The sequence below is a fragment of the Erythrobacter sp. SN021 genome (assembly GCF_021864455.1).
Genome location: NZ_JAKKUW010000003.1, coordinates 1 through 57,671, shown reverse-complemented (window position 1 = coordinate 57,671; position 57,671 = coordinate 1). Strand labels below are relative to the sequence as shown.

General features: G+C 59.6%; 45 protein-coding genes (1 of these 45 running past the window's edge). 15 read left to right on the top strand and 30 right to left on the bottom strand.

Features of this window, described 5'->3' with window-relative positions; genetic code table 11:
- Positions 1-393, bottom strand: the 5' end (the start) of a protein-coding gene (locus L5849_RS07870; RefSeq protein WP_236925131.1) for a TonB-dependent receptor. Its footprint begins 1,935 nt before the window's first position; 393 of the gene's 2,328 nt are visible here — the first part of the coding sequence; the start codon lies at positions 391-393; its stop codon lies off the left edge, out of view.
- 217 nt (positions 394-610) lie between these two features.
- Here L5849_RS07870 and L5849_RS07865 point away from each other — a divergent pair, with 217 nt between their 5' ends.
- Positions 611-1,108: a TetR/AcrR family transcriptional regulator gene (locus tag L5849_RS07865; protein WP_236925130.1), complete on the top strand. Its 498-nt coding sequence runs from the start codon at positions 611-613 to the stop codon at positions 1,106-1,108.
- Between the two features lie 109 nt (positions 1,109-1,217).
- Here the strand turns inward: L5849_RS07865 and L5849_RS07860 are convergent, their stop codons facing one another.
- The 9 genes from L5849_RS07860 to L5849_RS07825 all read right to left on the bottom strand — a co-directional run bounded on the left by L5849_RS07860 (position 1,218) and on the right by L5849_RS07825 (position 9,877).
- Positions 1,218-3,419 (bottom strand): N,N-dimethylformamidase beta subunit family domain-containing protein, encoded by a 2,202-nt coding sequence (locus L5849_RS07860; protein ID WP_236925129.1) that lies wholly within the window; start codon positions 3,417-3,419, stop codon positions 1,218-1,220.
- 265 nt (positions 3,420-3,684) lie between these two features.
- The gene (locus L5849_RS07855) at positions 3,685-3,861 is read right to left on the bottom strand and encodes a hypothetical protein (RefSeq protein ID WP_236925128.1); all 177 of its coding nucleotides are present in this window, start codon (positions 3,859-3,861) and stop codon (positions 3,685-3,687) included.
- Between the two features lie 446 nt (positions 3,862-4,307).
- On the bottom strand, positions 4,308-5,060 hold the full coding sequence (locus L5849_RS07850; RefSeq protein ID WP_236925127.1) for a hypothetical protein: 753 nt from the start codon (positions 5,058-5,060) through the stop codon (positions 4,308-4,310).
- An 89-nt stretch (positions 5,061-5,149) separates the two neighbouring features.
- Positions 5,150-5,554, bottom strand: coding sequence for a RidA family protein (locus L5849_RS07845; protein WP_236925126.1), 405 nt, complete (start codon positions 5,552-5,554; stop codon positions 5,150-5,152).
- Positions 5,555-5,563: 9 nt separating this feature from the next.
- Complete coding sequence (locus L5849_RS07840) at positions 5,564-6,052, bottom strand: VOC family protein (protein ID WP_236925125.1); 489 nt, start codon at positions 6,050-6,052, stop codon at positions 5,564-5,566.
- 105 nt (positions 6,053-6,157) lie between these two features.
- Positions 6,158-7,510: an NAD(P)/FAD-dependent oxidoreductase gene (locus tag L5849_RS16140; RefSeq protein WP_236925124.1), complete on the bottom strand. Its 1,353-nt coding sequence runs from the start codon at positions 7,508-7,510 to the stop codon at positions 6,158-6,160.
- Positions 7,503-7,772 carry a (2Fe-2S)-binding protein gene (locus tag L5849_RS16135; protein ID WP_368735728.1) on the bottom strand — a complete coding sequence of 90 codons (270 nt, stop codon included), beginning with the start codon at positions 7,770-7,772 and terminating at the stop codon, positions 7,503-7,505. The genes L5849_RS16140 and L5849_RS16135 overlap by 8 nt, the downstream gene beginning before the upstream one ends.
- On the bottom strand, positions 7,772-8,950 hold the full coding sequence (locus L5849_RS07830) for an FAD-binding oxidoreductase (RefSeq protein WP_236925123.1): 1,179 nt from the start codon (positions 8,948-8,950) through the stop codon (positions 7,772-7,774). Before L5849_RS07830 ends, L5849_RS16135 begins: the two co-directional genes overlap by 1 nt.
- Before the next feature lie 6 nt (positions 8,951-8,956).
- Positions 8,957-9,877: a dihydrodipicolinate synthase family protein gene (locus L5849_RS07825; protein ID WP_236925122.1), complete on the bottom strand. Its 921-nt coding sequence runs from the start codon at positions 9,875-9,877 to the stop codon at positions 8,957-8,959.
- A gap of 175 nt (positions 9,878-10,052) precedes the next feature.
- On the opposite strand from L5849_RS07825, the gene L5849_RS07820 reads away from it, so the two are divergent.
- Positions 10,053-10,970 carry a LysR family transcriptional regulator gene (locus L5849_RS07820; RefSeq protein WP_236925121.1) on the top strand — a complete coding sequence of 306 codons (918 nt, stop codon included), beginning with the start codon at positions 10,053-10,055 and terminating at the stop codon, positions 10,968-10,970.
- Here the strand turns inward: L5849_RS07820 and L5849_RS07815 are convergent.
- The 3 genes from L5849_RS07815 to L5849_RS07805 are packed head-to-tail and all read right to left on the bottom strand — an operon-like array spanning position 10,933 to position 14,383.
- Positions 10,933-12,396 (bottom strand): sodium:solute symporter, encoded by a 1,464-nt coding sequence (locus tag L5849_RS07815; protein ID WP_236925120.1) that lies wholly within the window; start codon positions 12,394-12,396, stop codon positions 10,933-10,935. The two genes, L5849_RS07820 and L5849_RS07815, sit on opposite strands and share 38 nt — an antisense overlap.
- A gap of 2 nt (positions 12,397-12,398) precedes the next feature.
- Positions 12,399-12,620 (bottom strand): DUF3311 domain-containing protein, encoded by a 222-nt coding sequence (locus tag L5849_RS07810; protein ID WP_236925119.1) that lies wholly within the window; start codon positions 12,618-12,620, stop codon positions 12,399-12,401.
- The gene (locus L5849_RS07805) at positions 12,617-14,383 is read right to left on the bottom strand and encodes a DUF885 family protein (protein WP_236925118.1); all 1,767 of its coding nucleotides are present in this window, start codon (positions 14,381-14,383) and stop codon (positions 12,617-12,619) included. The genes L5849_RS07810 and L5849_RS07805 overlap by 4 nt, the downstream gene beginning before the upstream one ends.
- Before the next feature lie 480 nt (positions 14,384-14,863).
- Here L5849_RS07805 and L5849_RS07800 point away from each other — a divergent pair, with 480 nt between their 5' ends.
- The 4 genes from L5849_RS07800 (at position 14,864) to L5849_RS07785 (ending at position 21,073) form a co-directional block, all read left to right on the top strand.
- On the top strand, positions 14,864-15,436 hold the full coding sequence (locus tag L5849_RS07800; RefSeq protein WP_236925117.1) for a hypothetical protein: 573 nt from the start codon (positions 14,864-14,866) through the stop codon (positions 15,434-15,436).
- 89 nt (positions 15,437-15,525) lie between these two features.
- Positions 15,526-17,808 (top strand): TonB-dependent receptor, encoded by a 2,283-nt coding sequence (locus L5849_RS07795; protein WP_236925116.1) that lies wholly within the window; start codon positions 15,526-15,528, stop codon positions 17,806-17,808.
- 102 nt (positions 17,809-17,910) lie between these two features.
- Entirely contained in the window at positions 17,911-19,725 is a 1,815-nt protein-coding gene (locus tag L5849_RS07790; protein WP_306664131.1) for a DUF885 family protein, read from the top strand.
- A 25-nt stretch (positions 19,726-19,750) separates the two neighbouring features.
- Complete coding sequence (locus L5849_RS07785) at positions 19,751-21,073, top strand: amidohydrolase family protein (protein WP_236925114.1); 1,323 nt, start codon at positions 19,751-19,753, stop codon at positions 21,071-21,073.
- A gap of 191 nt (positions 21,074-21,264) precedes the next feature.
- Here the strand turns inward: L5849_RS07785 and L5849_RS07780 are convergent, their stop codons facing one another.
- Entirely contained in the window at positions 21,265-22,971 is a 1,707-nt protein-coding gene (locus tag L5849_RS07780) for a DUF885 family protein (protein ID WP_236925113.1), read from the bottom strand.
- A 441-nt stretch (positions 22,972-23,412) separates the two neighbouring features.
- Here L5849_RS07780 and L5849_RS07775 point away from each other — a divergent pair, with 441 nt between their 5' ends.
- From L5849_RS07775 to L5849_RS07750, 6 genes are all read left to right on the top strand, one after another.
- The gene (locus L5849_RS07775) at positions 23,413-26,238 is read left to right on the top strand and encodes a TonB-dependent receptor domain-containing protein (protein ID WP_236925112.1); all 2,826 of its coding nucleotides are present in this window, start codon (positions 23,413-23,415) and stop codon (positions 26,236-26,238) included.
- An 84-nt stretch (positions 26,239-26,322) separates the two neighbouring features.
- Entirely contained in the window at positions 26,323-28,560 is a 2,238-nt protein-coding gene (locus tag L5849_RS07770) for a prolyl oligopeptidase family serine peptidase (protein ID WP_236925111.1), read from the top strand.
- A 1-nt stretch (position 28,561) separates the two neighbouring features.
- Positions 28,562-30,235, top strand: coding sequence for a DUF885 family protein (locus L5849_RS07765; RefSeq protein WP_236925110.1), 1,674 nt, complete (start codon positions 28,562-28,564; stop codon positions 30,233-30,235).
- A 14-nt stretch (positions 30,236-30,249) separates the two neighbouring features.
- On the top strand, positions 30,250-30,723 hold the full coding sequence (locus tag L5849_RS07760; RefSeq protein ID WP_236925109.1) for a DUF3830 family protein: 474 nt from the start codon (positions 30,250-30,252) through the stop codon (positions 30,721-30,723).
- A gap of 9 nt (positions 30,724-30,732) precedes the next feature.
- A complete protein-coding gene (locus L5849_RS07755; protein WP_236925108.1) occupies positions 30,733-31,635 on the top strand; it encodes a bile acid:sodium symporter family protein in 903 nt (300 codons plus the stop codon).
- Positions 31,636-31,859: 224 nt separating this feature from the next.
- Positions 31,860-33,074, top strand: a complete 1,215-nt coding sequence (locus L5849_RS07750; RefSeq protein WP_236925107.1) for an FAD-binding oxidoreductase — start codon at positions 31,860-31,862, stop codon at positions 33,072-33,074.
- A 13-nt stretch (positions 33,075-33,087) separates the two neighbouring features.
- Here L5849_RS07750 and L5849_RS07745 read toward each other — a convergent pair whose 3' ends face one another.
- Entirely contained in the window at positions 33,088-33,558 is a 471-nt protein-coding gene (locus L5849_RS07745) for a MarR family winged helix-turn-helix transcriptional regulator (RefSeq protein WP_236925106.1), read from the bottom strand.
- A gap of 98 nt (positions 33,559-33,656) precedes the next feature.
- Between L5849_RS07745 and L5849_RS07740 the strand changes: the two genes are divergently transcribed.
- The gene (locus L5849_RS07740; RefSeq protein ID WP_236925105.1) at positions 33,657-35,399 is read left to right on the top strand and encodes a DUF885 family protein; all 1,743 of its coding nucleotides are present in this window, start codon (positions 33,657-33,659) and stop codon (positions 35,397-35,399) included.
- 14 nt (positions 35,400-35,413) lie between these two features.
- Here L5849_RS07740 and L5849_RS07735 read toward each other — a convergent pair whose 3' ends face one another.
- From L5849_RS07735 to L5849_RS07675, 13 genes are all read right to left on the bottom strand, one after another.
- A complete protein-coding gene (locus tag L5849_RS07735; protein ID WP_236925104.1) occupies positions 35,414-36,850 on the bottom strand; it encodes an indolepyruvate oxidoreductase subunit beta family protein in 1,437 nt (478 codons plus the stop codon).
- Positions 36,850-38,973, bottom strand: a complete 2,124-nt coding sequence (locus L5849_RS07730; protein WP_236925103.1) for an indolepyruvate ferredoxin oxidoreductase subunit alpha — start codon at positions 38,971-38,973, stop codon at positions 36,850-36,852. Before L5849_RS07730 ends, L5849_RS07735 begins: the two co-directional genes overlap by 1 nt.
- A 4-nt stretch (positions 38,974-38,977) precedes the next feature.
- Complete coding sequence (locus L5849_RS07725; protein WP_236925102.1) at positions 38,978-39,751, bottom strand: cyclase family protein; 774 nt, start codon at positions 39,749-39,751, stop codon at positions 38,978-38,980.
- A 56-nt stretch (positions 39,752-39,807) separates the two neighbouring features.
- Entirely contained in the window at positions 39,808-41,589 is a 1,782-nt protein-coding gene (locus L5849_RS07720) for a tetratricopeptide repeat protein (protein WP_236925101.1), read from the bottom strand.
- 358 nt (positions 41,590-41,947) lie between these two features.
- Entirely contained in the window at positions 41,948-42,466 is a 519-nt protein-coding gene (locus L5849_RS07715) for a MarR family winged helix-turn-helix transcriptional regulator (protein ID WP_236925100.1), read from the bottom strand.
- A gap of 291 nt (positions 42,467-42,757) precedes the next feature.
- Positions 42,758-43,942: an acyl-CoA dehydrogenase gene (locus L5849_RS07710; protein WP_236925099.1), complete on the bottom strand. Its 1,185-nt coding sequence runs from the start codon at positions 43,940-43,942 to the stop codon at positions 42,758-42,760.
- The gene (locus L5849_RS07705) at positions 43,942-44,352 is read right to left on the bottom strand and encodes a RidA family protein (RefSeq protein ID WP_236925098.1); all 411 of its coding nucleotides are present in this window, start codon (positions 44,350-44,352) and stop codon (positions 43,942-43,944) included. Before L5849_RS07705 ends, L5849_RS07710 begins: the two co-directional genes overlap by 1 nt.
- A complete protein-coding gene (locus L5849_RS07700) occupies positions 44,349-44,771 on the bottom strand; it encodes a thioesterase family protein (protein ID WP_236925097.1) in 423 nt (140 codons plus the stop codon). Before L5849_RS07700 ends, L5849_RS07705 begins: the two co-directional genes overlap by 4 nt.
- Positions 44,771-45,937 carry an acyl-CoA dehydrogenase family protein gene (locus L5849_RS07695; RefSeq protein WP_236925096.1) on the bottom strand — a complete coding sequence of 389 codons (1,167 nt, stop codon included), beginning with the start codon at positions 45,935-45,937 and terminating at the stop codon, positions 44,771-44,773. The genes L5849_RS07700 and L5849_RS07695 overlap by 1 nt, the downstream gene beginning before the upstream one ends.
- On the bottom strand, positions 45,937-46,746 hold the full coding sequence (locus L5849_RS07690) for an enoyl-CoA hydratase family protein (protein ID WP_236925095.1): 810 nt from the start codon (positions 46,744-46,746) through the stop codon (positions 45,937-45,939). The genes L5849_RS07695 and L5849_RS07690 overlap by 1 nt, the downstream gene beginning before the upstream one ends.
- 3 nt (positions 46,747-46,749) lie before the next feature.
- Positions 46,750-47,241: a MarR family transcriptional regulator gene (locus tag L5849_RS07685; protein ID WP_236925094.1), complete on the bottom strand. Its 492-nt coding sequence runs from the start codon at positions 47,239-47,241 to the stop codon at positions 46,750-46,752.
- Positions 47,238-48,023, bottom strand: coding sequence for an SDR family NAD(P)-dependent oxidoreductase (locus L5849_RS07680; protein ID WP_236925093.1), 786 nt, complete (start codon positions 48,021-48,023; stop codon positions 47,238-47,240). Before L5849_RS07680 ends, L5849_RS07685 begins: the two co-directional genes overlap by 4 nt.
- Positions 48,016-50,316, bottom strand: coding sequence for a bifunctional salicylyl-CoA 5-hydroxylase/oxidoreductase (locus L5849_RS07675; protein WP_236925092.1), 2,301 nt, complete (start codon positions 50,314-50,316; stop codon positions 48,016-48,018). The genes L5849_RS07680 and L5849_RS07675 overlap by 8 nt, the downstream gene beginning before the upstream one ends.
- Before the next feature lie 190 nt (positions 50,317-50,506).
- Between L5849_RS07675 and L5849_RS07670 the strand changes: the two genes are divergently transcribed.
- Both L5849_RS07670 and L5849_RS07665 read left to right on the top strand, forming a co-directional pair.
- Positions 50,507-51,625 carry a pyridoxal phosphate-dependent aminotransferase gene (locus L5849_RS07670; RefSeq protein ID WP_236925091.1) on the top strand — a complete coding sequence of 373 codons (1,119 nt, stop codon included), beginning with the start codon at positions 50,507-50,509 and terminating at the stop codon, positions 51,623-51,625.
- Between the two features lie 34 nt (positions 51,626-51,659).
- Positions 51,660-53,315, top strand: a complete 1,656-nt coding sequence (locus L5849_RS07665; protein ID WP_236925090.1) for a DUF885 family protein — start codon at positions 51,660-51,662, stop codon at positions 53,313-53,315.
- A 173-nt stretch (positions 53,316-53,488) separates the two neighbouring features.
- On the opposite strand, the gene L5849_RS07660 is transcribed toward L5849_RS07665, so the two are convergent.
- Positions 53,489-54,778, bottom strand: coding sequence for a dihydrolipoamide acetyltransferase family protein (locus L5849_RS07660; protein ID WP_236925089.1), 1,290 nt, complete (start codon positions 54,776-54,778; stop codon positions 53,489-53,491).
- A gap of 5 nt (positions 54,779-54,783) precedes the next feature.
- Positions 54,784-57,135: a transketolase gene (locus L5849_RS07655; protein WP_236925088.1), complete on the bottom strand. Its 2,352-nt coding sequence runs from the start codon at positions 57,133-57,135 to the stop codon at positions 54,784-54,786.
- Positions 57,136-57,671 lie beyond the last annotated feature (536 nt).

Sequence of the window (57,671 nt, the reverse complement as noted above, 5' to 3'; positions counted from 1 at the left end):
GTTATTCAACGAGAAATCGTTAAGTCCGACCCCCCTCAGGAACACGACCGGCTGCGTGCCGGAACCGGCAATAGGATCGATAACGAGATTGGGCACCTGGGAATCGATATCCGTGCTGTCGGTTACGCCCAGGCTTGCAAGAGCCTCGCCACCCAGCGTGGTGATAGCGACACCGATATCCTGAGGGTCCTGCTCGCGCCTTTGCGCTGTCACGACGATGGTATTAGGGTTGTGCGGAGAACCAACGCTATCGGCGTTATCGGCCGATTGCGTGTCGGGTGACTCGACCTGGGCAAGAGCCGGTGAAACCACCAGCACGGATACCATTACCGGTGCAAGAAGGAGGTGCGAGCGAAGTCTCCTTGCTACCCGTACGGCTGACGATTGGTTCATTGATCCTCTCCCTTAGTTATGTTGCGCCATTGTCCTGGTTGGGTTTGCGCGGCACATTCCTACGTCTGCGTGATGCGTGACACGCAAGCCGCCGCTAGGTGGAGCTGCGGCTAGCGAAAAATAAATGACGATTCCTCATGTTTCAAAACATAAGTAAACATCATGTTTTTTGATGTCAAACTTGTTTCTCAGCAGTGCGCCCGCCTATGGGGCGGGGATGACGGAAACCAGGCCACTCCATGTCAGAGCCACGCCCCGACAGAAACGCAGCCGCGAAACATTCGAGCGTATCCTTGAAGCAGCGTCTGAACTGATCCACGAGCGGGGAAGCGATGCGCTCAAGCTGACCGAAGTGGCAGTCAAAGCGGATGTTCCGATCGGTTCGGTATACCGCTACTTTCCCAACAAGCGGGCCATTCTAGCCAAACTGGCCAAGGAATACTTCAAGCAGTTCAACGAGGATCTTTCGACGTCGGCCATGGACGCGACCGACCTCGTCAGCCTCGAGCAATCCATGCGCCGCATGACATGGCGTCTTTTCAGGCGTTTCCAAAACGAGCCGGTTCTGCGCGACGTCTTGTCAGGTTGCGAAGCGGATCGCGATATTGAGGAGATCAACCTGGCGGACAGCCGGGAAAGCGGTGATCGTCTGTATGAGCGTTCGTCGAACTGGGCGGGGAGCCCAGTCCGACAAAGCGCATCGAGTGTTTCATGATGTGCCATCTTTCGGGCAGCGCCTTTCGGATGGCCTTGGCCATCCCGCCAGAGGAATCAGATCTTCTGGTCGAGCGCTTCAACGAGATGGTTCTGGGTCAATTGTTCGACTAGGGAAGCCGGAAGGGCTCCTCATCGGCAAAGCGCCGCAGTACGTTGGTGGAGATTCGCGCAACATTGTTGCCATAGTCGTTATGCGCCAAACTCCCCGCCCAGGCGATCGAGCCGGTTGACCAGACCGCGCCGCCGCTGGCGGTTTCGAAAAACACCATATCGGCCCGGACTTCGGGGTCCTCAATGCCTGGCGGCATGGTTTGCAGCAGTTCCTCCTTAGCCCGAAGCATGAGCGCATTGTGCTTCTCCGAAGAGGCAATCACGATGGCATGAGCAGGCGTGCCGAGCGCGAAATCGGCGCGGTCTATCTCCTCTCCGGCCGCACCGTCGCCATGCGCACCGAAATCGCCAATCACCTCGCTTTCTACACCTTCTAGGATGAAGGCGGCGCGCGGATCCGCAGCAGCTTCGGTCAGGCGGTAGTGGGTGCTTCCCCCGAAACCCTGCGCGGAAAAGCCGACTCCGACCAGGGATTGCGGGGTTCTGCCAAGCCGCCGCCACAGGCCGCCCAGTTCACCGGAGAAGGAATGATAGTATTCGCCGGGCTCTGACAGCCAGGCCCGCGTACCGTCCTCTGCCCTGCGGACTTCGATGCAATCCGTGCCGTTGGGATCGAAGGCGATCCGCCAGTAAAACCCGTTACCCCCCATATACATGAGCCGCCCACCGCGCGCGAGCCAGGCTTCGAGCGCTTCCATCATCGTGGTCGACCAGTATTCCGGGTGGGTGCCCGTCACGATGACCTGATATCCGTCGAGCAGGTCGATGCCCTCGCGATGGAGCGCATCGTCGGTGATTGTGTCGTAAGTCTCCCCGGTCTGTTCCAGCCAGGCGATGATGTCGCCATCGGCTGTGAACGCCCAGTTCGACGCTTTGGGCCGGAAGTTCACGATCGGGCGATGCAGCGATGAATAATGAACGCCGCTCCCATCCGGATGCATGTCGTAAAGACCACCCCCGAATTCGGGATGCGCGCGAAGTAGCGCATCGCCTTCCGTATCTTCTCGCATCTGCGGATAGAGCGCAGCGAACTGCGGTTGGATACAGAAGTTTGCATAGGCGAGATAGGAAGCGGTCGGCGCGAGGAATGCGATCGCAGGCTTCGCCGCATCCAGTTGAGGCAGGATGTAAAATGGCACGTAATCGTCGCTCTCGCTCTGCACGAGCTTCGCAGCATAGAGTCCGCTGGGGAGATCAGCGGGCACTGTCCATCTGGCGAATGGTTTCCACTCGGCGTCCGCGATCGCATTGCTGTGAAAGTGCATGGCGCCATAGTGCGAACTGTCGACCGTCCAGTCATGGACCGTGCCGTCCCATTTGCGGCCGCAGACGGCACGTGTCGGCAAATTGACGATGCGGCAGTGACGCGATGCACCACCTCTATCCTCAGCGACTTGACCCGAGATGTGACTGGCGAAGTCCCAAAGGTGGTTGCAAGGCAACCCGGCGTGCTCACCCGGTGCGGTATTCCAGTAAAGGCCCGCCTCGCTGTCGCGTAGCACGCGATCGAAGAACGCCGGCTGCTCGAGCTTGCCATCAAAGGCATGAGCCGGGCGCCCATCGCGATTGGCGGCGCCAAACCAGCATTCGAGAGGAGACGCGCTCTCATCGCCGCCAGGCGCACTATGAAAATCGTTCCACACATCGCCCAACGGGGCATGGGTATGCAGCATTTCCAGACCGTGTTCCGGTGCAGGGGCCTGCCGAATACTCACCTGACCGCTTGCATCGACATCGATTAGCAGCAGCGTCCAGCGGCGGGGAGAAATGGGCCGGCTTGTCACTGCGGTGTCCCCGCAAACAACCTGCGGTACATTGTTCTCGAGGTATAGTTCGAGCCGGGCGCCGCCTTTGTTCCTGCCAAGTGACATCAGGCACTGGCGGCTATTGACCCATTCATTTTGCCAAACGAACACCGCGAAGTGGATGCCACCGTCTCCAGCAATAGCGCGAACACCATCGGCGGCGGCATAAGAACCGGCGAAGATCGGCTGGTGCGGTATCTCGACTCGTCCAGCCCATTCCGCGGCGATTTCGGTCTCCTCGAAGATACCCCCATCGTCCGGGTCATCGCAGCCAGTCAACCTGACTAGGCTGACGTCGGTCGCTCCGGATCCGTAAGTGGAGGCATGAAAAGCGATTTCGTCACCGCTCCTAACAGAAAGACGGTTCGCATAACCTACGATGGTTTTCGTCATTGCTCGGCACCAACCCCATTGCAAAACATAATATTTAATTACTATAATGGAGTTGGTGGTTTGGCAAGCCGTGTTCACGTCAAGAGCGGGAGCTGCCTGCCGGATGGGCCTTGTGGGCGCGTTTCGGCCCGACGGCCCTCCCGGGTACCGCGATGCATGGCACCACGCCGTCGCAGTGAAGGTTCGGCCTCCTATCATCGATGCAACGGTCCGCCTCGGATTAGTCGCTGGATCTGGTGTTGTCCTTGGGGACGGCTTCAACTGTCTAAGGGATGACAGAGAGTGGCAATTGATCGACGACCACAGCAGGTAGTGTCTGGCGATCCATACCCAGCGCAAGCCAAGGAGCGATGATATCTTGGCCGCGCTTACCCAACTGTTCGGCCGTCATGATCTGCCCGATCACATCTGCAGCGATAATGGCGCTGACTTCACCTCCCATGCCGTGCGCGGGGGGCTCAGTATGATCGCCGTGAGACGCTTCACATCGAGCCAGATTCGCCATGGGAGAATGTTGGAGATGAGAGTTTCAACGGCAATTCCCGGGACGCGCTGCTCGACGGGGAGATCTCGATACGCTCACGGACGCTACCTTCCTGATCGAACGCTGGCATATCCACCACGGCATTGTCCGCCCGCACTCATCGCTCGGATACCAGCCGCCGACCCCACAAACGAAATTTCCTCGTGCTACTATGCTGACTTTCGCTGTACTTCTGTCAGCAGGGCTTCCGGCAGCATCAGATCAAGAGGAAGGATCTAGCGAACGACGCTCGAATATCGGCGCTTGGGACACCGCAAGCACGCCGCCTGGAATATTGTTGTATATCAGATAGTCGTTCTTCTCGATCAAGATCGAGCAGGCTTCTCGACATCCTGGAAATCTAGTCAGCGATCGTCTTTGATGATCCTGAAGGAACGGTTGGGTGCGATGGTCAGGGTGTTACCGTCAAAATGTGCGACGATCTGCTTGTTTGCCGCAATATCCGCATCGGTACCTGTGGCGCTCGCCCAGCGTTCGGCGTTCAGCGCTAATTTGTCGCCAGACCTCGTGAACGTCCCATAACCGCTGACGGCTTCGGTGCTATCGCCGAGCACGAGTATGAAGCGATTGTCGATGAAGGCGAGCCTGCCGTTGTCGAATGTGTAAATCTCGGCTGGGCCTGATGCGATGCGGGTGAAGGTTTGTACGGTACCGCTGCCGAAAACCAGCTTGAGATTATCGTCCGATCTGGTGACCGTGAGTTGATGATCCGTATTTGCGCGGAACGACAATGGCCGTTCCATGCTGCCGGAAATCGAGATGATTTGCTGCGCCTTGAGATCGACGCCCTTTTCCGTCGCCGTATAGGGGCCGGCATGGGCCATCGCTTCCGCTGCGGAATCGGCAGGATCGCCCATCACTGCCTGTTGGAGAAACACTCCACCTTCGAAGAGAAAGACACCGTCGATCGGCAGCGACTGGCCTTGCGATGTGACCAGCCCATCGTAGGCCCAGTAACCTCGGACGGCCTTGAGCTGGTCGATCGACATTTCTGCATTCGTCGCGTCTTCTTCGGTCGGGTAAGTCGCACATGCGCTCAGTGTTGCAGAGAGTACGAGGGTCAATGCGGCCCTGAATTTTATGCGTGCCGTGACCATCTTATCACTCCTTGCATTCGGGCCAATGGCCCCCGTTTTAGACAATGCGCAAGCCGCAGCGAGCGCTGGGAACTGCTGCTGTCACACCGTCAAGAAATCGCGGCAGTCGCTTCGATTTCGATCAGGAAATCGGGAAGCGCCAGCGCCGCAACACCGACAAGGGTATTGGGAGCCGGATCGACCTCCCCGTAGAATTTGGCAATCTCGGGTACGATGATGCCCAGCTTTTCGGGTCTGTGATCAACTACATATGTGCGCAGCCTGACGACATCCGAAGGTGTCGCACCCGCCGCCACAAGCACGGCGCGCAAATTGTCCAGTACCTGTCTGGTTTGTGCCGCTAGATCGTCGGGACCAACGACGTTGTGGTCTGCGTCCCAGGCGACCTGCCCTGCAAGATGGATCGTCTTTCCTCCATCTTGGAGGCTGGCATGGGAGAAACCGTAGGACACGGCATCGTAAAGGCTGTCCGGGTTGATACGCTCCATGGTCATGTTTCGCCCTCAATCCACAATTTCAAGGCTGTGACCGAACGGATCGGTCATATAGACGTTTTTCTTTCCCGCCAGCGGACCGTCCTCGATGAAGATCGTCTCCATCGCGATGCAACCATTCGCCGTCAGGTAGGCGACTGCCCGATCTACGTCGTCAACTTTCAGCCCAAGATGATGACCACCCAGATCGCAGTTGCGGGGAAGGTCAGTGCGTCGGTCGTCGGGTTTGTCGTACTGAACAAGCTGGAACTTCATGTTGTCGGTCAGCTTGAGCATCACGAGCGTCAGTTTTGCGTTGGGCACGTTGACATGCGTTTCCATCCAGTCGCGTCCCTGCTCGTCTTTTGGCATGTCCGCCGCATCGAGAGGACCGAGCCGAAACAGTTCTTGCGCCCCGATCACCTCGCAATAGAAAGCCACGGCCTTTTCAAGATCGCGAACCGTCCACGATATGTGGTCGACCGATAGAAATTTTGGCTTGGAGGGTAATTCGCTCATGGACCGGCCCGCCTCTGTATCGCTTCCGGTTCGAGACTGACGGCGGTGAAGCTTGTTTGCAATCGCGCGAAAGAGACGATTACGTTGCGCTCAGCGCAAAATGGGTCAAGTAGCAAGATCGCCGATCGCAACTGGCCGAGCGGGGAACCGTGCGGTGAAGCCAGGATCGTTTGGATTGTCGAGCAAGCGTAACAATGTCGGTTCGCAATTACGCCCTTGGCACAAGCCCATCCCGCACCGGGTGACGAGCTTCACCGCATTTGCCGATCTGCCATCCAGAACCGGGTCGATCTGCGCTAAGGCGACCTCTTCGCACCTGCACACCAGCGTATCGTCTCGCAAGGCGGGAAAAAACGGTCGCGGATCGGCGATTTCGTCAAGCAGGCGGGCGAAGCGAAGCAAACTCCGATGGTTCGCCCGATGCCTGGACACACGACGTGCCGCTTCGTCCTGGCTGATTGCGCCGAGCTCTGCGGCAATCCCGAACCCCGCGATCTTTCCGCTTGCCATAGCAGCATTCGCCCCGGCGATTCCGGTGGTTTCACCGGCGACGTAAAGGCCCGGTATGCTGGATTGCATCCATTCATCGCAGAGCGTAGCCCAGCCGCCAGCCGGTCCTGCTTTGCGCATCTTGGCAGACATCATACGCGGCAGAGACGATTGGCTTACGAATCCGTAGCACAGGCCAACTGCATCGCAGACGATTTCGCCGCCTGGGTGCTGCGCCGCCGCCACTCTGTCGGTTCCGCAGATCGCTTGGATCGGTGCGTTGTAAAGCACTTTCACGCCATGTCTTCGCAAAGTGGCGAGCGCGCGAATCGCAGGAAAAGCCGCGCTCAACTGGTCAAGCGCGCGCAAGCCATTGCGTATACCGGCCTTAAGCATGGTGCCGCGTGGTTGGGAGAACAGCACGGCTGCCACGCTCCCTCCCGCCTCCACGATTTGCGCGGCGATAAGCAGTTGCAGAGGATGGGTGCCGGCAAGCACAATATGCCCGCCGGGGACAATACGCTGCGCCTTCAAAAGCGCCTGCATTCCCCCCGCCGAATAAACGCCGGGCAGAGTCCAGCCCGGCAAGGGCACCGCCAGATCCTGGCATCCTGCAGCGATCAGAACTCTGGCGGCAGTCACCAATCGCAAGCCATCGGGTGAGCAAAGGGTAAGCGTAAACAGACCGTCGGGCCTGCGGCGAAGACCAATCACCGAATGGCTGCCGATCCAGTTGATACTGGTTTGCGCCTCGAACCGACGCAGCAGTTTTACAAGCGGAGCGTAAGTCCTGTCCTCCATCCAGGCTGGTATTTGGAAGGATCGCGGTGGCTGGCGCAATATCTGGCCGCCGGCGCGTGGCTGTTCGTCGATGACAACGGTCTTGAGCTTCAGATCGTCCAGCGTGAGCGCCGCCGCTTGCCCGGCCGGCCCGCCGCCGATGATCGCGACATCGTAATGGTTAGTCACGGGTCACGTCCATCCCGACCTGGGCGGGTACCAGGCAAGCGCGTACGCGCCGCCCACCTGGAAGCAGGGTGACGGTGCATTCGCCGCATGTCCCCATGTTACAGAACATACCGCGCGCCATACCCTTGGTGTCTCTTCGGAACGCGGGTGACTGCTCTATCATGGCTGCTGCAAGTGTCTCCCCCTCGAAGGCATCGACCCGTTCGCCATCAATGATGATCTGGATACGCCTTCCTCGGTCTATGCCATGATGTAGGCGCATCACTGCCCCATGAAACTGTTAAGATGCGAAAAACGCGAAGGCGCGACGATCTCGAGCTCCCCGCATTTCCTCCCGCTCATCGATTGCGCGATCAGGCGGGCGAAAGTGGGACCAAGCGTGAAGGCGGAACCGCCACCGGCCACCCAGCACCCGGGCATGGCCGGTATTTCGCCGACGATCGGCAATTGATCGGCACTGATCGCGGTGATGCCGGTCCAACTGCGAATAAGACTGATTGTTGCTATCATCGGAGCGACGTCAATGGCCACCCGTAAGTTGTCGCGTAGGGAACTCTCGATAACGGCAGGCGGTCGATACAGTGCAAACCGCCCCTCCGCATCAAGAGCCATGCGCGATGGCCAACCGCCGCCGATAAGCAAGTTGCCCGAGTGAGTCTGCTTCATCGAGAGGCGCCGCCCAACGTGCTGAACCAGGTGCGGAACGGCTTGGGCGACGCGCTCGGTTGCGTTCATCAGCAAACCCACTGGAAACAGCGGAATATGCAGGTTCAGCATGGCGGCCACGTGAGCGCTCCAGGCGCCGCAGGCGATCAAGATCTGACTGGCCGCGAATTGCTCCTCGGCAGTGCTGATGACGTACTTCCGACCTGCCTTTTCGATCGACTGCACCCGGCAGCGCGGGCGCAGGACCGTGCCATCCTTGGCTGCCGCGATGGCAATCGCATGTGTAACCAGACGTGCGTCGGCATGGCCTTCGTCCGGCGAGTAACCGGCAGCGCAAATTGCTTCTGACAGATAAGGCGCGATTTGCCGGGCCTCGTCGCCATCGATCATTCTGGTTTGCAGCCCTTCGGCGTTTTCTCGCGTGATCTTGCGCTCCAGTAAAGCGCATTCTTCCGCCGTTTCGGCAACCATCAGGCCGCCATTCATAGTGATATGCAAATCCGTCGCGAGATCGGCTTCGAGTGAAGACCAGTCGGATATGGCGAGACGGCTCAGTGCTGCGATACGCGCCGCCTGCTCGGCAAGGGCGTCACCGTTCTCAAGGAACCTGCGCTCAAGCTGGAAATGCAGCGACCCGGCGTTCTGGCCGGAAGCGCCCATTCCGAAGTCCCCGGAATCGAGGAGTGTGACCTTGGCTCCTTCGCGGGCAAGATACCATGCCGTGGCGCAGCCGATGAGGCCGCCTCCCACGATAAGAACATCCGATTTTCTCATTGCTCCTTACATACGTCCGATGGCGTTCAGCGTCTCCCTGATTGCGCCGAGATCTTCCTGCGCAAGATCATGCAGTGGTCGGCGGACGTACCCGCCAGGTAGACCCTGAACGTTCAGTGCCGCCTTCAGAATTGCCGGTCCCGATCCGAAAAGGCCGACCAGTTCCGGCGTATACCACTCATCGAGTATCACGCGATCCTTGCGTCCGCAGGCACGCGCGCCATCGACGTCGCCTTGCCACAAGCGGTTGTAGAAATCGGGATGTGCCTTTCCTAACACAGCTCCGGCCCCCATCGTGCCGTCGCCGCCCCGCGCTTCGAGTAGGGCGAGACCGTGCTCATCCATCGAGTGGCCAAACACCCTTACGGTTTCATTGAGGGCAAAGAAGGTTTGCACAAACTTGCGCAAATCGGATGTCGATTGCTTGATCGCGACGACGTTCTCAAGCTGCGCGATCCGCTCTAGCAGGCCGATGTCCATATCGATGCCGGTTCCCGGAGGCCAATTGTAAACGCAAACGGGCAGTGCAGAGCGTGTCGATACGTCGCGATAAAAATCCATAATCTCGTCGTTCGACGGTCGGATATAAGGCGGTGGTGTGACGAGAATTCCCTCGAACCCGCTGCTATCCGCCGCTTGTGAAAAGTCGACGACTTCGTTTGCGGTGAATGCCGTGCAGCCAGCAATCAGCGGAATCCGGCTTTGGAGTGTATCACCTGCAGTCGCGAACAAGGAAACACGTTCCTCGGGAGAAAGGCTGGTCCATTCACCCGTGGTCCCTGCGATCACCAGTCCGTGCATACCCTCTGCCTCGAGCCAGGTCAGCAATTCGCTAAACGCCCGCAAGTTGACCTGCTGGTCTTCATCGAATGGTGTCGTGATCGCGGGGATATACCCCCGCCAAGCAACACGTTCACGCTTGTTCAACCCTCTATCTCCGATTCGACCTTTCCCGGCCCTGATCCCAGGCAGGTACGCTGTTGCGAGAAAGCTCTCCGCACGGCAATAGCAATGAACCGTTACATTTATTGCGTTTTATGCAAAATCCGCAGTGGTCCAACTTGCTCGGAAAGAAGCGCAGGTGCATGAAAAGGGTAATTACATGTGGGATAACGCACTGAATTATTTCTACGAAGCGGCGAAAAGAGGCTCGATGCGGCTCGCCAGCGAGAAAATCGGGGTCGCCGTGTCCTCGATCAGCAGACAGATCAGCCAGCTCGAGCGAACATTCGGGATGAGCCTGATTGAACCCGGACGCCGCTCGATCAAGCTGACCGAGGCTGGAAAGCTCGTTTTCGAATTTCATCGCAAGCAACTGACCGATCGCGAAAGCCTGGTGAACCAGCTGCAGGAGCTTCGCGATGTCAAGACAGGGCGTGTGGTTCTGGGCATCGGAGAAGGTTTCATGGGTGATGCGTTTGCAGGGACGATCGCGCAGTTCCATCGCCAGAATCCCGGCATCGAAATCATCATCGATAGCGGACCCAGCGCACAGATCGTACGAATGGTCCTCGAAGACGACGTCCACATCGGGATGATTCTGCATGTCACGGACGAGCCGAAGGTGCGCACCCGGTTGGCGGTGAAAGAACCGCTCATGGTGCTGTGCGCCCCTGATCATCCGGCTGCCGAACTGCAGTCGGTTTCCCTCAATACGCTCGCCGAATATCAGCTATGCCTGCCTCCGCAGGGCTTTCGTATCCGTGCGATCCTTGCCCAAGCCGAACATCGAGCCCGGATCGCGCTCGAGCCGATGCTGGTGACGACTTCCATCCAGATGATGAGAGATGTCGCAAAGGCGGGCAATGTCGTTACCGTGCTGCCGCGCATTTCGGCTCTGGCCGAGCTCGCTGACGGCAGCCTTGTCGCTCGCCCACTGCTCGATGCCGAACTTGAGGATTCCACGGTTAGTCTCATCCATCGGCTTGGTCGGCAGCTCAATGGTGCCCCGGCGCGGCTCCTTTCCCTGCTGGAAAACAACCTCAAGTCGTGGACATTGCCTGACGCGGAGCGGGAGTGACCGGCGAGACCAGTACGGATACGAGCGCGGCAATCATGGCATTTATCGCCATTGCCACCAGCCCCGTCTCAAACCCAGGCAGAAGCTCGGCCCACATCGGCGCGAACTGCGGTAGCAAGGCGACATAGCCCGCGACGATGCCGGCGAAGATCCCGATTGCATTTGCTCGCTTCCACAAGAACGCGAAATACACCCCGGGCGCAAGCATACCGACCGCAGCATAGGCCGACAGTCCGATGTCCACGAGCGATCGGTTCGCGCCCAGCGTCAGCCATACGGCAATTGCCGCAAAGACCAGCAGCGAGAGGCGTGACGCCAGCAACTCGCCCCGCTCGCCGAGCGTCGGGACGAGCGGCTTGAAGATGTTCCTACTGAACAGCGAACCCGCCGTCAGCAGAAGAACCGATCCCGGAACAAGGGCCAAAAGGCACGCCGTGCCGGCGAACAGTCCGATTGCCCATGCCGGGTAATTCATGGTCACGAATGTAAGCAGCGCCGCATTGGTATCACCACCTGGCGGATCGACTCCAGCCAGCAATGCTGCAAAGCCCAACATGATGATGAAGAAATAAGACAGCGAATAGAGCGGTTGAAGGACCGCATTGCGTCGGATCGTGCGGCGATCCTGTGCGGAATAACAAAGCTGGAAGAGATGTGGCAGAATCCAATTGCCCAACGCAACATTGAGCGCGGCGGTCATTAGCCATGTGCTCGTCAGCCCTGCTTCTGGCTGCAAGCCCGGAAAGCTGCCGATGGTGGGGTGCATGTCCTGAACGCGGGCGTAAATATCAAGCATCGAAGATGCGCCGACCTTGGACGCCGCTGTGGCGCATAGCAGAACAACCACTACCAGCATCAAAATGTCTTTCACGCCAGCGGCAAAGGCGGCGGAGCGCAATCCCGCAACAAAAACGAACGCGATCATCGCAACTGCAGCGACGACTGCTGAAGCAATCGGGGACACTTGCGTACCCAGCGTCAGCCTGAGAATCAGGCTCAATGCCGTGATCTGGATCTGAACATAGACTATCAGGGCAAGAATGCCGGCGGCAGCCACGACGACGCTCAGCCATTTCGCGCGATACCGCTCCTGGAAGAAATCGGCCTGCGTCACGAGATTGTGTTTGCGGCCTTCATCCCAGATGCGCGGCATCAGCCAATATCCGATCACTGCCGAAAGCGAGACCGATGTCAGGGCAAGATAAGCAGGAGCACCGTAAGCCCAGGCATAGCCGGAAATCCCGAGCACTGCGAAAGTAGTGTAAATCTCGCCCGCGTTGAGAAACCAGAATATCAGGATGCCGAAACGCCTGCCGCCGACTGCCCATTCGGTCATCGAAGCGACGCGGGCCTGCCGCTGACTGTAGAGGAGCGCTCCCACGACTGTGCCCAGCACGATCGCAAGCGTAAGGATCTGTACGGTCATGTTCAGTCTAGCTTCTCGTCGTAGGCCTTTTCCGCTCTTTCATCGAGCCGGAAAACCACTGCGATGACGGTCGTTGTGAAAATGATTCCGACAAGCTGCCAGACCATCGGGAACGGTAATGAGAGGGGGCGCCAAGCGATGTCATTGACCAGCGGCGCACCGCCTACCTGCCAAAGGAACGGCAGAAGCAGCAACCAGCGATGCCGATAGTCGCGCGCGGTCACGAGCGGGTCGTCCCGCCGCCGGTCGCGATCCAGTTCGCGACCTTGGTTTCCAGCACATCCATCGGCAAGCACCCGGTTCCGATGACCTGATGATGGTAGTCGCGCACGTCGAACCGTTCGCCCAGGCGCCGAGAAGCACGATCTCGAAGCTCCCGTATCTTCAATTCGCCAACCTTGTAAGCGCAGGCTTGCCCTGGATAGGAGATATACCGGTCGATCTCGACTGAGACGTCGCGCGGCGCCATCGAGGTGTTGGCGAGCATGAACTCTATCGCCTTCTGTCTGCTCCATCGTTTCGCATGAATGCCGGTGTCCACCACCAACCGCACGGCGCGCAGCATAGCCATGTCGTGGTGGCCGAAAAGCTGCATCGGATCTTTGAATAGGCCCAGTTCCGGCCCCAGAGATTCGGCATAAAGACCCCACCCCTCGGTGAACGCCGTGGCCTTGCCCTTCTGTAAAAGTTCGGGAAGTGCATCGTCCTCTTGTGCGAGCGTCGTCTGAAAGTGGTGGCCAGGAATGCCCTCATGCAAGGTAAGCGTCTCAAGCGTCGGGATCGGGCGCGTATCGAGCATCGACATGTTGAAGAACAGGATGCCCGGCGACTTTCCGTCTGGCGGTCCCGTTCGGTAATACCCAGTACCCCGCTGATCGCCCAGCGCGGGTAGCGCCCGCACTTCGAAAGGCGCCTTCGGGCTGTGATGAAACAGCTTGGGAATGTTCGGCCAAATGCGCGCCTCGATCGCTTCGAAGCGATCGATCAACTCCTCCGGAGTCTTGCAGTAGAATTCCGGATTGGTGCGAATGTACTCAAAGAACGCCTTCAGGTCGCCTTCGAAACCGACTGTTTGCCTTACCTGCTCCATTTGCTTGCGGATGCGGGACACTTCCGACAGGCCAAGGTCATGAATTTCGTCGGGAGTTTTGGTGGTCGTGGTGTGCCGGGCAAGTTCCCACGCATAAAGCGCGCTGCCGTCCTTCATGGCCCAGCGCCCCGGTTCCGATGAAGCCCGAGGCAAATATTCGTCTCGCAGAAATGTCCGCCATGATCCGTATGCAGGATAGATCGCATTTTCGATCCTCGCACGATAGAGCTTCTCGAGCTCCTTGCGATCGGCACCGGTGATCGATGCGGGCATCCGTTTTATCGCGAACCAGAACGGACTGTCTTCAATCGGCATCGCCAGCATCGCGTCGACCTGGCCCAGGACATTCTCGATCAGAACGCGCGGCTGGAGATAACCAGCGGTCAGACCCTCGCGCGCCTTGGTCACGACATTCGCCATATAGGCGGCGAACCCATCCATGCGTGCGAGATTCAGCCTATAGTCCGCAAGAGTATCGAAGCGCGCCGATCCTCCGGATATGTAATCCGGAAATTCCACATGCATCCCGAAAGACGCATCGAAGGGGGCAAGGGTCTGGACATCGAACAGCCCCCGATCGAACAGTGTAATCGTCTGATTCAGGTAATAGGCGAACACGTCGTACGCGATGGCTTCGACGGCGCTCAGCGCCGCGCGATCGATCGCTTTGAGAGCTTCGCTTTCTTCGCGCCGAAAGGCAATCAGTCTATTGCGATAGAAGTCAGAGTAGGGATCGACGAAAGCGGGAGCCTTTCCCATCACATGAGCCTGGTCGCTGGATAGCGGGTGGAGCCTTGCGTCACGCGCCGCGCTCAAATCCAGCAGACTGCGCAGGCGGGCGGAGGCATCGCTTGTTTGGGCGAAGGTCATGGTCGGAACGAGCGCACTCGACGCCATCAACCCCATCGCATGCCTTCGGGAAAGGGCAAACTTGCTGTACTGAGGCATTACGCGTCTCTCCCAAATCGCAATGATGCCGCGAATGGTAGCGTGGCTTCCGCGAAGCTCCAGCATGGATTTGGATCGGGGAATTTCGGAAAAATGAGAAAAAACAATCGTTTAAGGATCAAATGGCCACTTACATTGCGTTTAGCGCAACGATTCGTCCGTGTTGCGCACTTTGGACGCATCGATGGAAACCATACCCCCTGTTCGACGGTCTGCTTCCCTCGCCTTCTTGGAAAGGGAGCAAGAGCATCATTGAACTCCACCTGGCTATGAAAACGCTCTGGGCTTCGATAATTGCGGCTGCGCGTTTCCACGCGAATGAACCCATGCGCTAATTTGCGTTGGGCGCAACAAAATCCACTGTTCGATGTCATTGAAACAAATTCGTAACTGACTGAAACTCCGTGGCAGTCGCGTCACTGTGCCATCTTGGCGAAGGCGCTCTGGAGAATTCGGTCGATGAAGCGAGTTCGTACTGCAATGGCCGGTTTGGTGGCCGCTACGCTGTGTCTCGGCGCTCAGGTTAGTGCTGAATCGAAGAAGGTGCCGGGGCCTTCTTCGGGACCTGAGCACCAGGCTGGAAAAGATGCCCCGACCATCGATATCCTTTCGCGCATGTTTATTTGGTGGAACGGTGCGTTCACCCGGCCGGGTTCCTATACCGAAGAGGCTTTTTCAGCGTTTTTCACGCCCGATGCGACACTGACTCTCAATGGGCGCAGGTCGATCACCGGAGTGGTGCAATGGGCCGAGCGGTTCCAAGACATTCAGGCACTGGGTGGCGAGGTGGAGATCGTGGTGCCTTTCAAGGTCGTCTTCACAGCCGAGGACAAGATATACACGTATCATGTCATCCGCTCGCGCCGGGCCGAAGGCGTCGGCTGCATGTTGGCCGCCGGTCACGCTACGGTCCGGGACGGACGTATCGCGTCGATAGATCTGGTCCGATCCGAGCTAACTCCCGAACAAAGACGGCTTGAACCGCTGTGCTGGCAGAGCTGATCGATCCTCTGCCGCTTTCTCATGCCAAGGTCAGGGCACCTTCAATAACTGCAATCACATTTCATTCGATAATTCCAAAGGGGAGACTGATGATGAGGTCGAGTATCAACGTACGGAGGCTGCGCAAAATCCTGCTCACATCGGCTTTGCCCGCAGTCGCAGCCGCCAGTGTTGCGACTCCGGTTTTGGCGCAGGACGTGGACGAAGAAGGCCTTACGGATCAAGTCATCATCGTAACGGCACAGCGCCGTAGCGAATCGATTCAGGATGTCCCAATTTCCATCACTGCAATCGGGGCCGAGCAGCTCAAGGATCAAAACGTCAATGGCGTCGATGATGTTTTTGCAATGACGCCGAACGTCTCGTTTCAGTCCAACGGCTCGCGTGATCGCAAAGACCTCTCGATCCGCGGCATTTCCAATCAGCTCAACCCCTATGCCGATGTGCGTCAGTCAAGTTACGCCTTCTATATCGACGAATTCAGCGTCGTTGCGGGTACAAGCAATCCGCAAATCGTCGATCTCGAGCGGATCGAGGTGCTGCGCGGCCCCCAGGGCACCTACTTCGGCCGCAACGCGGTCGGGGGCGCGATCAACGTCGTTACCAAGAAGCCGGTCGACTATTTCGAAGCCAATGCCGAGCTTGGTTACGCCAGCTTCGACACGAAGCGCGCGCAGGGCATGATCAATATCCCCGTGGTCGAAGGCCTGCTCGCAATCCGAGCTTCTGGCCAGTACGAAAAGTCCGATGGGTATATCCGCAATATCAATCCGATCGGCGGCGGCAACGACAGCGAATACTATACCGGTCGCATTCAGGCGCGCCTGACGCCGCTCGACAGTCTGACCTGGGATTTTACCTATAGCTATTCGGACGAGACTCTCGGCATGCGCAACGGTGTGCCGACCGGCTTTGTCACGCGTACGTGGGCGGCGGTCTATTATGGGGCAACCGCCGGTCTGATCGCCGATCCCGACGGCGTCGGTTTCTTCCCGGACAACACCAACGAGGTGAACTTCAACCGTCCGCAGGAGGTCGGGAGCACGTTCGAATATTACAGCTCACGCGCCGTCTGGGATTTTGGTCCTGTCGAGGCCACTCTGGTTGCCGGCCATCTGGAATCGGATCTGTTCAACTATGGCGACGTTGATGGTGGCAGCATAGATTTCTTTTACGAAAACCTTCTGTTGCACCGCGAATCGACGAGCGGCGAACTTCGCTTTCAATCCACCGGAAGCCAGGTCCTGGACTGGAGCTTCGGCGCCTTCTACGGCAAGGACACCGGCGATAGCGATCAACAGACTTTCCACGGCGCGGACAGCCCGCTTTGCCCTGCCTTCACCAACGGCGACTGTGAAGGCTTTGAGGTGACTGGCGGGGAAGGCTTCAGTACATCGCGATACTTCGCATTGTTCGCCCAAGGCACTCTGAACTTCACAGATCAGCTGTCGGCCACTGCGGGTCTACGCTATTCCTGGGAAAAGGTGACCAACACTTCGCAGACATCTTCGAACACGATCATCACCGGCACCAACGACCGGTCCGCCACGTTCGAGGATATCTCGCCCAAGTTCACACTGACATATAAGCCTAACCCCGCGCTCATGGTTTATGCGACCGCATCGCGCGGCTTCAAATCGGGCGGCACCCAAACCAGCAATTCGGCCCAACTGCGCAACGAGTTCGATCCGGAAACGCTCTGGAACTACGAAGTGGGCGCCAAGTTCGATCTGTTTGACAATCGCGTACGCGTGGACATCACCGGCTTCTACATGGACTGGAAGGATGTCCAGCAAACGATCCGTTTCCAGTTCATCGATCCGGGCACTGGCTTGCTGCGTGGGGTCAGCGGTATCGCCAACGCCGCGTCAGCGGAGAGTTACGGGGTGGAGGGCAGCTTCAGCGCCAGCCTTACCCCGCGATGGACGCTCGCCGGCCAGCTTGGCTACAACAAGTCGAAATACAGGGATTATCCCAACGCGCTGATCGATGGACAGATTCTCGATCTCACGGGGCAGCAGCTAACCACGGCCCCGAAATGGACCGCTGGCGCCCAGACGCAATACACTCTCCCGCTCGGCTCTTTCGAGGGGTTCGTTCGCGGGGAATGGAGCTATCGCTCCAAGATGATCTCTAACCCCTACTATTACCTCTACAAGACTGTGCCCGGTGAACCGTTCCTCAGCCCCAGCTATCACAATGTGAATTTGCGTCTGGGCTTCGAGAACGACAATATTCGCGTGGTTGGTTACGTCGAGAACCTGTTCAAGGCAAAATACTACGCCAACGCCTACGAAAAAGCGTTCTACAGTGGTTCGCAAGTCGAACCGTCCTTCCGCGAGTTCGGCATCAGCGTAGGCTATTCGTTCTAGGAACAGCTGGCTGGCGCGGCGACGCGCGCGTCGCGATAGCGGCAGGAATGAAACCGCCGGTGGTAGATTTCTCTTCCACCGGCACCACGAGGAGATCGGGCCTTGCCGAGCGATAGACGGGAATTTTTGAAGGTTTCGGCTTCAGCCGGTGTGGCTTTGGGTTTTGCGTCGCGCCCCGGAAGGGCTCTGGCGCACAGCAATGATGCTGTGCTCGAAGCTCTGCTTCAAAGCCATTGCGAAACGTTTCTTGCCCGTTCGCCCGAAGAAGCAACGGCGGCCAACTTCGACATAGGTCAAAATGCCCATCTGCGGGCCAGGCTCGATGATCGTTCGCTGGCCGCGCGTGAACGCGATCGGCGCGCGGTCAAGGACGCTTTGGCACAGCTCAGAGCCGTACCCGTTCAGGGTCTGTCGGAGCGAGCCGCGCTTGATCGGGACGTTGCGCTCTACGTCTACGAAACGTTGGATCGCCTGCTTGGCTTCTATGGCTATGCAGATCTGAACCTACGGCCCAGCCCGTATGTCGTCAGCCAGATGAACGGTGCCTATTACTGGCTGCCCGATTTCGTCGGCGGTCGCCACCCGATCACTGATGGGGCCGATGCGGAAGCCTATTTCGACCGTCTTTCCGGACTCGCGATCGCGCTCGATCAGGAAAGTGCTCGCATTCGGCACGACGCTGCCATCGGGGTGGTTCCGCCCGAATTCGTGATCGAGAAAACGGTCGCGCAAATCAAGAACTTGCGCGACGGTCCGCCGCTTGCCTCGGCGCTTCTCGCACCCGCGATCGCAAGGATGCAAGCCCTCGACAGGCGGGGTGATGCCGAGCGGGCGACACATATTTTTCGACAGACCATCCAGCCAGCGCTCTCCCGGCAGATCGAGGCCCTTGAAGCTGTCCGCGCGCAAGCAGTCGATACGGCCGGGGTCTGGCACCTGCCCGACGGCGATGCCTATTATGCAAGCGCGGTGCAGGCGAATACGACGACAGACATCGCGCCGCACGATCTACATGAGCTCGGCCTGGAGCAGTGTGCATCGCTGCTTTCCCGGATCGACGCGCTGCTCAAGGCCCAGGGCATGAGCCAGGGCACTGTAGGCGAACGCATTGCCGCTCTTAATGCGGATCAGCGCTTTAAGGTTAGCAATGACGATGCGGGACGCGAGAAATTGCTGGAGCTTGCCCGCCGTCATGTCGAAAACATAACCGCCAAACTGCCTGAAGCCTTCGGCATTACAGCAGTCAACCCGATTGTGGTCAGGCGTATTCCCATTGCTGTCGAGGCGGGCGCACCCGGGGCATTCTATAGCGAAGGAGCCCCTGGCGAGCCGAGCGTCTATTCGTTGAACCTGCGAAACCCTGCCGAACATCTACTCTGGCGACTACCGACACTGACGCATCACGAGGCCGTGCCCGGACACCATTTCCAATATAGCGTGCTTGCCCATGCACCGTCTTTGCCGCTCTTCCGCAGGATAGTCAGGTTTTCAGCCTATACCGAAGGTTATGCCCTTTACGCCGAGCAGGTCGCGGCAGAGCTCGGCATTTTCGACGACGATCCCTTCGGGCGCATTGGCGAACTGCAATCGCAATTGTTCCGCGCGGCGCGCATTGTGGTGGACACCGGCCTACACCACAAACGCTGGACGAAAGATGAAGCGATCCGGTGGATGGTCGAAAACGCAGGCGAACAACCGCTTTCAACCGAACGCGAAGTGACCCGATATTCAGTCTATCCAGGCCAGGCATGCAGCTTCAAGGTCGGTGCCACGCGCATTGTCGACAGCCGCGAAGCAGCTCGCGAGAGGATGGGACCACGCTTCGACATCCGCAAGTTCCATGATTTAATCCTCACTTCGGGGCCGATGCCCATGGCGGTGATGGAAAAGGCCGTGCAGCAATGGGCCGAAGCCTGAAAGACTTCGAACAGGAGTGACGATAATGACAATGGCAACAATCCGGCGGGCCTTTGTTGGTCTGCTTGCGGCGATCGCGGCAACGAGTGCGCAGGCGGTACCGGATGCGGCACCCGTGCAGCGGGCTGCAAGTGAAGAGACTATCGTCCTGACCGAAGCCAATGTCGTGGACGTCGATGGCGGCGCTCCGGTGCGCGATGCGGTAGTCGTCATTCGCGGAAATACGATTGCCGAAATCGGTCCGGCGTCTTCGGTCGTGATTCCCGATGACGCGCAGGTGGTCGCCATGAAGGGCAAGTGGTTGATTCCGGGCCTGATGAACATGCATACCCACTTTGGTCTTGTGTTGCCCGGCAGCGAAGGCGCGGAACTTGCGGACGAAACAGATCCTGAACTCGCCCTCCGCATGGCCAACAACGCCCGCAAATCACTGCTGGCTGGCGTCACGACGGTGAGGCTCGTGGGGGAGACGCACGGGGTCGATTTTGCTGTCCGTCGTGCGATCCAGAAGGGCGAGGCCATTGGTCCGCGCGTCAAGACTGCCGGGGAGATCATCGTGCCAACGGGCGGGCACGGCTTTCTGGAAGCGGATGGTCCTTACGCACTTGCACGGGCAGTACGTGAGCAGATCAAGAAAGGCGCGGACTGGATCAAGATAGCGATTTCTGGCGGCATCTCCGACACGCACGGCAGCATTGGTGCGGCACCGATGACTGACGAGGAGCTTGCAACCCTGATCGAGGTCGCACATCGCAACGGTATACCGGTAACTGCGCATAACGGTTCTCCAGCAGCGGCCGAACAGTCGATAAAATTCGGCATCAACTGCTTCGAGCACGGCTATTTTCTCACTCCTGAAAATCTGGCCGCGATGGAAGAGAAGGGCATCTGGCTGGTGCCGACGATCGTGGTTTCACAAGCCGGAGCGATGGAATTCTTCCGCAAGATCGGCTCGCCCGAATGGTATCTGGAACGGGTAAGGTCGACCGGCAAGCAGCATTGGGCGATGCTTCAGAATGCCATCAAGGCAGACGTCAACATCGCACTCGGGACTGACCAGTTCCCGTTTGAGCCCAACAGCGGCACCACGGCAACCGTCGCGGAAGCCGAGCTTTACGTTAAGGCTGGCATGACCCCGCTGGAAGCGTTGCAGGCGGGCACTACGCAGACCGCGAAGATGCTCAAGATCGAAGATCAAGTCGGTCGGTTGCAACCAGGCCTGCTTGCGGACATCATCGCGGTCGATAGCGATCCGACAGTCGATATCTCGGCCTTGCGTTCGATCAGTTTCGTGATGAAGGACGGGGTCATTTATCGCGACGACGCCAATGGTGTGTTGGCGAATTGATTGCGCAGCGGGACGCCAAGGATATCCAATGCCTCAACACGGTTGGCTGTGACAAGCATGCCCTGGAGGAAATCGGGCCCATCCCACGCCCCGAAAGCATTCCGCTAGAGCCCGAAATGCGCGCATGCCGCTGCGGGGAGCTCGTCGGGTTCGCGCGTCGTCGTGCTGGGGAGATCGTTTCCCGGTGCGGCTCAGTCTTTTTGCAGGATTTCGGCAAGCGGGGTGTGAGGCCAAAGCTTCCGGATTTCGTCGTCATGACCCGTCAGATCGTAACGGAGAAGCGAGACGGGAAAACGACCCGTTTTCATAAGATAGTCGTGAAAGTCCCTGATCGAAAAGGCATCACCCAATTGGCGTCTCCGGTCGACCAAGAGTTTCTGCAGCTGCATGGCACCAATGGTATATGTCATACCATACCCGGGAGGGCGGCGAATGTAGATGCCGGCGTCGACGCGCGCGACGTTTTCGTCGAGATAGGGTGTCCAGTCTTGCCAGTACGCCATGGTTTCGGCCATCGACATCTCGTTGCGTTGCATCTTGACGTCGCCGACCGTCCGTGCCGCGCGGAACAGGCCGAATATATAGATCAACTCACGCGTGCGCGGTCGATCATCGAAGAGACCAAGCTGGAGGGCGGTTTCTTCCAGATAGAACCCCCAACCTTCCGTGCGCCCGCTATCGCTGATGTTGCGGCGGATGGGGTGCGACACGTGCCGCGCCATCATTCCATCGAAACGATGGCCAGGGAAGGTTGCGTGGAGATGATCGGGTGATGCATCGCGAAATTGAATTTGCTCCCAGAACATCGGCCCGTCCGGTCGTACGATCCAGGGCGCGTTGTATCCCATTTCCCGATAGCTATCCGGAATATAGTGGGGAATGGAGACAATCTCCTCGTCAATCAGCCACTGACGGATTTTCGCGTCGGTCCCGGCGAGCTGTTCTTGGTACTCCTCGGCCGATAGCGGGAGTTCCAGCTCGGGCAGATTGCGGTTGCGATGACGCTCAGTAGTGTAGTTCGCCCAGTGACGTTGCAATTCGCGCTCGGCAAGTGTGACGATCTGGTCGGAATCGTAGGGCATCAGCCGCACATTGGTGAGAAACCAGTCATACGCTTCGCGTCCCACTCCCGCCCGAGCCGTCATTTCCGGGCGAGACGCGACCAGCCAGTCTTTGAATCCGACAATTGCCGTTTGGGCCTCGATTATATCGGCGACCAGTTGCGGCTGCTGGACAGTCGCCCGGGCACGGAGATCCGCAAACCAGCCTATCGTGCCTTCGGGCTCCACGGCACGATAGGGCATGCCATGGCCGACCCCATCGCCGTGCGAAAGGCTGTGTATGGCAAGATCGGCATAGTCCGCAGCGACAGAATCAAGGTTGATACGCGCTTGAGCAAGATATCTGGGGATGGCCTTTATCCGGGCTCGGAACTCGCTCAGCTCATTCCCCTGCAGCGGCAGTTCAACATAAGCCAGGCGCTGCACTTCGTCGGCATACATGCCCGGATCGCGCGCCCAGGGCTTGGTCACGCTGAGCGTAAAATCCGCAAGATCCATCTGCGCTCGAATCGCCAGGTAATCGACCTGCCGATGGCGGTCCCAGCTAGCTACTGCAAAATCCGGCAACTGCGCCTGGAACGCCCGCAGCTCCTCCTTGCGCCTCTTCACCGTAGACTGGCTGTAGTCGATGACGCCCTCGACCGGCTGCAGGGTGCGCCATTCGTCGAAAGCCGCGAACAGGGCGACGAGCTCCTGATACGACCGCTTCCCAGACGGAATGTTGCTTTCGGGTGTTGTCTTGTCGGGGCGATCTGCTGGAGTCGAGGCGTTCGCTGCCGTCGGCATGATGATTCCGGCAAGCAGAATCGCGGCGGTCGCAGAAGCAATATTTCGCATGAATCATCCCCTCTTAGATGTGCGGGCGGTCCTTCGTTCTCCACGGGACATTATAACAATAATCATATGTTATGTGTTATAATGTCCCGTGTATCGGTATTCGTCAAGCGGTCATGCAACGGTCCTTAGCTCGTGGCGCTCCGGTCCGTTCTCCGGACCGATTGGCTTTGACCGCCATATGAAAAGAGGTTGTTCTTCGGAGACTGAGAGATAAAAATCCCTTATTTTATAATCTCGTATTAGAGGTGCTAGCTCGCCACTAGCGCCCAGGGACTGGCGATCGTAGTCATCGAAGCGACCCGATTGTCAAATTTCTGACCAAGACAATTGACGGCCTCGTAAAAATATGCTGAAAATCACGCAAATGTTCACAAGAATGATCTGTGAGGGGCTCCCGGGTCCGGCAGGTGAACGACAAAGCTCAGGGAGGTAATCAAAATGGTGAGTGAGAACGCTATAGGCTTTGGTGCGGCGCTGAAGGGAACTTCGGCGCTATTTCTCTCGATGGCCGTGGTCGGCACAGCGACGGCACAAGAGGCGCCGAGCGCGGGGGAGTCGATCGTTGTCACCGGCTCGCGCATTCCTCGCCCCGATGTGGAGTCGAACAGCCCGGTCAACGTTATCGGGGAAGAAGAAATCAAGCTTTCCGTCACCAGCGAAACCGAGCAACTCCTTAACGCACTGCCACAAGCGGTTGCCGGTGCAGGCGCACAATCCAACACCGGGAATGGCTCGGCAACGGTAAATCTTCGCGGACTTGGCACTGTGCGTACGCTGGTGCTTCAGAACGGTCGACGAATTGTGGGTGCGTCCCAGGATGGGGTCGTCGATCTCAATATGATCCCGCCGTCGCTGGTTTCTCGGATCGAAGTCGTCACCGGCGGTGCGTCGGCCGTTTACGGTTCGGACGCGATGGCTGGTGTGGTCAACTTCGTCATGAGGGATGACTTCGAAGGCCTCGAGGTCGGTGGTTCGTACGGCATTAGCGACGAGGGCGATGCCGCGCGCTATAACTTCGACATGACGGCGGGTGGCAATTTTGCCGACGGCCGCGGCAATGTCGTGTTTCACGGAAGCTACTACAATCGCGCTCAGGTTAAGGGCGCGGCGCGTGATCACGCGCTGGATTATTTTGCCGATGCCATCATCGACGGCAAACCGGTACTGGTGGAATCCGGCAATGGCGTGACGCCCCAGGGTACGATCTTCTCGCCCGAGCTGGTCGGGCTAACCGATCCCTATGGCAACACGATCGGGACTGCCGGCATCTTCTTCGCGCCGGAGGGCTGGCGCGCCTATCGGCCGAGCGATGGCTTCAACGATCGCCCGTACACCAACCTCCAGATGCCCATGGAGCGCTGGCAGGGTTCGGTTCTGGGTCACTACGACGTAACCAACGGTGTAACGGCGTTCTGGGAAGGGTCGTATGTGCACAGCAAGATCAATTCGACGCTGGGCGCGGTCCCCATGAGCAGTTCGGGCTTCATCCCCGGTTTCCAACTCGACTTGCGCAATCCCTACCTCGATCCAACGCTGCGTCAATTTCTCAGCGACAATATGGACGATGATGGGGACAGCCTTGTCCCAGTCAATATCAATCGCCGCCTTCTCGATGGGGGTTCGCGCACCAGCGACCAAACGCGTGACTTCTGGCGCTTCGTTGTCGGTCTCAAGGGCGAGTTGACCGACAGGCTTTCGTGGGAGGTGTTCTTCAACCAGGGGCAGACGAAGGTTACCGACGTGCAGGGCGGCGGTGTCCTTGTCGATAATTTCGCGAACGGCTTCCTCACCGATCCCAACGATCCCTTCAGCTGTGCCACGGACGATCCGGATTGCGTTGTTCTCAATCCTTTCGGTCTCTATTCGATGACGCCGGAAATGATCGACTACATTTACACTGATCTGACCAACATCACCACGATCAAGCAGAAGCAGGTCGGTGCCAGCCTTACAGGAACGCTGTTCACGCTACCGGCTGGCGATGTCGGTATCTCGCTCGGGACGGAGTATCGCAAGGAAAGCTCGTCCTTCGATCCCGATCAGCTCTATGTGATGGGCAAGGCGCTCTCGCGGTCAGCAGGGCTCAGCCCCACGGCGGGTTCGTTCGATGTGGTCGAAGGATATGGCGAGCTCTATGTTCCGATCCTGGCTGACATGCCTGGCATACGGCTGCTGGCGTTCGAAGGCGGGGTGCGTTTCTCGGATTATTCGACGGCCGGTTCGGTCTGGTCGTACAAGCTTGGCGGAGAGTACTCGCCCTTCGACGGCCTGAAATTCCGCGGGCTTTATCAGCGGGCGGTGCGTGCGCCGAATGTGGTGGAGCTCTTTTCGGGTGCGACCAACACCGCTCCTCAGGCGGTCGACTTCTGCAACGCTACCCCCGAACGCACCGCTGCCGAGCGGGACTTCTGCGTCAATGCGCTGGGTGTCCCAGGCGGGGTGATCGATGTCTTTCAGCAGGAAAACCAGCAGATTCGCGCGGTAACGGGCGGTAATCCAAACCTGCAGGAAGAAACCTCCGACACGTGGTCGGTCGGTGCGGTAATCCGCCCCGACTTCCTTCCCGGCCTTCAGCTCACAGTCGACTATTACAATATCAAAATAGAGGATGCGATCGGTTCTTTCGGTGGCGGTTTGCAGTCTGTGATTACCGCCTGCAATGCGGACATGTCGCTCGAGAATGTGTTTTGCGTCCCTCTGCGGAACCGCACCCCCGACGGTCAGCTTTATGACGTACCGCTGCTCAACGCCAATATCGCAAAAATGGAGGCGCGCGGCGTCGACTACCGTCTGGACTATCGCCACGATCTCGCCGCCTCATCGTTGAACTATTATATTGCCGGTACGTACCTCATCGACAATATTTCGCAGGGCAGCCCCATTGTGAACCCGGTGAACTGCGCTGGCTATATTCGTGGCGGAAGCTGCGGAACGGCCAGCCCGAAGTGGCGCTTTACCCAGCGGCTGACTTGGGAAGCAGACAGGTTGCAACTTTCGTTGCGGCATCGTTTCATCGGCTCGGCCACGGATGGGCGGATCGCTGGCGCGAAAGCGTCCGGTGCTCAGCCGCCAGCCTTGGCTGTACCGGAAACCGGCGACGTGCATTACTTCGACCTCAGTGCCTACTACGACGTCGTCGATAATTTCACCTTCTTCGCAGGGATCGATAATGTGCTGGACGAGGATCCGCCGTTCTATCTCTACGAACGTGAGACCTACGACGCTATCGGGCGCCGATTCACGATCGGCTTCAGGGCGGACTTCTGAGCGATGCTACTTGGCCGCGTCGGCGAAGGGTCGGTGCGGTCAGGTGATTGCTTGGTCTGAAGTGCAGGAGGGGAGTTTCCGCAGATGGGCAGGTTTGGATTGATCCGGGCGTTCGGAACGGCGGTGATGCTGTTTCTGGCTACAGCTGTTGTGGCTGGCAATGAAGTGTCTCGCCAGCAAGGGGTTCCGGGCGGCACCGCGGAAGTCGCTGGTACGACCTTGTCGATCGGCGAACTCTACCGCTACCAAAGCCTGATCGGCACGACGCCGGAAGGTTACAGTTGGTCGAGTGACAGCGACACCGTTCTCTTTCTGTGGAATGATCAAGGTTATAGTTTTCGCGATATCTGGACCTATTCGGTGCGGACCGGAGAAAAAACCCGGTTGACCTTTCTTGGACAAGATAGCGTTCCTCATGCGGAACGGCCGGGCATTTCCCAGGCCGTGATGCTGGGGGACAGCCGGGTCGCTTTCACCCTCGGCGGGAAACTCCATATTCGCGAACCCGACGGATCGGTTTCCCCGATCGAAACCGAAAAGCAAGCGGTGCGCGGCCTTGCTGTATCCCCCGACGGAAAATGGCTTGCTTTTGTTTCGGGTAGTCCGGTCGATACTCGCAATCGTGTCACTTTGGGCGGGGAGCTTTGGATTCGCTCAACGGAGGATCGAAGGGAGAATTCCGCCCGGCGCCTGGTTGGGAGTGATGATCCCAAGATATACGTTCAGGATTACGAGTGGGCGGACGATAGTGGGTCTATTGTATTCCATCATTCGGATGACCGCGCGATGCCCGAGCGCGATATCTATTTCTATGCCGATGGCGAGTTGCAGAACAACCGTGTGATCCGGGCTTTCCCGGGTGACGAAACAACGCGCGCGCGCATAGGCCTGGTCTCGTTGGCTTCAAACGAGATTCGGTATTTCGATCGGCCCGATCCCAAGCACCACATATGGGATTACGGTCTGTCGGGCGATGGCAAACGACTCTTCATCAGCGGCTCCGACCTCGAGGCCAAAGAACACACGATTTATCTTTACGATGTGGGAAGCGGAGCCCGCGAAACATTCTATCAGCTTCGCGACCCCCGCCATCTGCGGCCCGATTGGCAAGTCGACTGGGCACCGGCCGACGATGGATTGATCATTCTGACCGACCGCGATGGCTGGTTGCACCTCTATCATCAACGCAATGCCGGCGAGCCGCCGCACCAGATTACTCAAGGCGAATGGGAAATCGAGTCCTTCGCGGTCGATGGCACGACGAAATCGCTCTACTTCACTGCGAACAAATCGCACCTGGCCGATCGCAAGATCTATCGCGTGCCTGCCGCTGGCGGCGAGGTGGAGCGTGTTTCAGGGAGCGCATCTGGAACTCACCAACCGGTCTACTCGCCCGATTTCAGCCGTATCGCTGACTGGTACAGCAGCGATACGATGCCCCCTGAACTGTTTGTGATCGATACGGACAGACCGCGAGAGGCGACAAGAGTGACCCGTTCGCCGCAACCGGAATTCTACGACCAGACATGGGCGGATACACGGTACGTCGAGTTTTCAAGCCATGTGGATGGCATGAAGCTGGTCGCCCGTCTCAGTGTGCCGGCGAATTTCGATCCAACCCGGCGCTATCCCGTAATCGTCGGTTCTGTTTATTCGGATGCCGTACGCAATCAATGGGGCGGTCGGCGGTCGCATCCGACCTGGGGACTGGACCAGTATCTGGTCGGGCAGGGCTATCTGATAATCAGCGTGAATGTCCGTGGATCATGGGGACAGGGGCGTGAACACAATCAGACCCAGCTGCACAGTTACGGCGGAACCGACATCAACGATCTGGAAAGCGGTGTGCGTTATCTGATCGCGCAAGGTCACGCCGACCCAGACCGTGTCGGGATTTGGGGGTCCAGCTACGGTGGCCTGATGACGATCATGTCGCTCGCCAAGAAGCCGGGTGTCTATGCCGCCGGCATAGCAGGCGCACCGGCCACCAATGTCTGGCACGCCTACCCCTCGCAGATGTGGATCATGGGGCCACCCGAGGGTGATGACATGCCTGCGCGCTACGAGGCGCAGTCGCCGCTTTATCACGCCGCAGGTATCGAAGATCCGCTGATGATCATCCACGGTTCGCGCGATCCGGTGGTGCTTTATTCCGACACGATCGCGCTGGCCGAAGGAATGATCGAACGGGAGCAGATGTTCGAATTGGTGACCCTGCCGGGTGCCCATCACGGCTGGGATCTCGAAAACCTGCCTCAGACTCGGTTCTCGTTTCGCAAGATGATCGATTTTTTCGACCGCAACGTGAAGAATAGGAAATAGGATGCTGCGTGCACTGATGAGTCTTGTCGCAGCAGGGGCCTTGTTACTGGCCTCCCCCGCGACCGCTACGGAAGCGGCGGTGCAAGAGCTGGGCGCCGAATTCTGGGCATGGCGTGCAACGACGCAGCCGACCACGGGCGATGACATACCCCGTATCGAACGCCCCAGTGGCTGGGTTCCCGATTGGTCGCCACAAGCCATTGCCCGGCAGAGGGATGCGTTGCGCCAGTTCGAGGCACGCTGGACCCGCCTCGCGGATGAACCCAGGAATGTCAGCCACTCGGTTGATTACAGGCTCGTCGGCTCGGCCCTCGCACGAGTCCGCTGGGAACTGGATCATGTCGCTGCATGGCGGCGACAGCCACACTTTTATGTCGCGCAAGCCTTTACGCCGATATTCGAAGTGCTTTTGCCTCCCCCTCCGGTCGAAAGCGAGCGCATTGCACAGGTTGTGCGCTTGCTGGAAAACGCCCCGGCGGTGTTCGTCGCCGCCCGCCACAATCTTGACGATATGCGGGACCCGTTCGTTGACGCCGCACTGGCGCAACTCGGTATGGTCCCGCGCAGTTTGCGCGGTATGGTGGCGGGGCTGGAACCCCATGCTACGCCCGAGCAGCGAAAAGCTCTGGTCGCATCGGTCGAAAACGCCATTGCCGCGGCCGCGCAGTTTGGTGAGTTTCTCGAAAACAATCGGGACGGCCTGCCCGACAGCACGGCCGTGGGTGAGGAAAGCTATCGGTTTTTTCTGAATGAGGTGGCGCTCTATCCTTTTTCGGCGGAAGAGCTGCTCGTCATGGGACGGCAGGAATGGGCGCGTTCGGTGCTTTTCGAGGAATTGGAGCGTAATCGCAACGCGGGGGTGCCTGAACTACCGATCGGCAGTTCGGTAGACGCTGTCACCGCGCGGTTGAATGCCGACGAACTGGACATTCGCCGTTTCCTGGGCGAGCGCGGGCTGCTGACAGTTCCCGATTGGGCGGGCCACTACAATGCACAGCCATTTCCGACATACTTGGCTCCAATCGGTTGGATGGGCAGGACTTTCGATCTGACCAGCCAGGGTCGGGTCGGGCAGAACGCCACCGTTTACTTGCCCGACCCGTCACCCGACCTTGGCTATTTTAACCTGTCGATCACTCGAGATCCCAAACCGATCATTGTGCACGAAGGGGTGCCCGGTCACTTCTTCCAGCTCACACTAGGATGGAAACATCCCAATCCATTGCGGCGTCATTACTATGACAGCGGCGCAAACGAGGGCACGGGATTCTATGCCGAAGAGATGATGCTGCAGGCGGGTCTTTGGGCGGATTCCCCCAAATCGCGCGAGATCATCTACAATTTCGCACGTGCCCGGGCGTTGAGAGTTGAGGTCGACGTCAAGCTGGCACTAGGCGAGTTCACCATTGCCGAGGCCGCAGACTATCTCGAAGCCATGGTGCCGATGGATCGTGCCACGGCGGAGCATGAGGCGGTCTTTTTCGCCGCCGCACCGGGGCAGGCAATCAGCTATCAGATCGGTAAGATGCAGACCGCCGAATTCCTCGCCGAAGCGCGTGTGCGGGAAGGCGATGCTTTCGATCTGAAACGATTCCACGACTTCCTGTGGCTGAACGGAAATGTCCCGATCGCGCTGCAAAAGGAAGAGTATCTTGCGGCCACCGGGGCGGATTGAGGGGCGTCATGCAGATGATTCGATTGGTTGAACCGGAATCCGGCCTTTCGGCGCGATGCCAGCTCTTGCACGATGTGGCGCCGGTGTCGGCACGGTTCTTGTGGGAACTGGCAGAGCGTCAGGCCAGCTTCGAGGCGCTACATGCCATCTGGACCGGGCCGGAGATTTCCGTTCCGATGCCGGCAGGTGTTCTGCCCGGAACAATGGAGCGCCCCGTCCTACCGCCTGAGAACGCCACCTCCTACCCTGAGGCAGGCGATATCGTCCTGGCGTATCTCGCTGCGGGAAGCACCAAGGGGCTGCCCCCTGGAGATTTCTACGACGTCGGCTTGTTCTACGGTGCCGGGGGGCGTTTGATGATGCCGTTTGGTTGGATACAGGCCAATGTCTGCGCGCGGATATTGGACGAAGATCTGGCCAAAGCGCAGGCCGATTGCCGCACGATCCGTTACAACGGCGCCTGCACGCTCTCCTTCGAAATAGCCTGAGGAGCGCGCATGGCGTATGATGATGTAATGGCGTTACTGGGCGATTGGCTCCTGCCGGGGTCGTTGGTCGCCATTATGGTTTCCATGGGACTTTCGCTGACCGCGAACGACTTCAGGCAGGTTTTTCGCAACAAGCGTGCTCTTGTCTTGGGCGTTTGTTCCATGCTGGTGGTGCCGCCGCTGATTGGCGTGACCATGGCGCTCACCGTGGCGCCTTCACCGGCGCTGGCCGTTGGCTTCGTCCTGCTTGCGACGACGCCTGGAGGGATGCTGTCCAACCTCTTCACCGACATGGCGAAGGGCGATCTGGCCCTGTCGATGTCGATGACTCTGGTCATCAGCATGATCTATATCATGGTGGTACCGTTCTATGCGCACTTTGCACTGTTGCATTTCATGGGCCTCGACGCGGAGGTTAACATTCCGCTCGGCCAGTTTTTCTGGGATATCTTCTCGATCACCCTGCTGCCGGTGGCGACCGGCTTCGCGGTGCGTGCCTGGCGACCTCAGCTCGCGCTGCGGCTCAAGCCTTATGTGAAAAATGCGGCTATGATCGTGCTGTTCGGGTCCTTTGGCCTGATCCTGTTCGATCAGGTCCCCGTCCTCCGTGAGAATCTGGGCGCGCTGTTTTGGATAACGGTCGCGATCAATCTGGTCGTCGTGCTCGTGGTTGTGGCCATCGTGCGATTCGCCGGTCTCTCACGTAAAGAGAATATCGCCATCGGCATTGAGCATCTCATGCGACAGGAAGGAACGGCGATTTTCATCGCTGTATCGATTGTCGGCAACAATGAAATGTCTCTGCCAATGATTATGAATACGCCGGTTGCACTCTGTTTCGTTCTTATCTTCGTCGCCGCGGCGCGGAGATTGACACGGTCCAGCACCTTTCTCGGCAGTGCAGCAAATTAACCGAAAAAATAAGATAGATGCCCGTGCGAAGGGCGAGCAGGAAAGTCACAGTGATGAAGTGGTACCCGCCATCGGGCAGCGACGGGAGATGCGGTCTCCCTGGCGGACGCATATCTCGCGCGAAGGCAAGCGGTAGAGTGCCCCCGGCCGTTATCGCGAACAGGCGCAGCAGTGCCGCAACCGACCGACCATTGTGGTTCTCCACTGCGGCCCCGGGGCCTCTATTGGCGCCACTACGCGGTCAGTCGGAAACAGATGTTCTCGTGATCGGTGGCGGGATCGCAGGAGCTACAACAGCGCTGCACCTTGCCGAACGCGGAGTTGAGGTAGCGCTAGTCGAAGGCGATCAGCCGGGTGGAGGGGCAACCGGGCAAAGCGGTGGGCTGGTCGCCCCCGACTACATCCGCCATTCACCCAACACCATCCGCGACACATTGGGTGCGGAGGCGGGGGCGCGCCTGACCAGAATGATCGGCGATTCGGCCGGTTTCGTTTTCGATTTGATCGATAAGCACGGGATCGACTGCGACCCCCGGCAGGACGGGTTCTATACGCCCGCCCACACGGGGGTCATGGCGAAGAACCAGAGAGCTCATGCCGATCAGTGGCGGGCATTGGGTTATGATGTCGAGTTCGTGGAAGCGGCAGCAAGCGAACGCCTATTTGGAAGTCAGCGATATTCGGGTGCATTGCGTTTCGCAGCTGGCGGCAGCCTCAACCCGCTCGGCTATGTGCGCGGCATTGTCAGAGCTGCGCTTGATGGCGGAGCCAGGGTTTTTGCCGATAGCCGGGTCATTTCACTGCAAAGGCGTGGTGGAACCTGGGTCTGTCGAACGCGAGAGGGGACGATACGGTCCCGGCGGCTTGTCCTTGCCGCAAACGGTGGAAACGCGGCGCTGCATCCGGCCATGGCACGCACGAGCCTGCCGCTTCACGTCGTCCAGTTCGCGACCGCGCCTCTGTCCCCGCAGGAACGGATGGCGACGCTTCCGGAAGGCGGCGCATTTACGGACAAGCGCCCCTATCTATTCACCGCGCGTACCGATGGTCTCGGACACTTGATCTCCGGCTATCCTACGACATTGTTCGTACGGAGCGAGCGTGCTCAATGTCGCGAGGCCGAGCGGCGTTTGCGGCAGAACTTCGCGGCGCTCCCGGACCCGGAAATCTCTCATCTCTGGCGGGGTCTGGCGTGGGTCAACACATCTCTGCTGCCCGAAGTCTATGACTTGGGAGACGAAGCGATTGCGATCCAGGCCTGTAATGGTCGGGGTATCGCGACGAATACCGCCCTGGGGGCGGAAGTGGCGGAAATGCTCGCCACTGGTGATCGGGAGGTATTGTCGGTCAAGCCAAGCCGCCCCGAACCCATTCGCTTCCACGCGATCGCCGCACTGCTGCCCAAGCTTCTGATGTCGCTGGCTTATATATCGGACTGAGCGGGGAGTGCTGTCAGATGGCCAGAGGTTCCAGGTTGTCGTGAAGTCGGTTAAGCAGCGCAACGAGCTGTTCGAATTCGTCGGCGGTCAGTCCCTCGACAAGATGTTCGTATATCGGGGCAGTCACCTGCCGCGCCGTTGCCAGCCGCTCTTCGCCTTCCGGCGCGAGCGCAACCATCGAAACCCGGGCGTCGGTCTCACTCTGGGTCTTGGTGATAAGCCCCGCCGTAATCATCCGTTGCATGATGCGGGTCATCGTCGAAAGATTGATCACCGCCGTATCGGCGATATCGCGCGCGCTGCGAGGCGATTTCTCGCCCAAGATCATCAGTACGCGCCAACTCGGGATATCGAGGTCGATTGCCCGCAGCCGGGCGTCGATAATCGTGTTGTAACGGCTGATCAGCCGCGTGAGCAGGTAGAATGGATACCGCTTGACCCGGAATGCAGGGGTGCGCGGATTTCCGGATCGAAAGGCGTCCATGAGGGGCAATTAGGCCGAACCAAATTCCAGCGCAATGCGTCCGGAGCCTTTTCGCCGCCGAGCTCTTCACCCAAGTTTGACACTAAAGGATAAGCGATATGCCCTCTCCTTCTTCGTCGCGGGTCGCCCGATTGCCGCGTTCGGTGGCGATCTGCTCGGCCGCGCTGTTCCTAGTGGCGGCGAGCGCGCCCGACCTTTCTGATGTCATTGAGCGGTACGAGACGTTCGCCGCAGAATATCCGATGGAAGCGGGGCGATCCGATCCGACATCCTCGCGCGAAGGATGGCCTGCGGAAACGCCCGAAGACATGGCATGGCGAAGGGCCGAATTGCGGCGTTTGGCCGACGCTCTGGACGGACTTGCCGAACACGCGCTGGGACAGGAAGATCGGATCAACCGCGATCATCTGCGTGCGCTGATCCGATGGCGGATCGAAGGAATCGATTTCGACGAGCGACGGTTCGCCTTCGTTGCACATGAAGGGTTCTACAACACTCCTTATGCCGCCGCCCGCAAGCTCGATCCCGACAATGCCGAGGAAGCCAAGGCCTGGCTGGCGCGCATGCGCGGAATACCCCGGTATTTCGTCGAACAGAGGGCGAACCTGGAACGCGGCATAGCGACCGGCTGGACGCATCCTGCAATCGTGGTTGATGTTGCCGTGGCGATACTGCGCAAGCAGATCGCGCGATCGTCTGCAGATGATCCTATGGTGGATGCGCTGGAGCGCTTTCCTGCCATGGCAGCGCAGGCGCAAGGCCTGGTTGAAAAGGAGATACGGCCGGCGCAGCAGGCGATGCTGGATTTCATCGACGGCGCGTATCGGGACGCTGCGAGACCGGACCTAGGCATATCGGCGGTGCCCGGCGGGCGGGAATATTATGATTTCTTGCTCCGCTATTATACCACGACCGATCTTTCGGCTGAGGAAATCCATGCGATGGGCCTTTCGGAAGTGCGCCGTATTCGTGCCGAGATGGACGCCGTAATTGCTGCTACCGGGTTCGACGGGGATTTTGCCGAGTGGTTGCATTTCCTGCGCACCGACCCGCAATTCTACGCGACCAGCCGTGAGGAACTGATCGAAAAATACGCCGCCGCAGCGAAACGGATCGATGGGGTGCTGCCGCGATACTTTTCCCACCTTCCGCGCCAGCCGTTCACAATTGTCCCCGTCCCTCCGGAACTGGAAGAATATTACACGACAGCGCGCGGCGGCGGCGGGGGCGATAGGGAGAAAGGTATTGCCGGCACTTTCATCGTCAATACGTCCCATCTTGATCAGCGCCCTTTATACGAGGTGCCTGCGCTCAGCCTGCACGAAGCCGCGCCCGGACACCATACGCACGGTGCCCTCAATCAAGAGAACAAGGCGCTGCCCAACTTTCGTCGATCACGCGATCTGCTCGCCTTCCGTGAGGGATGGGCGCTCTACGCAGAGCGGCTGGGGCATGAAATGGGCGTCTATCGCGATGCCTATGAGAAGTTTGGCAGCTTATCGACCGAGATGTGGCGGGCCTGCCGCATGGTCGTGGATACGGGCATTCACGTGATGGGCTGGGATTATGACCGGGCGCGCAAGTGTTTCGAGGACAATACCGCATTGGCGGATGTCAATATCGATACCGAACTGGCGCGCTACATTGGCGCACCGGCCGGGGCGGTGGCATATAAGGTCGGCGAGTTGAAGATCATCGCGTTGCGCGAGCAAGCCGAACAGGCGCTGGGCGACCGTTTCGATATTCGCGTGTTTCACGATCTCGTCCTGGCGCAAGGCCAGTTGCCGATGACACTGCTGGAGGCGCAGGTCGATGCGTGGATAGCCTCCGTCGGCGAATAGACTGAAATGGGGGCCTAGGCGGCGAGGGCGGCCGCCAGCGCTTTCCCATCTTCATCTGCCAGCGCAGCTTCGCGCAGGCGCGCAATCGTGGCAGCATCGATCCCTCCCTGGCGGTAGCGGTCGATCACCAGATCGAAATTGCGCAGGCCGCGCTCGAACGTGTCGCCATAGCCTTTGATCAGACGCTGGCATTTGACCAGCTCCAGCGCGCTGGCGGGCTCGGCTGAGCGCACGAGAGCTAACCAGTCCTCTATCCGTGCCTGTTCGAGCGCGTAGCGCAACGTTCCACGCCGCCATCGCCGCCAGCCAGCGAGCGCATATAGTGCAAGGAACCAGCGCAAACGGGTCGTCTCGACGTGACGGCCTTTCGCAAACAGTGGTTCGAAAAGGCGCTTCGCTCGCTTGCTGGCAAGGAGCCGACGACCGATCGACAAGGGCAGTGTCTCGCAGATCTCCTCAAGCCGGGGGTGGAGATACTCGGTCAACTGGACGATCTGGCCATCTTGGGCTTTCACTTCCTCCTGCACACGCGCGAACCGTGTGCGGCGAATTTTGAGCGCAGCGACCCGGATCGTATCCTCGTAGGACATCCATAGCGCCAGGTGACGCGCGGCCTCCGTCAGCAAGGCGCCTGGACCGGCCAAGGCCTCCAATCGATCGAGATACAGTTCGGCATAGGCACGATCCTGATAGTCGATCAGGCGCCTGACGCCCTCCAGCGCGAAAGCATGCGCTTCGGGGGGAAGGCGCTGCTCCACCCGGTTTGCCAATGCGCGACCGGCCTCGCTGGTGGGTTCCGGGCGATCCTCCACGAATACATCGCGTGAGCTGGACTTGCCCTCTGCCGCATCGAACCCCGCCGCGAAACCGCGCAGATTGGCGTCGATGGCTTTCCCGCCGGCACGGATCGCTGTCTCGAAGGCTTCGCGCGGGAAAGGCAGGCCGCCGCTCCCCGCAAGAGCGCCGAACATGATTGAGCTGATCACGCAGCCGTTTGCCTGCGCCGCAGCTTCCATGTCGAAGCCGATGAAGCGCCTTGCGCGGTCCTTCGCTGCGGTGAGAATACGCTCGCTGCTGGCGCGCCCATCGCCCATCGCGGTCTTTTCGCTGATCGCGTAGACACGGTGGGTCGATCCAATGAGCAGCGTGTCTGTGGATACGAAGCCGCGAAGGATCGCGCGTCCCGCCTCCATCAGTTCCGAAGCGACGACGATGTCTACGTCGCCTGGAACCGGCATCAAAGCCAGAACAGGGGTCTGCGTTTCCTCGGCGGGGATCATTTCCACGTAATAGACGGTGGCGCCTGTGCGCTGAGCCACACCGGGCACCGAGGTTCCTTGTGCGATGTAGCCACACATCTCGCCCAGTTGTACTATCCAGTTGGCCAATACGCCGCCGCCCTGTCCGCCCAGGCCCAGGACTGCGATGGTAATTCGCTTGCGTTGCTTCATCAGAAAGCCCTCGCCGCCAGCATGCGTTCGTCGCGCCGCTGAAGCGCGCCGATCACCCATTGCCGTATCCGCTGGCGGATACGGTCGCCCCGGTTCGGATTGCTGATGATTTGTGCCTTGTAAAAGGAAGGACACAGGATAGCGGCATGGCTTACCTCGCCGCACACGCCGCAACCCACACAGCTGTTCTCCACATGCGCAACCGGGTCCTGTCGCAAGGGGTCGGGGTTCGCACGGATCGAGAGCGAAGGGCATCCCGACAACCGGATGCAGCTATGGTCGCCGGTGCATGTGTCAGGGTCGACGCCGAAGCGTTCGCGCACCACCCGCTGGCCGCTCTTCAGAGCATGGGCGACCTGCGGCTTGAGCCGGCGTTGTCGGTTCAACTGGCATTCGGATTGTGCAATCAGAACTTTCGGCCCCTTTTCGCGCGAGGTCAGTGCATCGCGAATGGCATCGCGCATACCGGCCACATCATAGGTCCGGGTGCGCGTCTGCGCCCAGGTGATCCCGACTCCGCGTACCGCGCGTTCGATAGGGTTGTTGGTCTTGCGATGGGGCGGCTTGGCGCGCGATGACGGGATATCCTGCCCGCCCGTTGCCGCCGAATAACCATTATCGACGATGATTGTCAGATTGTCGTCCTGGTTGAATACCGCATTCCCGATCCCCGAGGTCAGCCCGTTATGCCAGAAACCGCCGTCTCCCATGATCGCCACGGCGCGTTTGCCCTCGGGCTTGAAAGCAGACGCGCCTGCGGTGCCGAGGCCGTACCCCATTGTGGTGTTGCCGATGTGAAACGGCGGCAGGATGGAAAACAGATGGCACCCGATATCGGCCGATACGTGAAGTTCGCCGATCTCTTTCTGGACCAGTTTCATAGCCGAAAAGATCGGCCGCTCAGGACAACCGGTGCAGAAGCCTGCCGGTCGGGGCGGGACGGTGGCAGGCATTAAGCCCGGGGGCGGCGCAGGTTTCGGCTTCGGCGCGCGGCTTGGTGCGTGTCCGCGCAGGAATTCCGCAACCCCGTCCCGGATTGCATCGGCAGTATATTCGCCGGCTCGCGGCAGAAAGTCCTTGCCGCACACCATCGTATCGAGACCGGCGCGACGGATCAGCGTGTTCAGTTCGTGTTCGATGAATTCGGGCTGGCCCTCTTCCACCACAAGCACAGCCCGTTTGCGGGCACAGAAGTCGCGCACTTCCTCGGGGATCAGCGGATATGTAACGTTGAGAACATATATCGGCAGTGAAGCCTTGCCATAAGCATCGGACAGATCGAGCAGTTCTAGCGCGCGATTGAGCGAGTTGAAGATGCCGCCCTGAACGATGATGCCGATCTCATCTTCTTCAGGGCCGAAATGTTCGTTCAGCGTGTTCCGCCGGATAAAGTCCACCCCGGACGGCCAGCGTTTCTCGATTTTCTCGACTTCGTGCAGAAAGTTTGCCGGTGGCAAGACTATCCGGTCGACATCGCGCGAAGGCTTGGCCGCTGCTTCGGCCACGGTTAGCGGTGGACGGCGGTTGTCGCGCGCGGTGAAGCTTCCGGTGACGTGGCAGGCGCGGACACGCAGTTCCAGCATCACCGGCGTGTTCGATGCCTCTGACAGTTCGAAGCCCTTTTGCACCATGTCGACGATCACCGGCAGGCTGGGGCGCGGATCAAGCAGCCACATTTGCGATTTCATCGCGAAGGCATGCGTGCGTTCCTGCATGATAGACGAGCCTTCGCCATAGTCTTCGCCGAGGATGATCAGGGCGCCGCCCGTGACCCCGCCGGATGCGATATTGGACAGAGCATCGGATGCGACATTCGTCCCGACCACGGATTTCCAGGCCACAGCGCCACGCAACGGATAATTGACCGAAGCAGCGAGCATGGCGGCGGCCGTGGCCTCGCTGGCCGAACTTTCGAAATGGACGCCTAGGTCGGACATAAGCTCGCTGGCGTCGGAGAACACATCCATTAGATGGCTGATCGGCGAACCCTGGTATCCGCCCACATAGGCGACGCCACTTTCCAACAGGGCCTTGGTAACGGCGAGAATCCCTTCACCATGGAAGGTTTCTCCCTCGCCGAGCTTCAGCCGTTCGATCTCCGCCTTGAAAGAGCGTTCCGCCATGCGTCTAATCGGCCACCAGCGCCAGGACGCGTAGCGGGCTGCCTGAACCGTCTTCGATTTTGAGCGGCGCGGCCACGATGATGCTGCCGGTCGCTGGAAGCAGATCGAGGTTTTCGAGGCACTGCAATCCGTAGCGCCCCGCGCCGTGGATCAGCGTGTGTGCGGGATAGGCCGGGTCCAGCAGATGAGCCTGCCCGGCATCGGTGCCGATTGTCTCCACACCCAAGCCGTGAATGTCTCGCTGTTCCAGCAGAAAGCGAACCGCCTCAGTCGTGGGTCCGGGCGTATGCGCACCGTCTTCGTGCCGGTTGGTGTAGGCTTCGCCCTCTCGTTTCGACCAATCGGTCCGTAACAGGACCCAGTTGCGGGGCGGGATACAGCCATGGGCTTCTTCCCAAGCTTCGATATCGGCTACGGTCAGCAGGTAATCAGGATCGGCGGCGGACTGCTGCGACATATCGATTACGACCGCCGACGCCAGGAAATCGGCGGGGGGGATCGTATTGGTCGAATTGTTCGGAAGATCTTTGCCCGATGCCCAGTGGACTGGAGCGTCGAAATGGGTGCCGGTATGCTCGCTGACGGTGAAATTGTTCCAATACCAGGCGACACCGCGCTCGTCATAGCGCGAGATCTCTTCTTTGCTGAAACCCGCGCACTGATTGAACTCGGGTGGAAGGACGAGAGTCGGGGTGTCGGGCGATAGCGTCTGCGTGAGATCGATCGTTCGGATCGCCCCGGAAGCGATCTCGGCGGCGAGTTGCTGGATAATGGTCATCTATTGGCTCCTCTCATCTCGCACGTTAGCTATAAAACTTGCATATGCAACTAACATCACAACCTAGCCGTCGGCACTACGTCGAAAGCGATCGTCATCCGATGCGCCTCGGCAGAGAATGGAACCGTGCCGTGGTAAAAGTACGAAGGGAAGAGGACGAGAAGGCCGGGTTCGGGACATATGGTACGCAGGGTACGCTCGTGCCGCCCCAGATGCAGAGCGGTTTCGCCGAATTTCAAGCAACCTTCGTCACCTTCCAAACTGGCAGGCAGCGCGACATAATAGACGGCACTGATCCAGCCGGCGGGATGAATGTGGTTGGTATGGTGCCCGCCCGTGCCCAGCCGCGCCGACCACGAGCCGGAAAAAGAGAAGCCTGCGGCTTTGCGACACAGAAAGGGATGGTCCGCATCATCGGGCAGAGCGGCGATGTATCGCGCCACCGCTTCTTCGATCATGGCCCGGACCGCAGCGATTTCGGGAATGTCGCTGTCGAATAAGTCGTCGGCAGTCTGCGTGCCGCCGCGCAAAGTCTGCTCCAGCGGTGCCTGCTGGCCGCTGTGCAAGGCTCGTAGCGTACGGTTAAGTCGGCTATTGAACCCCTCGGCGTTGCCGGTCCGTGGACCGAGCCGGAAAGTCCGGATAAAATCGGGGTTTTCGAGCCATTCGTACTTCGGATCGCCTTTCAGCCGCCAGACGATAGCTTGCAATGCCAGCATCTGCTGATCGTTTGGGTCGGAGGCGAGCCGACGCCGGATCAGCGACAGCGCATCGTCATACCGTTCCAGTATCAATAGGATGCGAGCATATTCCCGCAAGGTCGGCGCGTGTTCCGGTTCTGCCTTAAGGGCCGCATCAAACGCTCTAGCTGCGTCCGCCGCCCTGCGGGAAGACCATAGCGCCTGGCCGAGAAGGCAGAGATGTCCGGCCCCGCTAACGCCGCGAGACACCGCCGTTTCCAGTAGCTCGACAGCCTGCTCGGGCTCTTTCGCCAGCGTCAGACGCCTAGCGAGGCCTTCCAGCAAATCCGGGTGATCCGGATGAGCTTCCAGGGCCTTTCGATAGCTTACGACATGCTCCGCGACCCTACCTTGATGCCAAAGCATTCGGCTCAGCGATTCGTGGATGGCGGCATCGGTTGGTGCCAGTCTGATCGCATGGCGATAGGCCTGCGCTGCGTCTTCGAAACGACCCAGATCCTGCAGGCAATGGCCGAGGTTGTAGGGTATCTCAGCCCGTTCGGGAGAGCTCGCCGCGCATTCGAGCAAGATCGACAGGGCTTCGTGCGCGCGTCCGGTTTGTCGCAGCGCGACCGCGAGATTGTGCCGCCAAGGCAAATGATCCGGCGCCGCCTGCAGGGCAAGCCGATAGGCCTCGACCGCACCCGGATGATCCCCGATCGCGCCGCGCATCTCAGCCAGGACGGCCCAGGCCCGCCCGTTCGAAGAAGCACGATCGAGTAGCGGGGCGAGACACGCTTCCACTTCCTCGAACTCTTTGAGCCGCGTCAGCGAAAGAGCCAGATTGATGCGGGCATCGCTGTAGGCTGGAAGAAGCTGCAGCGCTTCGCGATAAGCCTCGGCGGCTTCGGAGATCTCCCCACGATCCAGCAGGCTGTTGCCCAGATTGTTGAGCACGTGCGGCTGTCGGGGATGCGCCGCCAGCGATTTGCGAAACAGGTCTACGGCTCGGTAATGGTCGCCTCGCTGCCGCGCCACCATGCCGAGCAATTGCAGCGCGTCCGGCTGGAGCGGCATTGCGTCCAGAACCGCCAGCAGCCTCTGCTCGGCAGCGTTCAGCTTGCCCGCTTGCGCAAGCTGCAGCGCGTCGCGAAGCATCGTTTTCTCTATGGATCGCGATTGTGGTCGCATGCCGCGCTCTCTCTGGGGACAGTTGAGTTCGAGCCAACGCTGATCCGAAACCGATCGGACGCGCCTTATTAAATAAATCACGCGCTAAGTCATATGTAATTGCACATAATGCGGCATGGGTGCAACGTCCGCTCCGAAAATTCGAGGCGAAGCGTGTGGCAGCTCATCGGATGGTCAGCGGGAAGGGTATCCAGTCTGCGGCGACGTGGCGGATCGCGATGAGATTGCCGAGGGCTCGATCATACGCGCTGCTTCGCTACAGAAGCTGTGGGGTGTGCTGGGTCATCGCTGGTGACGAAGTTGTTCGGTTGGCGGGTTGAGGATCCTACTCGATCGGCAATTTGCTGAGATTCGCACTAATTTTCTGAAGCGTACGAAGAAGGTGAGCGATATCGCGGTTGCTGATCCCATCCATCGCCCGCATGAATTGCCGTCCCACTATGGGCGTCAGCTTGCGCAGCCTCTGTTCTCCAGCGGCGGTGAGCGTCACTTCGGTAATGCGGTTATCCTCGGCATTGGGCTCGGCCGTTACCAAACCTTGCTCGAGCATGCGATCGATGATCCGGCTGATTGTTGAACGTTTGGTCAGCGCGGCTTCGGCGATGGTGCCGATACTTGCAGGCTGGCGCTCGCGAAGTACCGTCATCACTCGATAGATTGGTTTCGAGACCCCGTGCTTGTGCAGCACCTTATCCATATCTTCGTGATATTTGAAATCGGCGTGAGCCATCAGATAAAAAGGTGAATTGGCCAGCCGGAATGTCGCACTGCTGGGGTTGTAGTCACCGCGATCTATCTGATCTTCAACAATATCTTGCGATCTTTTGCCCAACACTGCTTTCATACTGTCCCTCGAATGCTTTTCCCGTCACCCGCATTGACGGCCGACAGAGCCGGTCCAATCGAGCACAGGTCTGGTTTGTCCGCAATCCCATACCAAGAATCCTCTCCGACCGACCGGCGCGAAGGGATTGCTTAACGGTTTTTGCGTGAATTTGATCCTATCTCCGATAGCGATCTTGTTCGCAAAATAAAGCGTTTTCAAGCGAAACGGAGGGAAAAGCTCGATAAACGTGCGCCATCGCCTCGGGAGTAGGCATTGCCAGACTGTGGTGGGGTGGGCCTGCTGTCCCTGTCAGAACGCCGGAATTCCGGTGATGGCGCGACCCAGGATCAGCGCGTGAACGTCATGCGTTCCTTCATACGTATTGACGGTTTCCAGGTTCATGGCATGGCGCATCACTTGATAATCGGCGCTGATACCGTTGCCACCGTGCATGTCCCGTGCTGTGCGGGCAATGTCCAATGCTTTGCCGACATTGTTGCGCTTGACGATTGAAATCATTTCGGGCGCGAACCCTCCCTGATCGATCAGTCGCCCGACCCGCAGGCTCGCCTGGAGCCCCAAAACGATCTCGCTCTCCATATCGGCGAGCTTCTTCTGATAGAGCTGCGTCGCCGCCAGCGGCCGGCCGAACTGATGGCGGTCGAGGCCGTATTGGCGGGCGGCATGAAAACAGTATTCGGCAGCGCCCAAAGCGCCCCAACTGATCCCGTAGCGCGCGCGATTGAGACAGGAGAACGGCCCCTTCAGGCCCGCCACTTCGGGGAGCAGCGCCGTCTCCGGCACCTCCACGTCCTCCATCACGATCATGCCCGTAATCGATGTGCGTAAACTGAGCTTGCCTTCGATTTTTGGCGCCGACAGTCCGGGCGTGCCCTTCTCGAGCACGAAACCGCGGATCGCGCCCCCGTGGGCTTCTGACTTGGCCCACACGACGAATAAGTCGGCGATGGGAGCATTGGAAATCCAGGTCTTCGTCCCGTTCAGACGATAGCCGCGAGCGGTTCTGACCGCTTGTGTCCGCATTCCGCCGGGGTCGGAACCTGCATCGGGCTCGGTCAGGCCGAAGCAGCCGATCATTTTCCCACTCGCGAGAAGAGGAAGATAGTGGCCCTTTTGTTCCTGCGAACCGAAGGCGTGAATAGGATACATGACCAGACTGGATTGGACGCTCATCATCGAACGATATCCCGAATCTACCCGTTCCACTTCGCGCGCGATGAGACCGTAAGCCACATAGGATGCTTCGACACCTCCATAGGCTTCCGGGATTGTCGGACCAAGCAGCCCCAAGGCACCCATCTCGCGAAAGATGTCTGGATCGGTTTGTTCTTGAGCGAATGCATCGATCACACGGGGGGCGAGCCGGTCCTGCGCATAAGCTCTGGCGACATCGCGGATCATCCGCTCTTCTTCGCTTAACTGTTCGTCCAGAAGAAAGGCATCGGACCAGTCGAACCTCTGCACGCCGCTCATCAACGTGAGGCCGCCGGGATTACCGCCGTGGTCTCGATCTCGACTTTTGCCGCCGCCTCGACCAGCCCGGTTACCTCCACCACCGCCATCGCGGGGAAATTGCGTCCAAGAAGTTCGCTATACGCGGCGCCAATGGCGGACAAGCTGGCGAGGTATTCTTCCCGATCGGTGATGTACCAGGTCATGCGAACGATATGTTCGGGACCGGCACCGGCTTCAGCCAAGACGGCCAAGGTGTTTTCCAGCACCTGACGGAACTGGCCGGGAAGGTCGTGACGCTGGAATATCTCGTTCTCATCCCATCCGACGATTCCGGCCGTGAAGATCATATGCCCGCTGGCCGCGATACCGTTGCTATATCCGCGCGGTCGTGGCCAGCCGGGGGGGAGCAGAGATTGATGGGCGCTCATGAAGGGTCCTTGTCGGAAAGTGCGTGTCTTGTGAGGGGATCGAGAAAGTCGGCAGGCCAGGGGTGCGCGCGCATATTGGCGAGATCGATAAGAACCACAGTGGAGCGAACAGCGAAGCGCGCTTCGCCGCCGCAAGTGATGTCGATGCCGAGATCGAGCGAGCTCCTGCCAATCCGCAAGATCCGGACGGTGAAGTCGAGCATGTCGCCCAGCCGGCTCGGTGCCGTGAACTCGGCCTTGAGGTCTACCGTCGGCAGCCCCATGCCCAATTCGCCATGCATCGTGTTTCTGTCCACTCCGAGCACAGCCGCGGTCCAGTCCTCGACCGCCGCGTCGCACAGTTCGAAATAGCGCGGATAGTATGCGATGCCCGCAGGGTCGCAGTGCGCAAAGCGCAGGGGCAGGCGGGTGGTGAACATCAGTTGGCGCTTTGTGCAAGATGCTGGCGCGCGATGACCACTTTCTGCACTTCGGATGCGCCCTCATAGATCCGCAGAGCCCGGACCTCGCGGTAGAGTGCTTCGACCGGACTGCCCACGGTAACGCCGAGCCCGCCAAACATCTGCACGGCCTTGTCGATAACCTGCTGTGCGCTGTCCGTCGCATGCAGCTTGGCGAGCGCGGCTTCGCGCGAGTTGCGTTCTCCCCGCACGTCGCGCAGCCATCCCGCGCGATAGATCAGCAGGGCTGAGGTATCGATATCGAGCACCATTTCCGCCAGCTTGGATTGTGTAACGGCATTGTCCGCCAGCACCCCCTTCCCCAGCTTGCGCACGCGTGCCCGTTCGGTCGCTTCGTCGAGCGCGCGACGGGCGAAGCCAAGCGCGGCGGCGCCCACTGTCGTGCGGAAAATGTCGAGTGTTGCCATAGCGGCGGCAAATCCGCGGCCCGCCTCACCGAGCAGAGCCGTTTCCGGCAAATCCATGTCGGTGAATGTCAAAGTTGCCAACGGGTGCGGCGCGATTACCGCGATCCGTTCGGTAACCGTCAGCCCGTGGGTTTCGGCGTCGACGATGAACGCCGAGACGCCTTTGGCCCCCGGCGCCTCGCCGGTGCGCGCGAATAGAATATAATAATCGGCGATGCCGCCATTGGAAATATAGGTCTTCGCCCCGTTGACGCGGTATCCCGCCGGTTTGCGATCTGCGCTTGTCTCCATTGCCGCGACGTCGGAGCCCGACACCGGCTCGGTCAATGCGAAAGCCGCAATTTTCCTTCCGGCAGCAACTTTAGGCAGATAGGCTTGCTTCTGCTCTTCGGTACCGAAGAGACTTATTGTCCCCGAGCCGAGCCCCTGCATTGCGAAGGCGAAATCGGCCAGACCTGAATGGCGCGCCAGGGTTTCGCGGATCAGTGCGAGCGAACGGATATCCAGCCTTTCGTAGATGCCGCCATAGGCTGCCGGCACGCAATAGCGTAGCCACCCTGCCTCTCCCAACGCGCGGACGAGTGCGCGACATGCACCGTCGATGTCCTCGGGATGATCGTCCGTCAAATGGTCGCCGCACCATGCTTCCAGATCGATGGCAAGCTGGCGGTGGCCATCATCAAGGAAGGGCCAGTCGAGAAAACTCCGGTCGGCCATCAGTCGCCTGCGAACTCTGGAGTGCGCTTGGCCGCGAACGCCACGAAGGCGCGTCGGAAGTCGTTGGTCGCCATGCAGATCGCCTGCGCTTGCGCTTCCATTTCGATCGCCGTCTCAATCGAAACTGCCCATTCAGTATTGAGCTGTGTCTTGGTGATCCCGTGGGCGAAAGTCGGGCCGCAGGCTATCGATCGGGCGAGAACAAGAGCCTCGTCTGCCAATGCTTCAGGGGCGACCAGACGGTTGTGAAATCCCCAACGTTCACCCTCTTCCGCAGTCATCATCCGACCTGTGTAAAGCAGTTCCGACGCTCGGCCTTGACCGATGATGCGCGGCAATATCGCGCAAGCCCCCATGTCGCATCCCGCCAGGCCAACCCGCGTGAACAGGAATGCGGTCTTGGCTCTCTGTGTCGCGATCCGCATGTCCGACGCCATTGCCATGATCGCACCGGCGCCCACGCAGATTCCATCAATCGCCGCGACTATCGGCTGCGGACAGGCCCGCATGGCCTTGACCAGATCGCCGGTCATCCGGGTGAACGCCAACAGTTCGGGCATTGGCATTTCCGTCAACGGTCCGATGATTTCGTGGACATCGCCGCCTGACGAAAAATTGCCGCCGGCCCCGGTGACGATCACGGCCTTGACCGCCGGAGTGTAGCTCAGGGCCCTGAAGGTATCGCGCAGTTCCGCATAGCTTTCGAACGTCAGCGGGTTCTTGCGTTCGGGCCGATCAAGCGTGACGGTTGCGACACCATCGGCAAACTGCCAGTCGAAGTGTTCCGGCGAGAACTGTTCCGGGTTCATGCCTCATCCTTTCCCATTTTGTGCCGCCAGCGTATCCTTGAGCGTGCCGAGAAGCTCGTAGAGTGTGGTCTGTCGGTCGTGCCCCAGGCCGCCGAGCATCGCGTCGATCCAGTCCTGGTGGGCCTCTGCCAGTCCTGTGAAGCAATGGCGGCCCTGCTCGGTCAGACGAACGATCGACGATCGGCCGTCGGTGGGGGAAGGGGCGACGCCCACATATCCATCGCGAACCAGTGCCTGGACGACACCTGTAACGTTGCCGTTGGATACGAGCAGTGCCTGCGACAATTGCCCCATCGTCATCCCTTCCGGATGACGATCGAGCGCGGCCATCACGTCGAAGCGGGGAAGCGTGATATCGTATTGATCGGCAAAACGCCGCTTGACTTGCTTCTCAATGATCCGTGTACACGTCAGCAGTCGCAGCCAGAGCCGTACGCTGTCGCGCTGTTTGGCATCGCTGGCCCGATAATCGAGCGCCACCGAGCTGTCGTTCACATCACTTCTCCACCAGCCACCAGAATGGTCTGTCCGGTTATCGACCGGCTGGCAGGAAGGCAAAGCCAGGTCGCCGCATCCGCCACTTCGACGGGTTCGATAAGTCGCTTCTGTGGGTTAAAGCGCGTAAGTTCAGCCGCCGCCTGTTCTGCACTGCGCCCGGTGGCGGTCTGAATTTTCGCGACCGCCGTTTCCACTATTCCGGTATCGGTGAAGCCGGGGCAGATGGCGTTCACGGTCAGCGGCGTTCGCGCATATTCGATCGCTAGGGCACGGGTCAGGCCGATGGCACCGTGTTTCGATGCAACATAGGGCGCGATATAGGCGTAGCCCCTCACCCCGGCTGTAGACGCCACGGTCACAATGCGGCCTGCCGGTGCCGCCAGCAGATCGGGAAGTGCCGCCTGGCTACAATGAAACAACGCGTCCAAGTTGATCGCCATCGTCTGGCGCCACGTCTCGGTCGATATGTCGGCGAAGGGACCGCTCGATGCGATTCCGGCATTGTTGATCAAAATACCAATGGGGCCGTGTTCGGCGCGCGCGGATGCGAAAGCCGCATCCACCGCCTGGCGGTCCGCCACGTCCGCAGTCTCTGTATGGACCTCGCACGCCAACTCGGCGCGCAGTTCCACTGCTGTCTTTTCCAGCGTTTGGCTTGTTCGGCCGACCAAGGTCAAGCGCACCCCTTCGGCTGCCAACGCAGAGGCGATGGCTGCGCCGATGCCCGATCCACCACCGGTGACGACGGCGTGGACGCCCTTCAGACGCAAGCTAGCCATTCTGCGCTGCTTCCATCTCTGCGGCACGTTTCAGATTGCGGGTTAATTGTGCCATGCCTGCAAGATAGGGCGGGGGCACGGCCGCCCCGTCGTATTCGTGCTGCGCTGCTGCCCGCAATGTCCACATGGGATCGATCATGTGCGGTCGGCCCAGCGCGACCAGATCAGCACGGCCGGCGGCGAGGATGGAATTGACGTGGTCGGTTTCGAAGATGTTGCCCACGGCCATTGTCGATACACGCGCCTCGTTGCGGATCTGGTCGGCAAAGGGGGTTTGGAACATCCGACCGTAAACCGGTCGCGATGCCGCCCATGTCTGACCCGCGGAAACATCGATCAGATCGGCACCCGCGGCATGGAACGCGTCTGCGATCCGCACCGCTTCGTCAGGCGTCACGCCGGCGGTGCCCATCCAGTCGGTCGCGGAAATACGAACCGACATGGGGCGTTCGGCTGGCCAGACAGCGCGCATGGCGGCGAACACCTCGAGCGGATAGCGCAGGCGATTCTCCAGCGAGCCACCGTATTCGTCGTTACGGCGGTTCTGCAGCGGCGTAATGAAGCTCGAAAGCAGATAACCGTGCGCCGCGTGCATCTCCACCATGTCGAAGTCCGCCTCGATAGCGCGCTGCGTGGCGGCGACGAATTGGTCGCGGACCCGGTCCATGTCTTCCCGGGTCATCGGTTGCGGGGCCTGGCTGGCCTCGCTCCACGGCACATCGGAAGCGGCGATCAGCGGCCAATTATCGCGGTCGAGCGGTTCGTCCATCCCTTCCCAGCCGATCTTGGTGGAGCCTTTGGCCCCTGAATGGCCGAGTTGAAGGCATATCTTGGCCCGGGTTTCGCGATGTACGAAGTCGGTAATGCGTCGCCACGCCGCAACGTGTTGGGGAGCGTACATGCCAGGGCATGCGGGCGTAATCCGACCGTCGGCCGACACACAGGTCATTTCAGTATAAACGAGCCCGGCACCGCCTTGCGCGCGGGCGCCGTAATGGACCAGATGGAAATCGTCGGGCGTGCCGTTCGTGGCGCTGTACATTGCCATCGGCGAAACCACGATCCGGTTGTGCAACGACATTTCGCGCAGTTTGTACGGGGCGAACATGGGCGGGGCGATTTCGTCGCACCCGTTTGGTGCTTGAGCTTGGAACCAGCGTTCCACCTCTTCCAGCCACGCCTGGTCGCGCAGACGAAGATTTTCGTGGCTGACGCGTTGAGACCGGGTAAGCAGCGAATAGGCGAACTGGAGCGGAGGAAACGACAGATAGCGATCGAGCGTCTCGAACCATTCGGTCGAGTTGCGCGCGCTGTTCTGCAGCTTCAGCACTTCGACGCTGCGCTCCGCCTGATACTCTGCAAGCGCCTGTTCCCGGCTGAGCCCGGGGCGGTTGAGGACTTCCGCCAGTTTGATCGCATCTTCCAGTGCGAGCTTGGTACCCGAGCCGATAGAAAAGTGCGCGGTGTGAGCTGCGTCTCCGAGCAGCACGAATTTATCGTATGACCAGTTTTCGGTTACGATGCGGCGGAAATTGAGCCAAGCCTGCGGCCCCGGGAGATGCGAGGCGTTGGACATCAGTTCGTGCCCGTCTAGATGGCTGGCGAAGATCGATTCGCACAGCGCGATGGCTTCTGGCTGATCCATTCGATCAAGGCCGAGCCGTCGCCAGGTTTCTGGCTCCATCTCCACGATGAAAGTCGATAGATCGCCATCAAAGCGATAAGCATGGGCCCATACCCACCCAGCTTCGGTCTGCTCGAACGCAAAGGTAAAGGCATCGAACCGCTTGGCGGTCCCGAACCAGAAGAACTTGTTCTTCCGGACCTGAATGTCGGCATCGAAATGCTCGGCGTGAGCGGTGCGAATGCGGCTGTTCGCCCCATCTGCGGCAATCACCAGATCGTAGTCATTCCAAGCGGCGAGTGCCGGGCTGGCTTCGTGCTCGAAATGCAAGCCAATGCCGAGTTCACGGGCACGTTCCTGCAGTATCGCGAGCAGACGTTTGCGCCCAATGCCGATAAATCCATGCCCGCCGGAGCGGATGCACTGGCCGTGGATGTGAACCTCGATATCGTCCCAATGGGCGAATTCGTCGCGGATGATTTCCCCGCTGACCGCGTCGTTGGCCATCAGGTTTTCGACTGTCTGGTCAGAAAAAACGACACCCCAGCCGAACGTATCGTCTGCTCGATTGCGTTCGAATACGTCAATCTCGTGAGACGGATTGCGGAGTTTCATCGAGATGGCGAAATAGAGGCCCGCTGGGCCTCCGCCTGCGCATGCGATCTTCACCTCGCCAACTCCCTCATCATTTTGCCGATGGCCGCATGGCTAAGTCGGCATGCGATATATTTCAACCCTAAAATTTTAAGCTTGAAATATCGTATATCACACAATTATGCACATGTATGAGGGAATTGGAGGTGCGACGATGAAATGGCCTGCGCGACGCCTTGCGGCGGGATCGAAGAAAAGTTTTGGGATGTACGATGCAGCGTGCGAGCTCGATGCAGAAGGCGTGGATCTGATTCATCTCGAATTCGGACGTCCGTACGCCGACACGCCCGATCACATCAAGGAGGCCGCAAAGGCAGCGCTCGATGCTGGCATCGTCCATTATGGTGATTTTCGTGGGACGCTTTCGTTTCGAGAATCCCTGGTTCGCAAGTTGCGCGATTTCAACGGTTTGGATTACGGGGTCGATGAAGTGTTGGTGACCAATGGCCTGACGCACGCCTCTTTTGCAGCTTTCATGGCCGCGATCGACCCGGGCGATGAAGTGATCCTGCTCGACCCGTTCTATCCGCAACATGTCGGGAAGACAGAACTGGCTGGCGGCACGGTGGTGATCGCCGAGCTCGACAAGGCCAATGAGTTTGCCATCTCGCGCGAGAACATCGCGGCAAAGATTACCGATCGAACGCGCATGATCGTTCTGGTCAATCCGGCCAATCCCACCGGCAGGGTCTATACCCGTGAAGAGCTGCAGCATGTCGCCGACCTCTCGATCGAGCATGATCTGCTGGTCCTGTCCGACGAGGTCTACGAGTATATTACATATGGCGGCGTCCGGCATGTCAGCATCGCAAGCCTGCCGGGAATGCGCGAGCGAACTATCAGCTGCTATGCCTTTACAAAGGCCTATTCCATGGATGGCTGGCGCATCGGCTATCTAGCCGCCGACTCCCGTCTTATGCCTGCTATCCTGCGTGTTGCCATGACCGATGTTACGCATGTCAACGTTTTCGTTCAGGAGGGCGCGCGTGCCGCTGTCGACGGGCCGCAGGATGGTATGCAGGCAATCGTCGAGGCCGATCGGCGCAAGCGCGACATTGTGGTCCAAGCGTTGAATCAGATGCCAGGTGTGTCCTGTGTGGAGCCGGAGGGGACGATCTATGCCTTTCCCGATATCACCGGCACCGGATTCAATTCGCAAGATCTGGCGATGCGCATACTCAAAGAGGCGCATGTCGTCGTCGAATCGGGTGCGTTCTACGGCCCGGGCGGCGAAGGTCATTTACGCGTGTGTTTCGGCTCGGAATCGGAAGCGCGGATAGCCGAAGGAATGGACAGGCTCGCGCGCTTTTTCAACGATCTGTGAGGAAGACGGGCCGGGTACCGACTGGGAGGGATTGATGAGACTTATCTTGCTCTGCGCCGCTGCGCTGATGTCGATCGCAGCCAAGCCGACGATGCTTGCGACGCCGGCTGCCGCGCAGCAGCAGACCGAGCCGAGCGGCTATCGTGCGCTTCAGCTGCTCTATTCGCAATTCCGGTCCATCGTGCCGCCGCCGATGGTAAAGGGCGTTCCCGACTATTCGCCAGAGGTGATGACGCGCCAATATGCGGAGCTGAAGGCCCTTAAATCCCGATTGCGCGCCATCGACGATAGCAACTGGCCGATCTCGCAGCGCGTAGATTACATGGTCGTGCTGGCCGAGATGCGTGGGTTCGAATTTCAGCACCGCGTTCTTCAGCCATGGAAGCGCGATCCAGCGTTCTACAGTACGACGAACCTTGGCTTCGGGCCGAAAATGCACGGTGCGATCGCCATTCCCGATCTGCCGCTTGATCAGTTTGAGGCGGCCGAAATGGCGGCCAGGCTCGACGCTGTGCCGGAGGCATTGCGGCAGGCGCGGGACAACCTCACCGACGCGCGCGGCGATCTTGCGCGCCTCGCGATCGCCCAGAAGCAGGTTGAGGTGAACGTCTATGGCCAGCTTGCCGAAGAAGCGGCGCGATTGCAGCCGGAACTGGTCGCGCCGGCACGTCGTGCGCAAACCGCTGCCCGCGAGTTCAAGGTGTGGTTGGAAAGCATCGAGGCGCAGCTTCCCGCGCATGGTGGAGTAGGGCGGGAGAATTATGCCTGGTATTTGAAAAACGTCCTGCTGCTCCCGTATACAGTGAATGAGATCGAAACGCTTGGCGAGCGCGAATATCAGCGCCAGATCGCATTCCTGAAGATCGAGGAGCATCGCAATCGCGACATTCCGATGCCGGCTCCGATCCGAACCCGTGCCGAATTCGATGCCAAGCGGAAGGCGGAAGACGAAGATCTCCTGCACTTCTTGCGCGAGGGCGATTGGGTCACGATCCCCGATTATCTCGCCCACGATCCGCAAGAGGGCCCCTATCAGTTCCCGTTCGAAAAGGATCCTTCCAAGCCGGGGCTGTTCGCTCCCCCTCTTGACCTTCACTTCTTCTTCCAGGCCGAATTCCGGGATGGGCGCCCGCTGCGCGCGCATAACCTTCCTGGCCATGCCTTTGATGGATTGCAGGCGGCGCGCGATACGCGCCCGATCCGTGGGGAGCCGCGTATGTTCTTTGTTGACGGTGTGCGCAACGAGGGGTGGGCGTTCTATCTCGAAGAGATGATCCTGCAGGCGGGGTTGCTCGACGACAGACCGAAAACGCGGGAGATCGACTATATCCTGGGTGCCAAACGCGCGGCCCGCATTCTGCCCGAACTGATGATGCAGAAGAATTCCTGGACTTGGGCAGAAGCCAATGCCTCGCTAATCGCTCGCACACCCAAATGGATGAAGCCTGGTGATGCCGTGGCTCAGTTCGATATCGAGCTCTATTTGCGTCAACCCGGCTACGGCATCGGATACTATATGGGGAAGATCGAACTGGAAAAGCTCATGGCTGAAGTCGCAATGCAGGAAGGTGATATGTTCGACATCAAGTCGTTCCACGATCGTTTCCGGGCGGCAGGGGCGATCCCGATCTCGCTCATCCGATGGGAAATGACCGGCCAGGATAATGAAATCAATTCGATGCGCGACTGAAAACCGGTCGTTTTGGGACGTCCGTGGTTCGGTCTGATGCACATATATTCAAAGGACATATGCCATTGCTATCACTGCACTTGCCCTGTGCGAAAGCTGCTCTGAGGTCTTGGAATTCTGCCAGCGATGAATGAATTCCGGCATCAAGGATTCAGCCAATTTGTCCGCACCGTTTAGGTAAGCATCAGCATTGGCTGTTCGACTAGCCTGCGGAATTCGGCAAGGAAATCGGCTCCGGTCGCTCCGTCGATCGCGCGGTGGTCGAAACTGGCGGTCGCGGTGAGCAGGCGGGCCGAAACGATCGCACCATCTTGCGACCACGGCCCCTCGCGACCCGAGCCCACACCCAGGATTAGGCCCTGCGGCGGATTGATGACCGGTCCCATCGCGTCGATACCATACATACCGAGATTGGAGATGGAGGCGGTACCGCCCTGGTAATCCTCGGGCATGAGCCGACCCTCGCGCGCCTTTTCGACCAAATCACGCGCCTCTGTGGCGATCGCGGCGAGGCTCTTCGCTCCGGCGTCGCGAATGACCGGTGTCACCAACCCGCCTTCGACAGCGACGGCCATCGCAATATCGACGCGGCGATAGCGATAAAGCCTATCGCCGCCGAACCCCGCATTGGCGTCGGGCACGCGCCGCAATGCCAGGGTCATGGCGCGGATGAGCATGTCATTGACGGAAAGCTTGATCCCGTCCGGGACCAGTTCCTCGTTGAGCCGCTGGCGAAGATCGATCAACGCATCGATCTGGCAGGTCACGGATAGATAGAAATGTGGGACCGTCTGTTTGGATGCACTCAGACGGCGCGCGATGGCCTTGCGCATGGTGCTGAGCGGGTGTGCATCGTGCGGAACGCCTTCCACCGGCCCATTCGTCGCCGGGATCGGAGCCGCCTTTGCACCAGAAGACGCCCGTTCGGGCGGGGTGGCGGCAGGGGTTTCCGTCACGATATCGCGCCAGAAGATGCGTCCGTCCGGTCCGCTGCCGGTCAACGAAGCCAAGCCCACTCCCTTCGCGGCAGCCAGGCGAGAGGCCAGCGCCGTGGCGTCGGCGCTACTATCGACCGGCACGGCCGCGGCGGCAACCGATCCCCCGGCAAGGGGGGTGGAAGGCGGCAGGTGTTGCGCCGCGTCGTCCGCATCCTCCGGTTGCTGCGCGGATGGTTGGATTGCGGCCCGCTCCCGATCGCCGCTGGGAAAAGGCACGGCTTCTCCTTCCTGCGCCATCACCGCGATGACGGCGCCGACGGGGATATCCTCGGTGCCGGCGGACACTTTCAGTTCGGCGACCACGCCGTCTTCGGCGGCCTCGAATTCCATCGTCGCCTTGTCGGTTTCGATTTCGGCAAGCAAGTCGCCCGCAGCGATAGTATCGCCGGGGGAGACGAGCCATTTGGCGAGCGTTCCCGATTCCATCGTCGGAGACAGGGCGGGAAGGGTAACTTCGATCGGCATACCATCTACCTCAGGAACAATTCGGCGGCCGCTTCGACGATTGCATCGGGATCGAGGCGATATTCGCGATACAGGTCGATGAGATCGCCGGTCTGCCCGAATCTGTCGGTGCCAAGCGCGCTGACCCGTTGGCCCCTCACTCCGCCCAGCCAGGACAGCGCGCCGGGACTGCCGTCGATCACGGTGACCAGTCCCGCTTCGGCAGGCAGCGCGCCGAGCAGGGTTTCGACATGCGACGGCGGCGCGGCTTCGGCTTGCCAGCGTGAAGCCTGCCGTGCCGACCAGTCGCGGTGGAGAAGGTCGGGGGAGGTGACGTTCAGCAGCCCCAGCCCTTCGACATCCTCTGCCAGCATCGCCCAGGCCCGCAGCACTTCCGGCGCGATGGCCCCGGTAAAGGCCAGCGCCGCCTGAGTTTCGGAACCGGGACGCTTGAGCCAGTAGCCGCCCTTGACGGCATCCGTTCGCCAGCCACTGTCCTCGCGCGGGACCTGTTCGATCTCGCGAGTCGACAGGCGTAAATAGACCGATCCGCCATCATCGCGCTGCATATGGTCGAAGCTCCATTCCATCAGCAGCGCCAGCTCGTCGGCGAAAGCGGGTTCGAAATAGGTTAGGCCGGGTTGGCCCATCCCGATCAGCGGGGTGTTGATCGATTGATGCGCGCCGCCTTCCGGCCCCAGTGTCAGGCCCGATGGCGTTGCCACCAGCAGGAAGCGCGCATCCTGATAACAGGCGTAATTGAGCACATCGAGCCCACGTGCGATGAAGGGATCGTACACCGTGCCGATCGGGAGCACGCGCTTGCCGAACAGCGGCCCGGCAAGGCCGAAGGCGGCCAGCGCCAGAAACAAATTGTGTTCGGCGATCCCGAGTTCCAGATGCTGCCCTGCCGCATGGCCGGACCATTTCTGGGTCGAGGGGATGCGCGCGTGCTGGAATACGTCTTGCAATTCCTGGCGCCGGAACAGGCCGCGTTGATTGACCCAGGCACCCAGATTGGTCGACACCGTAACATCGGGCGAAGTGGTGACGAGATGAGCAGCCAGCTCGCTGTCCGACTTGGCGAGCTCGTGCAGGATCTTGCCGAAAGCGCCCTGGGTCGATTGCATCGCTCCCGACGGAACGGTGATGGCGGGCACGGAATAGGTCTCCGCCGGGCTTTCCGGTTCGCGCGCGGCCAGCGGCGATTTCCGCACGAAATCCTTCAGAGCCTGAGCCGCATTGCCGCCGAGCCCGGCATAGGGCTCCCACTCTTCGCCTTCGGCAATACCCATGTCCTCGCGCAAGGTCCCGATCTGGGTCGGGGTCATCAACCCGGCATGGTTGTCTTTATGTCCCGCCAGCGGCAGGCCGAAGCCCTTGACCGTATAAGCGATGAACACCGTCGGCTTTTCGTCGGCTGCGTCGTCGAAGGCTTCCACCAGGCTTTCCATGCAATGGCCGCCCAGATTGGTCATCAGCATGTGCAGTGCGGCATCGTCGTAATCCGCCAGCAGTTTGAGAGTGGCCTTGCTGTCGGCCAGGTCCCGCTCGAGCCGTTCGCGCCACGCGCTGCCGCCCTGATAGGTGAGCGCGGCGAAATCGGCATTGGGACAGTTTTCGATCCAGTCGCGCAGCGCCTTGCCGCCGGGACGGGCGAAGGCCGCCTGCTGCATCTTGCCATGCTTCAGTGTGATTACCCGCCAACCGCAGGTTTCGAAAATGTCGTCGAACCGGCGGAACATCCGGTCCGCCGTGGTCGCATCCAGCGACTGGCGATTGTAGTCGATGATCCACCAGCAATTGCGCAAATCGTGCTTGTAACCTTCGATCAGGCACTCGTAGATATTGCCTTCGTCCAGTTCCGCATCGCCCATCAGCGCGACCATTCGCCCCGCGCTTTCGGGTGCGTTCCAGCCATGCGCGATGACGTAATCCTGGACCAGGCTTGCAAAAGCGGTGATTGCAACGCCCAGCCCCACCGACCCGGTCGAGAAATCGACCGGGATGCTGTCCTTGGTCCGGCTGGGATAACTCTGCGCCCCTCCGAAGCCGCGAAAAGTCTTCAGCTTGTCGAGGCTTTGCCGCCCGAGCAGGTAATTGATCGCATGCAGCACCGGGCCGGCATGGGGCTTCACCGCGACGCGATCGTTCGGGCCGAGCGCGTGGAAGTAAAGCGCCGCCATGATTGCCGTCATCGAGGCGCAACTGGCCTGATGCCCACCAACCTTCAGGCCGTCGCGATTTTCACGCAGGTGATTGGCGTTATGGATCGTCCAGGACGATAGCCATCGCAGGCGCTCGTCGAGCTGCTCGAGATTGGCGATTTCGGGAGCAGGGGGGGCAGTGTTGCCCCGATGATCGGTTTCGATATTCATGCAAATCCTCGTTCAGACGCCTCCTTACACCGATGTCTACGCATATGTGCAGCTGAATACGCCGGATACGCGCCGGGATCGGGCATATTCTGGCATCCAATTGGCGCCTCCCTGGCATGATCTGCTAAACGGCGGCGTAGAGCCCTCGGGCAGACCGGCTGAGTCGCGGTGACGGAACGGTCTGGCGGCGGGTCGCCCGTGAGGTCGCGAGCCTGTCTCATCGCGTGGCGCAAAGGGCGAGATATGGTTCGTGAGTCGCTTGGTCGAATCCGGCCTTTTGGGTTGGTGTTGACCTGGCTCGCCTGAGCCTGTGGTTTCAGATTACCTCTGCTGCCACGTATGATTGATTGGACGCGAGTGGCAAGATGTTGGAATCGTTATGTTTTACGTGAATGTTTCGATAATTCTACAAAAAGGCGTTGACCGGATCCGGGTGTGCTCCTAGATGGCCCTCACCGACGCGGCGCTGACGGCTTTCACCGTTCGCTGTATTGGTCGCCAACATAATCGGATAGCCGGTCCCCCGGTGTAAGTCG

Bases quoted from the DNA above. Each gene is read 5' to 3' on its own strand.
- L5849_RS07665 (WP_236925090.1), top strand. From the start codon at position 51,660: ATGAGACTTATCTTGCTCTGCGCCGCTGCGCTGATGTCGATCGCAGCC.
- L5849_RS07700 (WP_236925097.1), bottom strand. From the start codon at position 44,771: ATGTTCACCACCCGCCTGCCCCTGCGCTTTGCGCACTGCGACCCTGCG.
- L5849_RS07805 (WP_236925118.1), bottom strand. From the start codon at position 14,383: ATGGCGTCGAGTGCGCTCGTTCCGACCATGACCTTCGCCCAAACAAGC.
- L5849_RS07720 (WP_236925101.1), bottom strand. From the start codon at position 41,589: ATGCTTCGCGACGCGCTGCAGCTTGCGCAAGCGGGCAAGCTGAACGCT.
- L5849_RS07680 (WP_236925093.1), bottom strand. From the start codon at position 48,023: ATGGCTAGCTTGCGTCTGAAGGGCGTCCACGCCGTCGTCACCGGTGGT.
- L5849_RS07830 (WP_236925123.1), bottom strand. From the start codon at position 8,950: ATGAGAAAATCGGATGTTCTTATCGTGGGAGGCGGCCTCATCGGCTGC.
- L5849_RS07740 (WP_236925105.1), top strand. From the start codon at position 33,657: ATGCCCTCTCCTTCTTCGTCGCGGGTCGCCCGATTGCCGCGTTCGGTG.
- L5849_RS07705 (WP_236925098.1), bottom strand. From the start codon at position 44,352: ATGAGCGCCCATCAATCTCTGCTCCCCCCCGGCTGGCCACGACCGCGC.
- L5849_RS07850 (WP_236925127.1), bottom strand. From the start codon at position 5,060: ATGGTCACGGCACGCATAAAATTCAGGGCCGCATTGACCCTCGTACTC.
- L5849_RS07770 (WP_236925111.1), top strand. From the start codon at position 26,323: ATGGGCAGGTTTGGATTGATCCGGGCGTTCGGAACGGCGGTGATGCTG.
- L5849_RS07660 (WP_236925089.1), bottom strand. From the start codon at position 54,778: ATGCCGATCGAAGTTACCCTTCCCGCCCTGTCTCCGACGATGGAATCG.
- L5849_RS16135 (WP_368735728.1), bottom strand. From the start codon at position 7,772: ATGCGCCTACATCATGGCATAGACCGAGGAAGGCGTATCCAGATCATC.
- L5849_RS07780 (WP_236925113.1), bottom strand. From the start codon at position 22,971: ATGCGAAATATTGCTTCTGCGACCGCCGCGATTCTGCTTGCCGGAATC.
- L5849_RS07725 (WP_236925102.1), bottom strand. From the start codon at position 39,751: ATGACCATTATCCAGCAACTCGCCGCCGAGATCGCTTCCGGGGCGATC.
- L5849_RS07710 (WP_236925099.1), bottom strand. From the start codon at position 43,942: ATGAGCGGCGTGCAGAGGTTCGACTGGTCCGATGCCTTTCTTCTGGAC.
- L5849_RS07715 (WP_236925100.1), bottom strand. From the start codon at position 42,466: ATGAAAGCAGTGTTGGGCAAAAGATCGCAAGATATTGTTGAAGATCAG.
- L5849_RS07820 (WP_236925121.1), top strand. From the start codon at position 10,053: ATGTGGGATAACGCACTGAATTATTTCTACGAAGCGGCGAAAAGAGGC.
- L5849_RS07840 (WP_236925125.1), bottom strand. From the start codon at position 6,052: ATGAGCGAATTACCCTCCAAGCCAAAATTTCTATCGGTCGACCACATA.
- L5849_RS07730 (WP_236925103.1), bottom strand. From the start codon at position 38,973: ATGGCGGAACGCTCTTTCAAGGCGGAGATCGAACGGCTGAAGCTCGGC.
- L5849_RS07765 (WP_236925110.1), top strand. From the start codon at position 28,562: ATGCTGCGTGCACTGATGAGTCTTGTCGCAGCAGGGGCCTTGTTACTG.
- L5849_RS07865 (WP_236925130.1), top strand. From the start codon at position 611: ATGACGGAAACCAGGCCACTCCATGTCAGAGCCACGCCCCGACAGAAA.
- L5849_RS07690 (WP_236925095.1), bottom strand. From the start codon at position 46,746: ATGAACCCGGAACAGTTCTCGCCGGAACACTTCGACTGGCAGTTTGCC.
- L5849_RS07760 (WP_236925109.1), top strand. From the start codon at position 30,250: ATGATTCGATTGGTTGAACCGGAATCCGGCCTTTCGGCGCGATGCCAG.
- L5849_RS07745 (WP_236925106.1), bottom strand. From the start codon at position 33,558: ATGGACGCCTTTCGATCCGGAAATCCGCGCACCCCTGCATTCCGGGTC.
- L5849_RS07855 (WP_236925128.1), bottom strand. From the start codon at position 3,861: ATGGGAGGTGAAGTCAGCGCCATTATCGCTGCAGATGTGATCGGGCAG.
- L5849_RS07845 (WP_236925126.1), bottom strand. From the start codon at position 5,554: ATGACCATGGAGCGTATCAACCCGGACAGCCTTTACGATGCCGTGTCC.
- L5849_RS07795 (WP_236925116.1), top strand. From the start codon at position 15,526: ATGATGAGGTCGAGTATCAACGTACGGAGGCTGCGCAAAATCCTGCTC.
- L5849_RS07655 (WP_236925088.1), bottom strand. From the start codon at position 57,135: ATGAATATCGAAACCGATCATCGGGGCAACACTGCCCCCCCTGCTCCC.
- L5849_RS07695 (WP_236925096.1), bottom strand. From the start codon at position 45,937: ATGGCCGACCGGAGTTTTCTCGACTGGCCCTTCCTTGATGATGGCCAC.
- L5849_RS07815 (WP_236925120.1), bottom strand. From the start codon at position 12,396: ATGACCGTACAGATCCTTACGCTTGCGATCGTGCTGGGCACAGTCGTG.
- L5849_RS07755 (WP_236925108.1), top strand. From the start codon at position 30,733: ATGGCGTATGATGATGTAATGGCGTTACTGGGCGATTGGCTCCTGCCG.
- L5849_RS07860 (WP_236925129.1), bottom strand. From the start codon at position 3,419: ATGACGAAAACCATCGTAGGTTATGCGAACCGTCTTTCTGTTAGGAGC.
- L5849_RS07670 (WP_236925091.1), top strand. From the start codon at position 50,507: ATGTACGATGCAGCGTGCGAGCTCGATGCAGAAGGCGTGGATCTGATT.
- L5849_RS07785 (WP_236925114.1), top strand. From the start codon at position 19,751: ATGACAATGGCAACAATCCGGCGGGCCTTTGTTGGTCTGCTTGCGGCG.
- L5849_RS07735 (WP_236925104.1), bottom strand. From the start codon at position 36,850: ATGAAGCAACGCAAGCGAATTACCATCGCAGTCCTGGGCCTGGGCGGA.